The organism is Streptomyces sp. NPDC030995 (genome assembly GCF_055571215.1).
In genome coordinates this window covers 257,781-312,574 of the sequence record NZ_JBVIFS010000005.1, presented here as the reverse complement: position 1 = coordinate 312,574, position 54,794 = coordinate 257,781, and the positions used below count along the sequence as shown (strand labels likewise).

The window sequence follows — 54,794 nt, the reverse complement described above, 5'->3', positions numbered from 1 at the left end:
AGCACGAGTACCGGCTCGGGGAGGGTACGTCGCAGGCGCTGCTGACGTACTTCACCGAGCTGCCCAAGGGGCCGGCCTTCGGCAACGGCCGCACCGCGCGCCAGACCTTCGAGTCGATGGTGGAGCGGCACGCGGGGCGGGTGGCCCAACTGTCGGAGCCGAGTACGGACGAGCTCACCCTGCTGTTCCCGGCGGATCTTCCGGCGCTGCCCGCGCCGTGCTGATGCGCTGACCCGGTACTCCCCCGGCCACCGCTGGGCGGGGCTCCCCGGCCCGGGCGGCCGTGGCCAACCAGGCGAGCAGGGCGTCGCGTTCCGCGGCGAAGGCCGGATCGGCCTGGTAGTCGCAGTGGCCGAGGATCGGCGCGGGCAGCGGGTGGCGGGCGCTGCGCCCGTAGGCGATCGGGTCGGCGAGCGGGCCCCGGTCCACGCCCTCGGCGGTGCCGGGCAGGACCGGGCCGCCGATGGGGTCGGTGGGCCGCCAGAGGTTGCGCCAGCAGTCGAGCTCGCCGTGCAGTGCGGTGAGCGGCCCGGGGCCGAAGTAGGCGGGGAACCAGCGGCCGTAGAGACGCCCGAGCGGGGATCCGTAGGTGAGCAGGGCGACCCGGCGGCGGACGGGCGATGGCAGCTGCCAGACGGCCGCCGCGGCGAGCACGCTGCCCTGCGAGTGACCGGAGATCACCAGGCGGCCGCCGGTGCGGCCGGTCCAGCCGGCCATCCGCCAGGTCAGGTCGGGGACGGCGCGCTCGGCGTAGCAGGGCGGCGCGAAGGGGTGGGCGGCGCGCGGCCAGAACGTGCCGACGTCCCACAGGATGCCGATGGTCCGGCGGGCGGCCGGGTCCCGGTAGGCGCGCCGGCCCCAGGTGACGAAGACGGCGATGCCGAAGCCGATGAGCCAGGACCCGGCGTCCTGGGCGGCGCGGGCGGCGCCCTCCAGCAGCGGCTGGGTGCCGCGGGCCGCCTCGCCCGGGACCTGCCCGCTGAGCCAGGCTCCGGCCAGCGCGCCCGCGCCGAGCACCAGGGTGATCCCGGAGACGGCCGCCACGAACCAGGGCGCGGAGTCGGTGAGCGCGGCCGCGGTCCGCGCCCCGGCGATCCGGCGGCTGCGCGCCGGGTCCGGCGTCTCCCCCGGGTATTCGGCGGCCACGGCCCCGGCGAGGCGCCGCCGGTCCCGGGCTCCGCGCACCGCGAACCAGGCGGCGAGCAGGGCCAGTACGAGGAGCAGCGGAGGCAGCACGGCGGCCTGCCAGGACAGCAGCACGGGCGGCCCGGCCAGCGGGGCGCCGGCCATGCCCGGCGTGGCCCCGCCGTCCAGCCAGTCGGCGACGCGCTGGGCGACCCCGCCCGACATCACCCCGCCGAGCGCACAGCCCAGCATGGCGACGGCGGGCCCGCCGAGGCCGTACAGGGCGGCCGACGGATCGGGGGCCCTGCGGTACAGGGACGAGGCGACGGCGGCGAGGGCGAGTACGCACAGGCCTTGGCCCAGCATGAGCACGCCGAAGGCGAAGTCCCCGGGGAGCCGCCCGGCGGAGGTCCAGCCGGGGCGCGACCAGCAGGCGTACAGGAGCACGGCGGCGAGCAGCGCCAGGGCGGCGCCGGGCAGCAGGGTGACGGCGACTCGGTCGAGTCGGTGGTCGGGCCGGGCTTCGGTGCGGCCGCGCCGGCAGACGACCCAGGCCACGGCCAGCGCACCGGCGGCGAGCAGCGCCTGCACCGCCCAGCCGAGGGCTTCCAGGACGGGGGCTCCGGCCCGCCGGTCGTGGCGCAGGGTGGGCGCGGCGACGGCCACGGCGACCGTGAGCAGGCCGGCGGCGGTGTGCGCGGCGCGGAGCCGGGCCACGAGGCGGCGTCCGTACCAGAACCCGGGGCGGCCGAGGGCGGGCGCGGTGTCCGAAGCGGTGTCAGGATCGGCGGCGCCCGCGGGCGGCGGCTGGGATTCGTAGGCGCTCCACGTGCGGTTCGACAGGAACCAGAGCAGCCCGGTCAGGGCGGCGGGGACCAGTGCCCCGAGGGCGAGGCGGCGTCCCGGCTGGGCCCACCAGCCGCCGCCGGGCCCGAGGAAGCCGAGCCAGGAGCGGGAGCCGGTACACGTGGCGGAGCCCGCGCACTGCCAGGCGAAGAGGTCGAGCGCGACCTCGCAGGCGGCCGCGATCAGCAGCACGGTCAGGCTGAGCGCGAGGACCCGTACGAGGACCCCGTACGTGCGCACCGCGCGCGGGGCGGGACGGGCGGCGGCCGGGGCGGGCCGGGCCCAGTGCGCGAGGTTGACCACCATGAAGGGCAGGAGCAGCAGCCACAGGGCGCGGGCGCCGTTGCCGGAGGTGAGCCGGGACCAGCAGTAGGCCTCGGGGACGGGCCGCCCGGCGTACCGCTCCGGGTGGGACTCGGCGTCGGCGTCGTCGGTGCGGCGGAAGACGGCCGCGGTGGAGTCTCCGGTGACGCGCACGGTGCGGGGGTCGCCGAGCAGTTCGGCGGGGGCGGCGCCGGCGACTCCGTGGACCAGGAGTTCGAGGGCCAGGGGCGGCGGTGCCGCGGACGGCTTCGGAACGGGCGTGTCCGGCACGGCGGCCTCCGGTCTCGGCGAACTCCGGCTGCGGTCCCGGGGAACTCCGGTCTCGGCGAACTCCGGGGAGACTCCAGCATCCCGCCCGGCGGGGCGCCTGCCCAGCGTCGCGTCCACATCGGCCCCTTGCCTGTGCGGACTTCTGCCGAAGGTGCGGCTATGGTGTCGCGCGCACGTTCGGATTCTCACCTTCGGAACTCGCATTCGGAATCTCAACCAGGGGGTACCGCCATGGCTCGCCGACTCCGCCCGGTGGGGCTGGACTTCATCGAGGCCGCGCCGATACGGCTGGTCTTCGCCACCGAGGCCGCGGCGCCGCCCGAGGCCGTGTACCAGGCACTGGCCGATGAAGTGGCGGGCTGGTCGCAGTGGTTCAGGGCGGTCACCCTGGCCCGCCCCACGCACGGCGGCGCGGGCCGCGAGATCAAGCTGCTGGGCGGCGTCCGCTTCCAGGAGACGATCATGTCGGCGGATCCCGAGCAGCGTTACGCGTACCGGGTCGACACGACCAACGTCCCCGCCGTCCGGGCCCTGTTGGAGGAGTGGCGGCTGACCCCGCACGGGTCCGGCACGCACGTCCGCTGGACCTTCGCCGCGGACGGCTCGGCCCCCTTCCGGCTCGGCCTCACCCTCGCCCGCCCGGCCCTGGGCCAGTCCTTCCGCCAGGCGGTGCGCACGCTGGACGCGCGGCTGGGCGCCCGGCGGGCTGCGGAGCAGTAACCGGGGCGGGCCGGCGGCCGGTTCAGCGGTTCGCGGCCGCCGCGTGTCCGGTCACGCGGTGGAGGGCGGGCAGCGCGATTTCGTCACCGTCCTGGCACGGCGCCGCGCCTCCCCGCCCCGACCGGGCGTCAGGCCGTGGGCTCGCGCCAGACACCGGTCGTCAGAAGGGTGTCGATGGTCTTCGCGTACGGGGCGATGTCGAGCCGCTGGGCCGCCAGCCACTCGTCGGAGTAGTACTTGTCCAGGTAACGGTCGCCCGGGTCGCAGAGCAGGGTGACGACGCTGCCCGTACGCCCCTCCGCCACCATCTCCGAGATGATCTTCAGGGCGCTCCACAGGCCCGTGCCGGTGGAACCGCCCGCCTTGCGTCCTATGGCCGTCTCCAGGGCGCGGCAGGCGGCGACGCTCGCCGCGTCCGGGACCCTCATCATCCGGTCGATGGCGCCGGGCACGAAGCTCGGCTCCATCCGCGGTCGGCCGATGCCCTCGATGCGTGAGCCGCAATCGCTGCTCGCGTTCGGGTCGTTGTGGGTCCAGCCGTCGAAGAAGCAGGAGTTCTCCGGGTCCGGGACGCAGATGCGGGTGTCGTGCTGCATGTAGTGCACGTAGCGGGCGATGGTCGCCGAGGTGCCGCCGGTGCCGGCCGTCGCCACGATCCACGCGGGCTCGGGGAAACGTTCCAGCCGCAGCTGCTGGTACATGGATTCCGCGATGTTGTTGTTGCCGCGCCAGTCGGTGGCCCGCTCCGCGTACGTGAACTGGTCCATGTAGTGCCCGCCCGTACGGGCGGCGAGCTCGGCGGACTCCTCGTACATCTTCATCGGGTCGTCCACGAAGTGGCACTCGCCGCCGTGGAATTCGATGAGGCGGCACTTCTCCGGGCTGGTCGTGCGCGGCATGACGGCGATGAAGGGGACACCGATCAGCTTCGCGAAGTACGCCTCGGAGACGGCGGTCGAGCCGGACGATGCCTCGATGACCGGGCGGCCGGGGCGGACCCAGCCGTTGCAGAGCGCGTACAGGAACAGCGAGCGCGCGAGGCGGTGCTTGAGGGAGCCCGTCGGGTGCGTGGACTCGTCCTTGAGGTAGAGGTCGATGCCCCACGCCTCGGGGAGCGGGAAGCGCAGCAGGTGGGTGTCGGCGGAGCGGTTGGCGTCCGCCTGGACCTTGCGGACGGCTTCCTTCAGCCAGGCGCGGTAGTCCGCGTCGCTGCGGTCGACGTCGATGGTGGTGACCGTCGTGGCACCCGCGGCAGTGGTGGTGCCGCTGGTACCGGTAGTGCCGGTGGTGCTCATGCGCCGTGCTCCTTCGTGGGTGTATTTCGCCCCCTGCTTTCGCAATGTACCTCCCTCACCTGCACAAACAGTCACTTTGGGTTTCCATGCGGATCGCTTTCGATCGCGTTCGGTTGCACTGCGGGGCACCGTGGGTGACCCTGGTGGAGCATTACCGAGGGTGCAGCACCCGTAACACTCATGTCGGGGAGTCGCAGCCGTGATCAGTCATTCCCGCAGGCACTGCGTCGTCGAACTGCAGGCCTTGCCGTCGCGGATCGGCCAAATCCGCAGGATCGTTTCAGCGCAGCTGCGCCACTGGCAGCTCGATCCGCTCATAGACCGGGCTGCGCTCGGCGTGACGGAACTGCTCAGCAACGTCCACCGCCACGCGCAGCCGGACAAGACCTGCATCGTCGAGATCGAACTCCGCCTCGGGCGCCTGACGGTCTCGGTCATCGACAGCGATCCGCGGCTTCCGGTGCTCCATGAGCCGAAGGCGGAGCTGCTGGAGACCTGCGGACGCGGGCTCGCCCTCGTGGAGGCGGTCAGCGAGGCCTGGGGCGCGCGACAGCAGCCCGGCGGACCGGGAAAGGTCGTGTGGTTCACGCTCACGGCGGCCCCCGATCCGACGGCCCCACTGCCTCCGGTACGGCTCGCGGCCAAGCCCGCACGGGAACCCGCGCGAGCGGCGGTCGTCACCGTGGACCCGAGCGCCGCAGCCCCGCCCCTGCCCGTGGCATCGCGGGTCGCCGCCAAGCCGGGGTAACCCGCCACGGGATCCCCGGGCCGGACCGAGGGCCTGTCTCTCGGATCAGGCCTGGGCCAGAGCCGCGAGCGGGTCGTCCAGGACCGGCTGCCAGGCCAGCTCCGCCGCGCCGACCAGGCTGTTGTGGTCCAGGGTGCACGGCAGGATCGGCACGCCGCCGCTGCGGCCCCACAGGCTGCGGTCCGCGACCACCGCGCGCAGCCGTTCCGGATCGGCGTGCAGCAGCTCCCGGTGCAGCCCGCCCAGGATGATCCGGTCCGGGTTCAGGATATTCACCAGGCCCGCGAGGCCCAGCCCGAGCCGGTCGATCAGCTCCTCCGTGGCCGCCCGTACCGCCGGCTCCGTGGGCTCGTCGCGCAGCAGGTCACGGGCCTGCTGGAGCAGCGACACCTCGGGGCCGGGCGTGCGTCCCGCCGCGGTGAGGAAGGCCAGCGGGTCCGCCTCCACGTCCAGGCAGCCGCGGCCGCCGCAGTGGCAGGCCCGCCCCTCGGGGTTCACGGTGAGGTGGCCGACCTCCAGGGCCAGGCCCGAACTCCCGCTGTGCAGGCGGCCGTCCAGCACCAGCGCCCCGCCGACCCCGCGGTGCCCGGTGGCCACGCACAGCAGGTGCTGGGCGCTGCGCCCCGCGCCGTGCCGGTGCTCGGCCAGGGCCGCGAGGTTGACGTCGTTCCCGGTCAGGGCCGGGCCGTCGATCCCGGCCGCCTTCACGCACTGCGCGAAGATGGCCCGTACGGGAGAACCGGCCGGCCAGGCCAGGTGCAGCGGGTTCAGCGCGGTACCGTCCGGCTCCGCCACCGCCGAAGGGACCGCCAGCCCCGCGCCGACACAGCGGCGGCCGCTTTCGGCGAGCAGCTCCGCGCCCGCCTCCACCACCGCGCCGAGCACCTGCGCCGGGTCGGCGGAGACGGTGACCTTACCGGGGGCGGTGGCCACGATCCGGCCGCCGAGGCCCACCAGGGCGGCCCGGAAGCCGTCCGAGTGCACCTGCGCGGCCAGCGCCACCGGGCCGTTCTCGTCCACGGAGAGGCGGTGCGAGGGGCGGCCCTGGGTGCCGCCCGCGCCGCCGGGGCGGGAGTCGACGCGGATCAGCCCGAGCGCCTCCAGCTCGGCGGCGACGGCTCCGGCGGTGGCGCGGGTCACCCCGAGCTCGGCCGTCAGGACGGCGCGGGTCGGTGCGCGGCCGGTGTGGACGAGCTCCAGCGCCGGGCCGAGCGCGCCGCGACCCCGTTCCAGCCTGGTCCGCGTGGCTGTCATGGACGCGGATGGCGTGGTCACATCCCCCACCCGCGGCGGGACCCCGTTGCCGTTCATGGCATCGATCCTCGCATGATCGGAGGGTGCCGGGCGCCGCCGCTCAGCCCAGCCCGCCGACCCGGAGGGTGATGTTCAGCCGCCCGGTCAGGCCCAGGGGGCGCGGGCCCGTGCCCGGCAGTACCTTCGGCACTCCGTGATAGGCCGACCGGCTGGGACCGCCGAAGACGAAGAGATCCCCGCTGCGCAGCTCGACGTCCCGGTAGGGGCGCCCGCGCGAGGCGGTGTTCCCGAAGCGGAAGACGCAGGTGTCGCCGAGGCTGAGCGAGACCACCGGCGCCGGGGACTTCTCCTCGGCGTCGCGGTGCATGCCCATGCGGGAGTCGCCGTCGTAGAAGTTGATCAGCGCGATGTCGTAGGCCACCGCGGGCTCCGGCGGATCCCCGTACGCGGCGGCCACCGCCTCCCGCCCCAGCTCGGCGAGCCACGCGGGCATCGGCTTGACCGGCGCCCCGTCCCCGTCGACGGCGGTGCGGGCGTACCCGTACGGATACCAGTGCAGTCCGAGGCACACCTGCCGGGCGGACATCGCCCCGCCGCCGGGGGTGCGTACGGTGCGCAGGCCGGCCGGCGGGCGGGCCCACGCGCGGCAGGCGGCCAGCAGCTCGGCCTGCCGCCCGGAGCCGAGCCAGTCGGGCACGTGGACGGCGCCGGGGGCGATCACGGTCCGCTCGCGCGGGAAGAGTTCCGCGAGCGGCTCCTGGTGCTCGTGCTGGTTCACCCCTCCATGGTGGCCCAGGCCGGCGGGGTCCGGAGCTGCCGGGGCAAGGGCGGCGGGAGCCCGGGAAACAGCGGCGGGAGCCCGGGAAATAGGGGCCTTCCGGCCCGCCGGGTGCGTGGCAGACTGCGTGACATGGAGATCACCGAATACGTGAAGACCCTTGAGCGCGACGGGGAACTGCTCGCCGATCTTGCCGAACAGGCCGGTACGGACGCCCTGGTGCCCACCTGTCCGGGATGGCACGTCACCGATCTGCTGCGGCACACCGGGTCGGTGCACCGCTGGGCGGCCGGCTTCGTCGGGGAGGCACGGCTGGAGCCGGTGGAGTTCCCGCCCGCGCCGGAACTGGCCGGCGGGGAGCTGCTCGGCTGGTTCCGCGAGGGGCACGCGGCCCTGGTGCGCACGCTGGCCGAGGCCCCGGCCGACGTGCAGTGCTGGACCTTCCTTCCGACGGCCCCGCCTTCGCCGCTGGCGTTCTGGGCGCGACGCCAGGCCCATGAGACCGCCGTGCACCGCATGGACGCGGAGGCGGCGCTCGGTGTGGTGTTCTCGCCGGTCGAGCCGGAGTTCGCGGAGGACGGGGTGGACGAGCTGCTGACCGGCTTCCACGCGCGGCCGCGCAGCCGGGTCCGCACCGCGGAGCCCCGGGTGCTGCGGGTCCGGGCCGCCGACACGGGCGCGGTGTGGACCGTACACCTCTCGCCGGAGCCGGCCCGTACGGTACGGGGCGACACGGGCGAGGCGGCCGACTGCGAGCTGGCGGGCGAGGCGGCCTGGCTGTACGCGGCCCTGTGGAACCGGCTTCCGCTGACGGGTCCCGGCGTGACGGGCGACCAGTCGCTGGCCCGGCTGTGGAGCGAGACGGCCGGAATCTGACGGAGCTCGGCGGTCGCGCTGATCGGCGCCCGGGACAAGATCAACACCTGGATGCAGGGCCACCCCGACGACTACCGCTGACGGAGGCCGTCACCCGACGGTGGCGGCGTACCCGGTCTCGGCGCGGTACTCCCATGCCGGGGCCGCGTTCCAGGGGTTGGGCATGCCCGCGCTCGTCGCGTACGCGTAGCCCGCACCGCGGTCGAAGGCGGTGCGCAGGGTGGCGCGCATCGCCTCGGCGTCCGGGACCTCGTGGACCAGGTGCCAGAACGCCGTGCCGCTCGGGTCGAGTTCGGTGCCGGCGCGGTAGCCGGAGAGCTGGTCGAAGACGTTGCCGCCGAGCCAGCCGCCGCCGGTGTACGCGGCGTAGGTGTCCTCGTAGGTGACGAAGATGTCCGCGGTCCGGCGGCCCGGCTCCAGGTAGCAGTCCGCTATGGCGGTGCCCGGGTTGTTGACGACGAGGTCGGGGGCGGCCGGGGCGGCGGCGTTCATGGTCTCCTGGACGTAGCGGCGCAGCTCCGCGTAGTGGTCGCGGGTGGCGTTGGCGGGGCCGCAGTCGCGGCTGACGACGTCGAAGAAGATGCCGTCGACGTGGAGACGGCCGTCGGGGGTCTTGAGGTAGTTGTCGACGGAGGCCTTGACCGCGGCGATGTCGCGGTTGCCGTGGTCGGTGTGGACGTAGCCGAGCACCTTGGTCTTCTCGCCGGTGGAGGTGGTGCGGCCGCGCAGCGCGTCGGCGCGGGCCAGCCAGGGCGCGTCGAACGGGGAGTCGCCGTTGCCTGGGTTCAGGACGACCACCGAGGGGGCGGGCGCGGTGGCGGTCAGGTCGGTCAGCACTCGGTCGTTCGCCCAGACGTAGGCGGGGACGCCGATCTCCAGGCCCCGCACGCCCGGTGTTCGGGGAGTGGGGGGCGGTCCCGTGGGGGCGGTGGCGGTCGGGGTGGGTGCGACGGGCGATGCGTCGCGCGCCGACGCGGTGATGGCCGGCGCCGGCGCGGCGAGTAAGAAGACGACGAAGACTGCGTACAGGGCCTTCACGGCGCGGGGCATGAACGTTTCCTCCGGCGGCGGCAGGGGGGCGACCCGAGGAACACTAGACGGGCGGCCCTTCGTTCAAGCCTGAACCGCCCGCATTGGTGGGAGGAACAGAAGAGCGAACCATCGCCTCATCATGTGAATGACCGGAGCGGATCCGTCCCCGTGCGCCCTCCCCTACACCCTCCCATCCGCCCCGATCCGCCCCGATCCCCCCACCCCGACCCCTCCCCTCACACTGCGGGCAGTCCGACCCCGTGCGCCAACTGGCCCGCGGCGTGCGCGAAGAAGCCGGCCCGGTCCTCGACGACCCGCTCGAACTGGCCGAACAGCTCGAAGGAGACCAGCCCGACGAGCTGCGCCCAGGCGGCGACCAGCGCGGCCGTGACCTGTGGCGGCAGGCCCTCGGCGAAGTCCGCGGTCATCCGGTCGGCCTCGGGGCGCAGGGTGGGCGGCAGGGGCGGCAGTGCGAGACCGCGGCCCTGGTGGGCGGCGCGGAGGACGCCGATGAGGACGTTGCCGACCCGGGAGGCGGGGCCGACGGTGTCCATGGGGGCGCTGTAACCGGGCACCGGGGAACCGTAGATGAGGGCGTACTCGTGCGGGTGCTCGAGCGCCCAGGCACGAACGGCCTCGCAGACCGCGATCCAGCGGGCGCGGGGCGCGGTCCCGGCGTCGAGGGCCCGGGCGTCGGCCTGCTCGGCCGCGGCGCCGACGCTGTCGTAGGCGTCGATGATGAGCGCGGTCAGCAGCTCGTCGCGGCTGGGGAAGTAGCGGTAGAGGGCGGAGGAGACCATGCCCAGCTCGCGGGCGACGGCGCGCAGGGAGAGTTTGGCGGCGCCCTCGGCCGCGAGTCTGCGGCGCGCCTCGTCCTTGATGGCGGCGGTGACCTCGATACGGGCTCGTTCCCTTGCCCCTCGCACGGTGTTCATGCGGATCAGTGTGCCATGCAGGCGGAGCACTGCCCAGGAATCGGACCGCCGATCCATTTCGAGAGCACCGCTCTTGCTTTGGTGCACCGATCCGTGCACACTGTTCTCAACCGAGAGCAGTGCTCTCCAAATGCAGAATCGGCCCCGGAGGTCCCCATGAACGCGCCCACCCCGTACTACGTCCAGGCCGGCCCGTTCGCCACCCGCTTCAACGCGCTCTTCGGCAAGCTGGCCCGCCTCGGCATCAGCCTCGCCGGCAGCGCCGAGCTCTCGGTCCGCGGCCGCAAGTCCGGCCAGATGCAGCGGATCCCGGTCAACCCGCACACGTACGAGGGCGTCCAGTACCTGGTCTCGGCCCGCGGGCACTCCCAGTGGGTCCGCAACATGCGGGTCGCGGGCGGCGGCGAGCTGCGGGTGGGGCGCAAGGTGCGTACGTTCACCGCCACGGAGCTGACCGACCCCGTCCAGCAGGCCGCCGTCCTGCGCACCTACCTGGAGAAGTGGGGCTGGGAGGTCGACCGGTTCTTCCAGGGCGTCACCGCGAAGTCCTCCGACGCGGAGATCCAGGCGGCCGCCGCCGACCACCCGGTCTTCCGGATCACGGTGTCGAACTGACCCCGCGGACTCGGCCCCGGCGGGCGCCACGACCTCCTCGTCCGGCCGCGCCCGCCGCGGGCGTGGCGACGGCCGCAGCGGGCGCCGCAGCGGGCGCGGCGGCTCAGCCGAACGGCCGGCGCAGCCGCTCGACCAGCCGTTCCCGCAGGTGGTGCCGCCACAGCCAGAGCGGCAGCTCCCGGTGCGGCACGAAAGACCACAGGTCGTCGTCGGCCTCGTTGCCGCGGGGGCAACGGCGCAGCAGTTCCAGACTGCGCCGGTCCACCGTGTGGTGGAGCCGCGCGACATGTGCCAGGGCCACCACTCCCTGCCGGCGGACCTCCCGGTCCGCCGACTCCAGCGCCCTGGCGACCACGGGCAGCACGGCCGCGGGATCGGGGTGGTTGAGCGCCAGCGCGATCACCGCCACACCGACGGACCTCTCTCCGCGTGCGAAGGCCGCCATGACCTGCTCCGGCTGCTCAACCTCGTTCAGGTTCAGGCCGCCCCACCAGTCCGGGCCGCCCGCACCCGCATCACCCTGAGCACCACCCAGGCCGCCCACGCCCACGCCCACGCCCCCGGCCAGGGCCTAGCCCCGGCCGCCGCCGCGGGCCGCCTGCCTGGCGTCCAGCGCGTGCAGCGCCTTCCGGGCCAGCGGCGACGTACGCACCATGTCGGCCAGGGTCGTCGAGCCGCGCGTGATGCGGGCGAAGGCCCGCCACGCCGGACGGAGCCCGGTGATCGCCGCGTGCAACAGCCCCGGCCGGGCCTCGAAGACGGTCAGCATCCGCCGGCCGACCCCCATCTCCACACCCAGCCCGGCCTTCACCGCGAAGGCGTAGTTGAGGGCCTGGCGGCGCGCGTCCACCGCGTCCTGCGCCTCGGAGATCTTCACGGCCCACTCCCCCGCGAGCCGCCCCGAGCGCAGCGCGAAGGAGATGCCCTCCCGGGTCCACGGTTCCAGCAGTCCCGCCGCGTCGCCCGCCACCAGGACCCGGCCGCGCGAGAGCGGGGAGTCGGGCTTGCGGCAGCGGGTCAGGTGCCCGGAGGAGACGGCCGGTTCGAAGCCGGCGAGTCCGAGCCGGGCGATGAAGTCGTCCAGGTAGCGCTTGGTCGCGGCGCCTTCGCCCTTGGCCGAGATGACCCCGACGGTGAGGGTGTCGCCCTTGGGGAAGACCCAGCCGTAACTGCCGGGAAGCGGGCCCCAATCGATCAGCACCCGCCCCTTCCAGTCCTCCGCGACCGTCTCGGGCACGGGGATCTCCGCCTCCAGGCCGAGGTCCACCTGGTCCATCTCGACCCCGACGTGCGCGCCGATCCGGCTCGCGCTGCCGTCCGCGCCGACCACCGCGCGGGCCAGCACCGTCTCCCCGTCGGCGAGCACCACCGCTACGGTGCGCCGGTCGGGCACGGCCGCCCCGTGCTGCTCGACGCGGGCCACAGCCGTACCCGTACGGATGGTGGCGCCGGCCTTCTCAGCCTCGGCGACCAGGCCGGCGTCGAACTCCGCCCGGTTGACGAGCCCGAACAGCATCTGCTTCGAGCGCCGGGTGCGGGTCAGTTTCCCGTCCATCGAGAAGGTGACCGCGTGGATGCGGTCCTTGAGGGGCAGCACGAACCCCGGGGGCAGGGCGTCACGCGAGGGGCCGATGATCCCGCCACCACAGGTCTTGTACCGGGGCAGTTCGGCCTTCTCCAGGAGCAGGACGCGCCGCCCGGCCGTCGCCGCCGCGTACGCGGCCGAGGCCCCGGCCGGTCCGGCCCCGACCACGACCACGTCCCACACCTCGCCGGTGCCCCCGGCCACCTCGTCGCCCGCGTCCCGCACGGTCTGCCCCGCGCCCGCGTCCTCACCCACGCCCGCGCCCGCGTCCTCACCCTCGCCCGCGCGCACGCCTGCGTCTGCCCCTGCGCTCACGCCTGCGTCGTCTGCACCTGCGTCGCGTACGTCGTCGTCGCTGCTCACGATGTGTTGCCGCTCCTGATCACCCGGTTGCTCCGATGCCGGGGAAATCCTACGGCGAGACGCCGCCCCACCCTGCTGTGCGAGGATCGGGACTGTCTTTCGCCGTACCCGGCATACGCACACCCCGCGGATGCGGGCGGCGTACCCAACGAACAACGTCGCACCCAAAAGGAGCGTGCCCATGTCCCAGAATCCGATCGCCGAGACCATCGCCTCGCTGATGCCCCGCGCCAAGCAGGAGCTGACGGAGTTGGTGGCCTTCCAGTCGGTGGCGGACTGGGCACAGTTCCCCCAGAGCGAGAGCGAGGCCGCCGCGAACTGGGTGGTCGAAGCCCTGCGCGCCGAGGGGTTCCAGGACCTGGCGCTGCTCGACACCCCCGACGGCACCCAGTCCGTGTACGGCTTCCTGCCCGGCCCCGAGGGCGCGCCTACCGTTCTCCTCTACGCGCACTACGACGTCCAGCCGCCGCTGGACGACGCCGCCTGGATCTCCCCCGCCTTCGAGCTGACCGAGCGCGACGGCCGCTGGTACGGGCGCGGCTCGGCCGACTGCAAGGGCGGGTTCATCATGCACCTGCTGGCGCTGCGCGCGCTGAAGGCCAACGGCGGTGTGCCGGTGAGCGTGAAGGTGATCGTCGAGGGCTCGGAGGAGCAGGGCACCGGCGGCCTCCAGCAGTACGCCGAGGCCAACCCGGAGCTGCTGACCGCCGACACCATCGTCATCGGCGACGCGGGCAACTTCCGCCTCGGCCTGCCGACGGTGACGGCCACCCTGCGCGGCATGTGCCTGCTCAAGGTGAAGATCGACACGCTGGGCGGCAACCTGCACTCCGGCATGTTCGGCGGCGCCGCCCCCGACGCGCTGGCCGCGCTGATCCGCGTGCTCGACTCGCTGCGCGCGGCGGACGGTTCGACGACCGTGGACGGGCTCGCCTCGGACGCGGTGTGGGAGGGCCTGCAGTACCCGGAGGCCGACTTCCGCTCCGACGCCAAGGTCCTGGACGGGGTCGAGCTGATCGGCGAGGGCACGATCGCGGACCGGCTGTGGGCCCGCCCTGCCGTGACGGTGCTCGGCATCGACTGCCCGCCGGTGGTCGGCGCGACGCCGTCGGTGCACGCGAGCGCGGGCGCGCTGATCAGCCTGCGGGTGCCGCCGGGCGTGGACACCACCGAGGCCATCAAGCTGCTGCAGGCCCACTTGGAGGCGCACACGCCGTGGAAGGCGCGCCTCGAACTCGAGGTGGTCGGCCAGGGCCAGCCGTTCCAGGCGGACACCGACAGCCCGGCGTACGCGTCGATGCGGTCGGCGCTGGAGACCGCGTACCCCGGCCAGGAGATGCAGATCAGTGGCATGGGCGGCTCGATCCCGCTGTGCAACACGCTGACGTCCCTCTACCCGGACGCGGAGATGCTGCTGATCGGGCTGAGCGAGCCGGAGGCGCAGATCCACGCGGTGAACGAGAGCGTGTCGCCGCAGGAGCTGGAGCGCCTGTCGGTGGCGGAGGCCCTCTTCCTCGTCAACTACGCGGAGTCCAAGCGCGGCTGAGCTGCGCATGACGTACGGGTACGCCCAGGGTGCACTCCCCAGTGCGCTCTGGGCGTACTTCGCTCCGGGTGAAGCCGCGTGCCCGGGAAGGTCGGTGGTGCGTACGTTCGACGTATGGATCTTGTCGAAGTGCTACCGAACCGGCTCCACATGCTCCGCTTCCCTATCGGCCAGGCGTACCTCTGGCAGGACGGCGAAGCACTCACCTTGATCGACGCGGGGAACATCGAGTCCGCGGCCGAGATCGAGGGGGCGATCCGATCCCTCGGGCTGGCGCCCGAACGGCTGGAGCGGATCGTCCTCACCCACTGCCACCGCGACCACGTCGGCGCGGCCGGTGAGCTCGCCGCCCGCTGGGGCGCGCTGGTGCTGGCGCACCGCCTGGACGCGCCCGTGATCCGCGGCGAGCGGCCCGTTCCCGAACCGGTGCTGCTGGACTGGGAGATCCCGCTGTACGCGCACGGCATGACCGTCCCCGAGGCCCCGCCGACCCCGGTCGACCGCGAGCTGGAGGACGGGGACGCGCTGGGCTTCGGGGACGGGGCGTACGTGGTCCACGCCCCGGGCCACACGGACGGCAGCATCGGCATCCATCTGCCGCGCCACGGCGTGCTGTTCGCGGGTGACTGCATCGCCGCCGTCGGCCCGCTGATGCTGGGGGTCTTCAACGTGGACCGCGGCCGGGCGATCGACTCCTTCCACCGCCTGGCCGCGCTCGCCCCTTCCCTCGCCTGCTTCGGCCACGGCGATCCCCTGACGGTGGACACGGCGGCCGCGCTGGCCAAGGCCGCGGCCGAGACCCCGGCCTGAGCCCGGTCAGCCGACAGGGATCCCCGCCTCCAGGTACAGGGGGCGGCCGCGTTCGCGGGCGCGCAGGGCCCAGCGCAGGCGTTCGTGGCGGTGCTGCGGGAGGAGGTCGGCGGCCTCGGCCTCGGTGACGAAGCGCCAGGCGCGCAGTTCCGGGCCCGGCAGCCGGAGCCGGGCCGCCGCCTCCTGCGTGAGGCGGCCGCCATCGAAGAGCAGGCGCAGTCCCCCGTACCCGGGGGGCTGCGGCGGCTCCCAGTCGACCACCAGCAGGCCGGGCGCGCGGTCCAGTACGAGGCCCAGTTCCTCGGCGACCTCCCGTACGCCCGCGCACGCCGGCGCCTCGCCCGCCTCGACGACGCCGCCCGGGAACTCCCAGCCCGCCTTGTACGTCGGATCCACCAGCAGCACCCGGTCCTGCTCGTCGAAGAGCAGCACCCCGGCCGCCACCGTCTCCCGCGTGGGCTCCGGGGTCTGGACGATGTCGCAGACCGCGGCCGTCTCCGAGCGGACGGCTTCGGCGATCCGCTGCGCCGTCTCCCGCGGGGTCAGCGCCCCGTTGTCGATGACGTGCGCGTCGCCGGTGAGCCAGCCGAGCGCCTGCTGGTAGACGGGGATGTGGTCGTACGCCCATTGCCGCACCCGGAGGTCCACGGCCGACGGCTCCCCCGGCTCCTCGCGCGTGGCGATCCGCTCGCGAAGGATCGTTTCCGCGGGGGCCAGCAGCACGTGCCGCACCGGTATCCGCCGCGCCGCCAGCCCGCCGAAGATCTCGTCCCGGTACTCCTGGCGCAGCAGCGTCATCGGTACGACGAGCACCCCGCCCAGTTCCGCGAGCATCGCCGCCGCGGTGTCCACCACCAGGCGGCGCCAGCTCGGCAGGTCCTGGTAATCGCTCACCTCCGCCAGCCGTTTGGGCGGCAGCAGCACGCGCAGCGCGTCGCCGATGAACTCCGGGTCGAACAGGGTGCTGTCCGGCAGGATTCCGGTCAGTTCGCGGGCCGTGCTGGTCTTTCCGGCGCTGAATGTGCCGTTGATCCAGACAATCACGTCTACCCCTCTTCCCCATGGCTCGTCCGGAGCCCCCAGTGGCTTGCCCGCACCACCCTGCCACGGAAACCTCACTATCGGCCGAGTGCTTATCCTCAAGGTCACAGCCCCGTCCGAGACCTCCGGAGGATCCACGACCGTGGCCCACAACCGCCGCCCGTCCGAGCCCCGCTACGGCAACCGGCCGACCATGAAGGACGTGGCGGCCCAGGCGGGCGTCGGCCTGAAGACGGTGTCGCGGGTGGTCAACGGCGAACCGGGAGTCACCCCCGAGACGGAGAAGCGGGTCCACGAGGCCATCGAAGCCCTGGGCTTTCGCCGCAACGACAGCGCCCGCGTCCTGCGCAAGGGCCGTACCGCCACCGTGGGCCTGATCCTGGAGGACCTCGCCGACCCCTTCTACGGTCCGCTGAACCGGGCGGTGGAGGAGGTGGCCCGCGCGCACGGGGCGCTGCTCATCAACGGCTCCAGCGCCGAGGACCCGGACCGCGAGCGGGAGTTGGCGCTCGCGCTGTGCGCCCGCCGGGTGGATGGCCTGATCGTGATCCCGGCCGGGGACGACCACCGCTACCTGGAGCCGGAGATCCGGGCCGGCGTGGCCACGGTGTTCGTGGACCGCCCGGCCGGGCGGATCGACGCGGACGTGGTGCTGTCGGACAGCTTCGGCGGCGCCCGGGGCGGGGTCGCCCACCTGATCGCGGGCGGCCACCGCCGGATCGGCTTCATCGGCGACCACCCCCGCATCCACACGGCGACGGAGCGCCTGCGCGGCTACCGCGCGGCGATGACGGACGCGGGCCTCGCGGTGGCCGGATCCTGGGTCTCCCTCGGCTCCACCGACCCCGGCCGGGTCGCGGCGGCGACCCGGTCGATGCTCACGGGCCCGGAGGCGGTGACCGCCGTCTTCGCGGGCAACAACCGCGTGACGGTCACGGTGGTACGGGTCCTCGCGGCGCTGGACCGCCCGGTGGCCCTGGTCGGCTTCGACGACTTCGAGCTGGCCGATCTGCTCCGCCCGGGCGTCACGGTGGTCGCCCAGGACCCGGCGGCGCTGGGCCGGGTGGCCACGGACCGCCTCTTCCAACGCCTGGCGGGGGCCGACCTCCCCCCGTCCCGCATCGAACTCCCGACCCGCCTGATCGCGCGCGGCTCGGGCGAACTCCCGCCGGACGCCTGACGGTCACCGGATCAGCTCGCGCAGCACGGGCACACTGACCCCGGCGGCGGTCAGCCCGGCGAGCACCGAGAGGGCGGCGCCGGTGCCCCCGAGGAAGGTCAGGACGCCGGCCGTGAGGCCGATCACGACCGCGCCGAACAGCACGACGGCGGTGGGCAGGGGCAGGAACGGATCGGGGTCCGGCCGGTTCTGAGGTGTGGTCATGGTCCGATTGCAGCGGACTGCCCGACCCGGCCCCGCACGGGCGGAACAGATCCACCGACCTCGCGATCACCGCCGAACTACGGTGAAAGTCCGGCGGTGTTCGGTGCTGTTCCGACAAGTCCGGGACCGTTCGGCGGATCACGCTCTAGCCTGATGGTCCGAACGGTCCAGGGGGCACGGATGGATGCGCAGAACAGCTTCCAGGAGGAACTGAGCCGCCTCGCGGGCGACTTGCGTGATCTGCGGATCGAGCGCGGCAAGCCCTCGTACCGGAAGCTGGAGGCGCGGGCGGCGAAGTCCCGGACCGGGATCCGGCTGCCGGTGGCGACGCAGAGCGACGCGTTCCGGGGGAGGCGGCTGCTGGGCCTCGACACGCTGATGGCGTTGGTGCGCATCCTGTACGCGTACGACGAGTACGGGCAGGAGATCGACATCCCGCCGCACACCTCCCCGCGGCTGGAACCCTGGCGAAGCCGCTGGCGCACCCTGGCGTCGCTCCAGCCGTCGGCGCCGGGCCGGGTCGAGAAGGCGCCGCCCGCAGCCACCCCGGTGGCCAAGGCGCGGGCGGGGGCCATCGCCGCGTACCGGGCCGGGGCGCGGGCGGCGGCCGCCGCCCGGTCCCGGGAGGCCGCCCCGGCGCCGGCGCCGGCGCCGGCGCCGGCCTCCGTGCCCTCGCCGCTGCCCGGGTCGGCCGGCGCGACCGGGTTCTTGGTGGCCCACCTGCTGACCGCGCCCGCGCCGCAGGCCGGAGGGGCTGTGTTCTCCGCTGACGGACGGCTCCTGGCGACCAGGGGCGACGGGGTGGTGCGGTTGTGGGATCCCGTCCGCGGCCGGTCCGTGCGCGGGATCAACACGAAGGCCCGCAACGTCGCCGCGATGGCGTTCTCGCCGGACGGCTGCACCCTCGCCACGGGCCACGGTGACGGCACGGCGAGACTGCGGGACCTGTCCAGCCCCGCCCCGGCGGGACCCGCCCTGCACGGTCACGATGAGGGCATCGAGGTGGTGGCCTTCTCGCCCGACGGCGGCGTGCTGGTCACCGCAGCGGCTGACGAGAGCGTGCGCCGCTGGAACACGGCCACCGGCGAGCCGGCCGGGCCGCCGCTCATCGGGCACTTCGGGAAGGTCGGGGCGTTGGCCCTGCTACCCGGAGGCGGACTGCTGGCCGCGCTCAAGGGCAGGCACGCCGTCCGGTTGTGGGACCTCATCGCGGGAGCGGGCGTCGGAGAGCCCCTCATCGGGCACTCGGGCGAGGTGCACCGGATGGCCTTCTCCCCGGACGGCCGCCTGCTGGCCACGGCCGGCGACGACGGGGCCCGGCTGTGGGACACCGCCACCGGTGCCGCCGTCGGCGGGCCGCTGGCGGGTCCGGACAGCCTCACCTGGGGGGTCGCGTTCTCCCGGGACGGCCGTCAACTGGCCACCGCCTGCAACGACGGGACCGTAAGGCTGTGGGACCCGGCCACAGGCGCCCCCGTCGGTCCGCCCTTGGCCGGGCAGGACCTGCCGCTTCACGGCGTCGCGTTCTCACCCGACGGGTGCATCCTGGCCGCCTGCGGCGAGAGCGACACCGTGGTCGTCTACCACCGCGAGCCGGAGGTTGCCGCTCCGTCTCCCCGGCAGCTCGGGGCCCGGGCCCTGGCCTCGGCACTACGTCAGGGGCACGCCGTGCCGCTGCCCGCCGTGTCCAGCGATTCCGGGGCGTCGCTGCGGCGGCTCGCCTTCTCACCGGACGGTGGCAGGCTCCTCGTCCGGGCTCAGGACCGGGCGGTCCTGACGTGGGATCCGGTGTCCCGCACCCTGCTGCCCGAGGTCCTGCCACTGGAGGCGGGCCCCCCGTGGGGGCTGGGGTTCCCCGACGAAGGCGGCCCGGCCGTGCTGTGGACTCTGTCGGCGGCCCGTCCCGGGCCGCTGAGCCGTCCCCTCTCGCTCCTGCAGCACGTGGCGTTCGCCCCGGACGGCCAGTGGGCGGCGGTGGTCGACGGGGGCCGCCGCGTGCGCTTCTGGGACGTGCTCACCGGATCTCCGGCCGCCGGGCGGGTGCCCGCCGGCGTGTCCGGCGTCTCCGCCCTGGCCGTCTCTCCCGACGGGCGCAGGCTGGCTGCCGCCGTCAGCAAGAAGGTGGTGCTCTGGGACCCCGCGGACCAGGATCCGTCCGGCTTCGAACTGCCCGCCCACCAGACCGAGATCCGCACTGTGGCCTTCTCACCGGACGGCCGCCTGCTGGCCACCGGTGACATCGGTGGCACGATCCAGATCTGTGCCCCGTCCGCCCACCCGCGCCGCATGCTGCAACTGTCCGGACACACCGGGCCTGTGTGCGACCTGGCCTTCTCCCGGGACGGTCGGCTGCTCGCCAGTGCCTGCTCGGGCGGCACCGTCCAGCTCCGGGACGCGCACTCCGGCGTGCCCACCACCGGCCAGCCTCTCACCGGGCACACCGGCCCCGTCCGGGGCGTCGCCTTCTCCCCCGACGGGAGCCTGCTCGCCTCCGCGGGGGACGACGGCACGCTGCGGTTCTGGGTGCTGTCGGGTCCGGACACGCCGACGGACCGGCCCCGGTAACCCGGGACCGGGCCGTGTGCGCCCGCGTACGAGCGATCAGGCGGTCGCCGTCAGCGTCGCCGAGCGGCGCGGGATCGCGAAGGCGTCCAGTTCCGCGCGGGTCAGGCCGGTCAGGGCGGTGACCTCCTCGGCGCCCACCGCACCGCAGTCGAGGCCGCGGACCAGGTAGCCGGCCAGGGCCTTGGCGGTGGCGGGCTCGTCCATCACATCGCCCTCGATCTTGGCGACGTACGCCTTCAGGCGCGCGGCGGCCGCCTCGAGGCCCTCGCGGTAGAAGGTGAAGACGGCCGCGTAGCGGGTCGGCAGGTGCGCCGGGTGCATGTCCCAGCCCTGGTAGTAGGCGCGGGCCAGGGCCCGCCGGGTCAGGCCGTAGTGCAGCTTCCAGGCCTCGTGGACGTGCTCGGTGGTGCCGATCGGCAGCACGTTCGTCGAGCCGTCGGAGACGCGTACGCCGGTGCCGGCGGCCGCGACCTGCATGATCGCCTTCGCGTGGTCGGCGGCGGGGTGGTCGCTCGACTGGTACGCGGCAGAGACGCCGACGCAGGCGCTGTAGTCGAAGGTGCCGTAGTGCAGGCCGGTGGCACGGCCCTTGGAGGCCTCGATCATGCGGGCGACGGTGGCGGTGCCGTCGGAGGCCACGATGGACTGGCTGGTCTCGATCTGGATCTCGAAGCCGATCCGTCCCGGGCGCAGGCCGCGGGTCGTCTCGAAGGCCTCCAGCAGCTTGACGAAGGCGCTGACCTGCTCGGCGTAGGTGACCTTGGGGAGGGTCAGGACCAGCCCTTCCGGCAGGCCGCCGTGCTCCAGCAGCCCGGAGAGGAAGATGTCCGTGGTGCGGATGCCGCGGTCGCGGACGTTGGACTCCATGCACTTCATGCGGATGCCCATGTACGGGGCGTTGGTGCCGTTGGAGAACGCCTCCGAGACGAGGCGGGCGGCGCGGGCCGCGGCCTGGTCCTCCTCCTCGTCGGAGCGGACGCCGAAGCCGTCCTCGAAGTCGACGCGGAGGTCCTCGATGGGCTCGGAGGCGAGCTTGGCGCGGACGCGGTCGTAGACCGGTACGGCCAGCTCGTCGGAGATGCCGAGTACCTTGGCGAAGGTGGCGGCGTCCGGGGCGTGCTCGTCGAGCGCGGCGAGGGCCTGGTCGCCCCAGGAGCGGATGGTGTCCGCGGCGAAGACGTCACCGGGCACGTAGACCGTGTGGATGGGCTGCCGGGTGCCGGGGTCGCCCGGGTAGTGGCGCGCGAGTTCCGCGTCCACCGGCGCGAGGGAGGCGCTGATGCCCTCGCTGACCGCGCCTGCGAGGCTCGTCGCCACCTTCTCCTGCTGACCCATCGTGCACTCTCCTCTTTTCCGCTTCACGGAAGCTTAGATCCGCATAGCAGAATTTAGTCACGGGGTTCCGCTCCGTCAATGGTCCCCCCGCCGTCCTGGACAAACGACTCGGGGCCGCGCGGTGACAATCACCACACGGCCCCGGAGAAGACGAAGCTGAAGAGAGAAGCGCAGGTCAGCCCTTGCGGACCTTGATCTCCTCGGTCAGCTGCGGGACGACCGCGAAGAGGTCGCCGACCACGCCGTAGTCGACGAGGTCGAAGATCGGGGCCTCGGCGTCCTTGTTGATGGCCACGATGGTCTTCGAGGTCTGCATGCCCGCGCGGTGCTGGATCGCGCCCGAGATGCCGGAGGCGATGTACAGCTGCGGGGAGACCGACTTGCCGGTCTGGCCGACCTGGTTGGAGTGCGGGTACCAGCCGGCGTCGACGGCGGCACGCGAGGCGCCGACGGCCGCGCCGAGGGAGTCCGCGAGCTCCTCGATGATGTGGAAGTTCTCGGCACCGTTGACGCCACGGCCGCCGGAGACCACGATCGCGGCCTCGGTCAGCTCGGGGCGGCCGGTCGACTCGCGCGGGGTGCGGCCGGTGACCTTGGTGCCGGTGGCCAGGGCGCCGAAGGTGACGGCGAGCGCCTCGACGGTGCCGGCGGCCGGAGCGGCCTCGACCGGGGCCGAGTTCGGCTTCACGGTGATGACCGGGGTGCCCTTGGAAACGCGGGACTTGGTGGTGAACGACGCGGCGAAGGCGGCCTGCGTCGCGACCGGACCCTCGTCACCCGCCTCCAGGTCGACGGCGTCGGTGATGATGCCGGAGCCGATGCGGACCGCGAGGCGCGCGGCGATCTCCTTGCCCTCGGCGGAGGACGGGACGAGCACGGCGGCCGGGGAGACGGCGTCGTACGCGGCCTGGAGCGCGTCCACCTTCGGTACGACGAGGTACTCGGTGAACTCGGGGGCGTCGGCGGTGAGGACCTTGACCGCGCCGTGCTCGGCGAGCACCGCGGCGGTGGCGTCGGCACCGGCGCCCAGGGCGACGGCGACGGGCTCGCCGATGCGGCGGGCCAGCGTCAGCAGCTCGAGGGTGGGCTTGCGGACGGCGCCGTCCACGTGGTCGACGTAGACGAGAACTTCAGCCATGGGACTGCTCTCCTGCGATTGCGAAGTGTCTGGGGGCTATGGAAGGGCGGCCGAAGCTCTTAGATGAACTTCTGGCCGGCCAGGAACTCGGCCAGCTGCTTGCCGCCCTCGCCCTCGTCCTTGACGATCGTGCCGGCGGTACGGGCCGGGCGCTGCGCCGCGGCGTCGACCACGGTCCAGGAGCCTTCCAGACCGACCTCGTCGGCCTCGATCTCCAGCTCCTCCAGGTCCCAGGACTCCACCGGCTTCTTCTTGGCGGCCATGATGCCCTTGAAGGACGGGTAGCGGGCCTCGCCCGACTGGTCCGTCACCGAGACGAGCGCGGGGAGGGAGGCCTCCAGCTGCTCGCTCGCGGTGTCGCCGTCGCGGCGGCCGGTCACGGTGCCGTCCTCGACCTTGACCTCGGAGAGCAGGGTGACCTGCGGGACGCCCAGGCGCTCGGCCAGGATCGCCGGGAGGACACCCATGGTGCCGTCGGTCGACGCCATACCCGTGATGACCAGGTCGTAGCCGGCCTTCTCGATCGCCTTGGCGAGCACCAGCGAGGTGGCCATGACGTCGGAGCCGTGCAGGTCGTCGTCCTCGACGTGGATGGCCTTGTCGGCGCCCATCGACAGCGCCTTGCGCAGCGCGTCCTTGGCGTCCTCGGGACCCACCGTCAGGACGGTGATCTCGGCGTCGTCGGCCTCATCGGCGATCTGCAGCGCCTGCTCGACGGCGTACTCGTCGAGCTCCGACAGCAGGCCGTCGACGTCGTCACGGTTGACGGTCAGGTCCTCGCTGAACTGCCGGTCGCCAGTGGCGTCGGGCACGTACTTCACACAGACAACGATCCTCAGGCTCACGCCGGCTCTCCTACCGCATCGTCTTTTCTGGTACCGCCTTATGCAGGCAGCATAGGCGCCTTGTCGGGCGGATCCCGGTCGGGGCGGCCCGCGCTCCGAAGGGAATGTTACTCGTCAGTACACAGTGGGTCCCGCCAAGTCGCAAGGCCGGTCAACTGTGATCTGCCCAACGCCGCCCGAGACGCCCGAGCAGGGACGATTCAGTCACGCAACGCGTTGAAGCGCCCCTGGTGGTACAGCAGGGGGCGGCCCTCCCCGGCCGGGTCCCCGACGACCGCCTCCGCGATGATCACACGGTGCTCGCCGGCGGGCACCCGTGCCACCACGCGGCAGACCAGCCACGCCAGTACGCCGTCCAGCACCGGGACCCCGTGCGGTCCGGCGCTCCAGCCGGTGCCGGGGCCGAAGCGGTCGGCTCCGCTCCGGGCGAACAGACCGGCCAGCTCCCGCTGGTGCTCGCCGAGTATGTGGACGCCGAGGTACTCGCTGTCGCGCACGGCGGGCCAGCTGGAGGCACCGGTGCCGATCGTGAAGGACAGCAGCGGAGGCTCGGCGGAGACGGAGTTGAGCGAGGTGGCGGTGAAGCCCACCGGACGCCCGCCGTCCTGGCCGGTGATCACCGCGACTCCGGCGGCGTGCCGCCGGAATACGGAACGCAGGAGGTCGGGCGAGCCGGGGCGGCCGGCGCCGGAGCGGGGGAACGGGGCGATCGCCGCCGTGGGGACCGTCGGAGCAGTCATCAGGGTTCTGCTTTCTACCGCGGGACGCGCGGGCACTGTCGGGGACCAGGGGCGGGGAGTTCAGTGATCCCGACAGCGCGCGCTCGCGTGGCGGACGAGGTCCACGTGGACCCGTCCGTAGAGCAGGAGTTCATACCGCATGCCGCCAGCCTGGCGATCTCCCGTGGACACAGTCAAGCGAGAACGGACAGATGTCAGGCGCGTCACGCTGCGTGCGGGCGCACGCACCGGCGCGTCCGGCGCCCCGGCAGCGGGCCGGCCGCCGGCCGCGGCGGCCGCGCCGCCCGTCATACGGCGGCCCCCAGGGCGGCGATCACGTCCGCCTTGCGCGGCATCCCGGCCGCCCGCCGGACGATCCGGCCCGCCGAGTCCAGGACGAGCACGGTCGGGGTCTTCTCGATCCCGAGGGCCCGCACCAGGTCGAGCCGGTCCTCGGCGTCGATCTCGATGTGCGCGACCCCGTCGACCATCGCCGCGACCTCGGCCAGGATCCGCCGGGTGGCCCGGCAGGGCTGGCAGAAGGCGCTGGAGAACTGCACCAGGCTGGCCCGCTCCCCCGGCTCCGCGCCCAGTTCCGCGGCGCCCAGCCGGGCCCGCCCGTCTTCCTGCCCGAGCACCCGTGCTCCCGTCGCCGCCTTCGTGTGCGTACATCATCCTCGTACGCTCATACGTGGATCGGAGCACTCCGTGAGCGTGTGACATTCCCGGCGTGACGAGAATCTCGCCGGGCAGGGGCCTCTGGGCTGGCCAGCAGCCCTCGTATGGGGCACGATCCCCATGGTCGCGTACCTACGCTTCCGTAACTTCCGGCCGGGAGCACTTCCCCAGGCAGAAAGCGGGGTCTCCCCAATGGCTGAGCTCGTCTACCCTCCCGTGATCGGCGCGGCGCACGGACTGTTCCGCGCGCTCGACATCCGCATCGACATGAAGGGCACCGAGAACATCCCCCGCAAGGGCGGGGCGGTCCTGGTGTCGAACCACATCGGATACCTCGACTTCATCTTCGCCGGCCTCACGGCGCGGCCGCAGAAGCGCCTGGTGCGCTTCATGGCGAAGGATTCGGTGTTCCGCCACAAGGTGTCCGGCCCGCTGATGCGCGCGATGAAGCACATCCCCGTCGACCGCACGCAGGGTGAGGCCGCCTACCAGCACGCCCTGGACTCGCTGCGGGCCGGCGAGATCATCGGGGTCTTCCCCGAGGCGACGATCTCCCAGTCGTTCACGCTCAAGAGCTTCAAGTCGGGTGCGGCGCGCATGGCGCAGGAGGCCGGGGTCCCGCTGATCCCGGTGGCGCTGTGGGGCACCCAGCGGCTGTGGACCAAGGGACGCCCGAAGCACCTCAAGCGCAGCCACATCCCCGTGACCATGCGGGTGGGCGAGCCGATGGAGGCCCCGGCCGACCAGTTCGCCGGCGCCATCACGCGGCGGCTGCGCGAGCGCGTGCAGGAGCTGCTGGACGCCGCGCAGCGCGCCTACCCGGACAAGCCCAAGGACGCCACCGACTCGTGGTGGCTGCCGGCCCACCTCGGCGGTACCGCGCCGACGGCGGCGCAGGTGCGCGAAGCGGGCTGACCGCAAGGACGCGTTCCCCCCGCGCCGACGGCCCCCAGCACCGCAGCCGGCTCCTGGAGGCCGTCGGCGCGTGCCGTCACCGCGCAGGAGCTGGCCTTGGCCTAGCCGCGCCGAGGGGTCACCACTCCTCGACCACCGACTCGCCCGCGCCGTCGACCTGGACGTGGTTCCCCTCGACGTACGAACCGGTCGCCGGCGGGGGCGCCGGGGCGGTCCGCCGAGCCCGGCCGAGCCGCCGCAGTGTCACCCGCGACTGCCCTCGTACCCGGCGGATGGAGATCTTCGACCCGCCGACGTACTCGGAATCCGGCGGCCCGGGCGCAGTGCCAAGTCATAGGATCAGCATGGCCGTTGCCGCCCGGCGCTGAAACCCCCTCAGTTGGGGTTGTCGGCGTGGGTCAGGGTCTCCCAGGCCTCGAAGTGGTTCTCGGTGCCCGCCGGGCGCCTGCCCTCGGTGAGCCTGCGGGTGTTCTCCATGGTGATGCCGAGCCGGGTGTGCAGGGCGTTGTAGCCGACCTCGGTCGCCGGGCCGATGCCCTTGGTCAGGGTCCCGCCGCACAGCCAGGAGGGCACGGCCGCGCCGAGTTCGTAGGTGGCGTGGAAGCCCAGCGCGTGCCGGAACCGGTCCTTGAACTGCGGGTAGAGGTCGCGTCCTTGGATCCGCGAGGTCTCGGCGACGTGCATGGTCGCGGCGATCCCCATGCCGGTGTGGCCGAAGTCCCGGCAGGTCTCCTGCGCAAGGCCGTCCACGAAGGCGCTCTGGCCGTGCCAGTAGTCGATCAGCTCGCCGCGGGTGTCGATGGACGAACGCGGCGGGTACGCGGGCTGCGCGCCGTCGGAGGCCAGGTAGAAGTAGGCGGGGACGCGGCCGAGGTAGATGCCCATCGCCTTGTCGTAGCTCGCCCGGTCGTCGAGGTGGACCGAGATCCCGACGGCCGCGTCCATCATGATCAGTTCCCAGTTGCCGTTGCTGTTCGGCCGCCCGTTGATCACCTCGGGCAGGTAGACGTCGCGCAGCATGGCCGCGAAGCGGCCCTGGTTCGGCCAGCCGCCGGTGTACGTGTGCTTGATGATCTCGGCGGCGCGCGGCCAGGTGGAGCCCGCCCAGCCGCTCTGGAGCGGTGCGTTGCTGTTGGTGTGGTCCTTGATCTTCGCGGACCAGGCGTCCATCAGCTCGATCGACTTCTTCGCATACCTGGCGTCGCGGGTGACGTACCAGGCGAGCGCGTGGCTGTACGCGGCGATGGCGTCCTCGCGCTCGTCCGAGCACCCGATGTTCGGGTTCGAGTAGGAGCCGCACTCGACGACCTCGCGCGGCTTGGGCGCGCGCGACAGCGACCCGTACTTGCTCGCCAGCATCTGGTCGTACGCCGCCTTCCACGGCTGCCGGTCGGCTTGCACCTGCGTGCGTACGAAGTCCAGTTGGGCGCGGCTGTTGAGGACTCCGGGGTGGGCGAAGGGGGCGGGGGCCGCCGCGGCGGGAGCGGCGGGCGTCGCGCCGACGGGAGCGGGGATCAAGGTCATCGCCAAGCCGAGAGCGAGGGCGGTGAGTCCTGCGGGGATTCCGAAACGCATGGGGGGCCTTCCGGTGGGAGGGGTTCCGGTGGCCCGAAGATACTCATGCTCATGCCAAGCTGACAACGATGTCTGACAAGAAAGTTTCCTATCAGCCTTCGAGCTTCCGGCGTCGGTGGACCGCGACGCGAACGCGCGTGGCGCAGGTGGTGGAGCAATAGCGGCGCGCGCTGCCCGGCCCGGTGGCGAGGAAGAACCGCCCGCAGCCCTCGGCGGCGCAGGCCCCCCAGGCGATCCGCCCGTACTCGGTGAGCAGTTGGGCGAGCGCGAGTGCGCCCGAGGCCAGGAACCAGTCCCCCCAGCCGGCTCCTTCACCCCGGTCGACGTGCAGGTGCCAGGGGTGGCCGTCGTGCCGGGTGAGCCGGGGCCGGGTGCCGCACTCCTCGAACAGTGCGTTGAGCGCCTCGGCCGCGCGGTCCTCGTCGCGCTCGCCGAGCACCGCCGCCATCCGCCGGGCCGCGGCGCGCAGCTCGGCGGCGCTCGCCTCGGGGAACGCCTCCTCGGTGAGGTCGGCGGGGCGCTCCCCGTGCGCCGCGAGCAGCTCCGCGAGGTCGGCGCGCGGCAGTTCGGGGGCCGTGCGGACCGCCTCGGCGAGGTCGATCAGCCGTCGCGCCACCGAGAAGCCCCCTCGGGAGTCCGCCATGCCCCGATCCTTTCCCCATACACCCGAATGACGTAACGTCTTGTCCACCTATCACGTTACACAACGCGGGGGGCCGGAATGGGCGGGTTCGGGCGGTACCTGGCGGCGGCACTGGCGGCGCGGTTCGCCAACGAGGGCATGGGCATGGGCATGGCCGTGGTGCTCCTCGCCTTGGAGCGCACGGGGAGCGCGGCGCACGGGGCGTTCGTCCTGACGGCCTGGCTGGTCCCGAACGTGCTGGCTGCCCCGCTCGCGGGCGCCGCCGCGGCCCGGACCCGCAGACCGCGGCTGTTCCACGTCGGCGCCCTGGCCGGGTTCACGGCCGCCGTGGCGGCCCTGTCCGTACTGCTGGGCCGGGCCCCGGGGGCGCTGGTGTTCGCCGTGGCGGTGCTCGGCGGGACCTGCGGGCCGATGGTCACGGGCGGGCTGTCCAGCCTGGTCACCGGACTGGTCCCGGCGGGCCCCGGGCGCGACCGGGCGTACGGCTGGGACGCCTCCACCTACAACGCCGCGGCGGTCACCGCCCCGGCGGTGGTGAGCCTGGTCGCGGCGACGGTCTCGGCCGGGCCGGCGATGGGGGTCCTGGCGGTGTCCGCGGCGCTGGCGGCGGCGCTGGCCGCGACCCTCGCGTACGAGGACCGGGGCGCGGGCGAGCCCCGGAGCGGGCCCCGGACCGGGGTGGGTGCGGGGCTCGCGGCACTGTGGCGGGTCCCGGAACTGCGGGCGATCACCTCGGCCACGACCCTGGCCTTCGTCGGCATCGGCTCGCTCACCACCACCTCGGTGCTGCTGGCCGCCGGGCTCGGCAGTCCGGGCGCCGGGGGCGTGCTGATGACGGCCTTCGCGGTGGGCGCCCTGGCGGGCTCGCTCACGCTGGGCCGGATGACGTCGGTGGAGCCCGGCCGGCTGGTGCGGTGGTCGCTGGCCGGGACGGGGGTGGCGCTGACGGCGGCCGCGTTCACGCCGTCCGTGGCGGTCACGGCGGTGCTGTTCGCGGTGGCCGGGGTGTGCGACGGGCCACTGCTCACGGCCACGCTCCGGATCCGCGCGGAGTACGCACCGGAGGGGGCGCGGACCCAGGTGTTCACCCTGGGGGCAGGGCTGAAGATGACGGCCGCGTCGGCCGGCGCGGCCCTCGTGGGGCTCGCGGCCGACGCACCCGCGGGGCTGCTGCTGACCGGGATCGCCGGGCTTCAGTTCGCCGCGGCGCTGCTGCACGTACTGACGGCGGGACGCAGGCCCGCACCCGCGAAGGAGGTCACAGGGCCGTCGGCAGGTTTCGCCACAGCTCGGGCCGGTCGGCGGAGCCCTGAAGCGCCTTGAGGGTGGCCGGGTGCGGGGCGGCGTACAGCTCGGGGTAGTCGATCTCGCCGAGCTCCGGGCGTACGGGGAAGGCCAGTCGCTCTCCGTCCAGGCTGAACCGGGCGTCCACGCCGGGCTTGTTGCCGCGCGGGTCCTGGCGCGCCCACCCCTCGGCGCCGGGCAGCCGGAGGGCGACCAGCCCGTGGACCATCGGATTCGTGCCGTCGTCGTCCACCAGGCGCTGGTAGCACAGGCCCGCCGGGATGCCCTGGGCGCGCAGCAGGGCGACGAGGGCGTGGGACTTGGCGTAGCAGATGCCGTTGCGCGTGGCGAGGACGTCGGAGGCTCGCCAGGAGACCCGGAGGTCACCGGAGTCCGCGGAGTGCGGGACGGTGTCACGGACGAACTCGAAGGCGGTTTTGGCGTATGAATATGCGTCGCCGGTGGCGAGCCAGAGAGCGTCGGAGGCTTCCTGCACCAGCGGATGCCAGTGGTCGATCGCCTCATCCGACGCCAGATAGGCGTAAATATCAGGGTTCTGTTGGATCAGCTGCATGCCCCGGAGCATAGCTATACCCCCGACCGTAGATCAATAGATTTACAGTCAGGGGTATAGCTATGCATCAATCGAAGCTACCGTGCCAGCTCTTCCTTCAGCGCCTGGAGGAAGCCGTCCACGTCCTCTTCCTGGGTGTCGAAACCGCACATCCACCGGACGTCACCGGCGGCCTCGTCCCAGAAGTAGAAGCGGTAACGCTTCTGCAGCCGCCGCGACACCTCGTGCGGCAGCCGCGCGAACACCGCGTTCGCCTGGACCGGGTAGAGGATCTCCACGCCGTCCGTCCCGCGCACGCCGGCGGCCAGCCGCTGCGCCATCGCGTTGGCCTGCCGGGCGTTGCGCAGCCACAGGTCCTTGGCGAGCAGCGCCTCCAACTGCACCGACACGAAGCGCATCTTGGACGCGAGCTGCATCGACATCTTGCGGATGTGCTTCATCTGCCGGACCGCGTCCGGGTTGAGCACCACCACGGCCTCGCCGAACATCATGCCGTTCTTCGTGCCGCCGTAGGACAGCACGTCGACGCCCACCGCGTTCGTGAAGGTGCGCATCGGCACGTCGAGCGAGGCCGCGGCGTTGGCTATCCGGGCCCCGTCGAGGTGGACCTTCATGCCCAGGCCGTGGGCGTGATCGCAGATGGCCTTGATCTCGTCCGGGGTGTACACGGTCCCCAGCTCGGTGTTCTGGGTGATCGACACGACCTGCGGCATCGCCCGGTGCTCGTCCTCGAAGCCCCAGGCCTCCTGGTCGATCAGCTCGGGGGTGAGCTTGCCGTCCGGGGTCGGGACGGCGAGCAGCTTGAGGCCCGCCATCCGCTCGGGCGCGCCGCCCTCGTCCACGTTGATGTGGGCGCTCTTGGCGCAGATCACCGCACCCCAGCGGTCCGTCATCGCCTGGAGGGCGGTGACGTTCGCGCCGGTGCCGTTGAAGACCGGGAAGGCTTCCGCGTAGGGCCCGAAGTGGCTGCGGATGACCTTCTGGAGGTGTTCGGTGTAGTCGTCCTCGCCGTAGGCGACCTGGTGGCCGCCGTTGGCGAGCGCGACGGCAGCCAGGACCTCCGGATGCACCCCCGCGTAGTTGTCGCTGGCGAAACCGCGCACCGCCGGGTCGTGGTGGCGCCGGGCGTCGGTCTTCCCGGCATCGGTTCTCACGGTTGCGGAGTGAGCCACAGACGCTGTCCGTTCACATCGATTGCGGACCGCTCCCAGACGCCGGCGATGGCCTCGGCCAGCTCCGTCACGTCGGTGAAGCCCGCGAACTTCGCATTGGGACGCTCGGCGCGCATCGCGTCGTGCACCAGTGCCTTGATCACCAGGATCGCAGCCGCCGCGCCGGGGCCTTCATCACCCCCGGCCTTGCGGAAGGAGTCCGCCATGGCCAGGGTCCAGGCCTCGGCGGCCGCCTTGCCCGCGTTGTACGCGGCGTTGTTGGCGACCGGCGTGTGCGCGCCGGACTGGCTGACCAGGACGAATCGGCCGCGGTCGCTGCGCAGCAGTCCGTCGTGGAAGGCGAGCGAGGTGTGCTGGACCGTGCGGATGAGGAGCTTCTCCAGGAAGTCCCAGTCCGCGAGGTCGACGTCGGTGAAGGTCTTGCTGCCGCGCCAGCCGCCGACGAGGTGGACCAGGCCGTCGATCCGGCCGAATTCCTTCTCGGTCTGCTCGGCCCAGGCCTGGGTGGCGGCCAGGTCGAGCAGGTCGACGGTGTCACCGGTGATCGTGGCGCCGCCGTGGGCGTAGCGTGCCGCGTCCACGGCCTCCGCGAGCCGCCCCGCATCGGCGTCCGATGCGACCACCACCGCGCCCGCCTCGGCGAGGCGGAGCAGGGTGGCGCGGCCGGCGGGCCCGCCGGCCCCGGCCACCGCCACCACCGCTCCGTGCAGCTTTCCGTTGCCGTTCCCGGAGCCGTTCATCTGTGCAGCCTCCTGTGGGCGAGTGCTCACGCGGCGACTCGCTCGGCCTGCTCTGCGTTCAGGGCGGTGATGCCCTTGGTGGAGGCGATCACTCCCTTGAGCTTCTTGGCGAGCGCCTCAAAGAACATGCTGAGCGGAAACTCGTCCGGAAGCACGTCGTCGACGAGCTTGCGCGGCGGCTGCGTCGTGTCCAGGGCGTCGGGGCCCTTGGCCCACTTGGAACCCGGGTGCGGCGCGAGGTACGTCGAGACCAGCTCGTAGGCCTTGAACCAGTGCACCAGCTTCGGGCGGTCGATGCCGGCCCGGTAGAGGTCCTCGATCTCGGCGCACAGCTGGTTGGTGACCTGCGGGGCGCGCATCCAGTCGATCTTCAGCTTGTTGTCCGTCCAGCGCACGACGTCGTGCTTGTGGAGGTAAGCGAAGAGCAGCTGGCCGCCGAGTCCGTCGTAGTTGCGGTTGCGGTCGCCGGAGACCGGGAAGCGGAACATCCGGTCGAAGAGGACGGCGTACTGCACGTCGCGGCCGTGCTCGTTGCCCTCGGACTCCAGCTTCACGGCCTCCTTGAAGGCGGTGAGGTCGCAGCGCAGCTCCTCCAGGCCGTACATCCAGAACGGCTGGCGCTGCTTGATCATGAAGGGGTCGAAGGGCAGGTCGCCGTGGCTGTGGGTGCGGTCGTGGACCATGTCCCACAGGACGAAGGCCTTCTCGCAGCGCTCCTGGTCGGTGACCAGGGCGGCGATGTCGGCGGGCAGCTCCACGCCGAGGATCTCGACGGCGGCCTGGGTGACCTTGCGGAAGCGGGCGGCCTCGCGGTCGCAGAAGATGCCACCCCACGTGAAGCGCTCGGGGGCCTCGCGCACGGCGATGGTCTCCGGGAACAGCACGGCGGAGTGGGTGTCGTAGCCCGCGGTGAAGTCCTCGAAGGTGATGCCGAGGAAGAGCGGGTTGTCGTACCGGGTGCGCTCCAGCTCGGCGAGCCACTCGGGCCACACCATCTTGAGCGCGACGGCCTCCAGATTGCGGTCCGGGTTGCCGTTCTGCGTGTACATCGGGAAGACGACGAGGTGCTGGAGCCCGTCGGCGCGCTCCGCGGCCGGCTGGAAGGCCAGCAGGGAGTCGAGGAAGTCCGGCACCACGAAGCCGCCCGCGGCCCACTTGCGCAGGTCGCTCACGAGCGCCTCGTGGTACGCCGTGGCGTGCGGGAGCATCGGGGAGAGCGTCTCGACGGCGCGGATCACGCGCCCGACGGCCGCTTCAGCCGTGTGCTGGGCGGGAGCGCCCTCGGCCTCGAAGTCGATGGAGCCGTCCTTGGCCTGCCAGGGGCGGATCTCCTCCACGGCGGCCTTGAGCTCGGGCCACGCAGGGTGGTCGACCACCCGCGCCCCGGCGGTTATCGCGGCCCCGCCGATGCCCGGCACAAGAGTTTCCGTCATGTCACTTCCTCCACAGGAGAACCTCACGTCAAGGCAGCGTAAACGTGCGAGGCTCTTCCACTCAAGAGGTAACGCGGGAAATTATCCTGCGTCACCCCCCGCTTCACCGGAAGTCTTCCCGTTCTTCAGGGTGGAATCGATGGCTCCGCCCAGTCGCGCCAAGGCTTCCCGGGCCTCGGGCAGTACGGCGGCCAGCCCCAGGAAGCCGTGGAACATTCCGGGATGGAGGTCGAGAACCGCGGGAATCCCGCTCTCCCGCAGCCTGCGGTGGTACGCGCGCCCCTCGTCCCGCAGCGGATCGCACCCGGCGAGCACCACGTGGGCGGGCGGCAGCCCGGTCAGGTCCGCGCCCAGCGGCGAGGCCAGCGGATCCCCGCCGTCACCCCCCGGCCCGAGGTACTGCTCCCAGAACCAGCGCATGTGCCCGGCGGTCAGGAAACAGCCCTCCGCGTCGGTCCGGTACGACGCGCTGCCCTGTGAGGCGTCCAGGGCGGGATAGACCAGCACCTGGAGCGCGACCGGCGGTCCCCTGTACTCCCGGTGGTCCCGGGCCATCAGCAGCGAGGCGACGGCCAGGTTCCCGCCCGCGCTGTCCCCGGCGACGACCAGGGCGGCCGGGTCCCCGCCCAGCTCGGCGAGGTGGTCGCCGGCCCAGCACAGGGCCGCGTGGGCGTCCTCCAGGGCCGCCGGGAACCGGTGCTCGGGGGCCCGCCGGTAGTCCACCGAAACCACGGCCGCGCCGGCCGCCCGCGCGATGTTCCGCGCGGTGGTGTCGTGGGTGTCCAGGTCGCACAGGACCCAGCCCCCGCCGTGGCAGAACACCACGGTGGGGCGGGGCCCGGGCCACCGCCCGGGGTCGGGCCGGTAGATCCGCACGGGGACGGGCGGTGCGCCCGGCGGGCCGGGAACGCTCCGGTCCAGGACGGATCCGACCCGGGGCGGCTCCACCGGCGGCCGGGGGGCGGCCGCCAGGATGCGACGGGCCTCGTCGGCGTCGGTGACCGCTCCGCCCACGTCCGGGAAGGCGGCGGCGAGGGCGTCGAGGAAGGGCCGGGCGGCGGGATCGAGGCGGGCCGCGGGGGCGACGGGGGCCGCAGGGGCGAGGCGGGCCGCGGGATCGGGGCGGGCCGCAGGGGAATCCGTCATCACAGGCCCCGGAAGTGCGGGATGACCTTCTCGCCCCACTGCCGCAGGGTCTCCAGGCAGGCGTCCTGCTCCACCGTGCCCATCTGGATCAGGCACATGATCTCGTCGGCCCCCGCCTCCCGCAGCCGCGCCACGTAGGCGATGGCGTCGTCGGCGCTCCCGTAGGCGTGGTCGGCGTTGAAGGTGGCCGTGGAGGTCGGCCGGACCGGGATGTCCAGCTCGTGCAGCCGGGCCACCACCTGCTCGGCGGCCTCGCGCATCTGCGCGGCCTCGTCGGCGCCCGCGACCACGGCCTCGTCCGGGATGCCCGCGCCGCCGTACCAGTGGCCGATGGACTGGGCGAAGAACCGCTGCCCGCGGATGCCGATCCGGCGCGCCTCCTCCCGGTCGTCGAGCACGATGGTCGGACACAGCACGGAGAAGTGGTCGTTGACCACGGTGGACACGAACCGGCTCCCGTCCCGCCCGGCGATCGCCTCGTCGTAGACCGACCGCATCCGTGCGATCGACTCCGGTCCGGCGAAGCCCATCACCAGCGCGCCGATCCCGAGCGATGCGGCCTGCACCAGGGTCTCGCCGCGGCTGCACGCCAGGAACAGCGGCGGATGCGGGGTCTGCCGAGGCCTCGGCAGGATCGGGTGCGGGTCGATGTCGATCAGCTCGCCGTGGTACTCCAGCTCCTCCTCCTGCCAGGCCCGGCCGATGATCCGCAGGGCCTCCTCGACCTCCGCCGTGGTGCGGTCCTTGTCCACCCCGCACAGCGAGGTCTCCTGCGCGGTGCCCCCGCGCCCGGCTCCGAGGTCGAGCCGCCCGCCCGAGAGGAGGTCGAGCATGGCGGCCCGTTCGGCGACCCGGACCGGGTGGTTGAAGTTGAAGGGCATGCACACCACGCCGTGCCCGATGCGTATGGTGTTCGTCCTGGCCGCGACCCAGGTCAGGAAGATCTCGGGGGCGGACATGTGTGCGTACCACTTCAGGGAGTGGTGCTCGACGGCCCAGATCCGGTCGAATCCCATGCGCTCGGCGAGCACGGCCTGCTCGACGCAGTCACGGATGACCTGGTGCTCCCGTTCCACCGTCGGGTCGGCAAGCTGAGCTTCGAAGATCACGGAGAATTTCACTGTGCCTCCAGGGTTGCGTCGCGTGCCCGGTCTTACTTCAATTCGTAATATGACTAGTAGTCAGGAGTTGAAGAAGCAAGAGCTACCGCCGACCGCGTGGGCCGTTCTCGGTCTGCTCTCGTTCCCCGGCGAGCGCACCGGCTACGAACTGAAGAAGTGGGCGGACTCCTCGCTGCGCTTCTTCTACTGGTCACCGGCCATCAGCCAGATCTACGCGGAGCTGCGCCGCCTGGAGGACCTCGGTTACGCGGCCTCCGCACGCTCGGGACCCGAGGAAGCGCGGGCCAAGCGCCGTTACGCCATCACCGGCGCCGGGCGCGAGGCCCTGGCCGGATGGGCCGCCGACACCGCCGAGGCCGGGCCCCCGGTGCTCAAGCACGGGCTGCTGCTGCGGATCTGGCTCGGACACCTGGCCGAGCCGGAGCGGCTGCGCGCCATGGTCGGCGAGCACCTGGAGCGCACCCGGGGCGAGCTCGCCGCCGTACGGGAGGCCATGGAGCACGCGAGCGGCGTACCGGAATGGACCTTCCCCGCGCTCGCGCTGCGCTGGAGCGAGCGCCAGCACCTGGCCGAACTGGAGCTCGCCGAGGCCCTGCTCACCGACCTGGCGGGGCTCCCGGAGGCCGCCGGAGCCGGGGGTTCCCACGGCGGATCCGAGGACGGGACCCTGCGCCGTCAAGCCGGTGGGGACGCGCCCACGCCCGAGTGACGCGACAGTCCCGCTGCCGGCCGCCCCGGGGCGCACAACCCCGGCGGGAAGCGGCCAGGGCGCCCCTCAGGGGCGGTGCACGGGCGGTCCCTTCGCGCCCTCGGCGCACTAGCATGCGTCCTCATCGCGCGCGGCCGGTAGGGACACCGCGACCGCGCGGGGAGCCGCCGTCGACGGAAGCGAGAGAACCTTGACTTTCCTCACCATCGGTCACCGCGGGGTCATGGGTGTCGAACCGGAGAACACCCTGCGGTCGTATCGCCAAGCGGAACGTTCCGGCATGGACGTCATCGCCCTCGATCTCCGCCTGAGCAAGGACGGCGCCCTCGTCGCCCTGCACGACCCCGAGGTGGACCGGACCACCGACGGCTCGGGGGCCGTCGCCGATCTGACCCTGGCCGAGCTGCGCGAGCTGGACGCCGGCCAGGGCGAGCACGTGCCGGTCTTCGAGGAGGTCCTGGAGACGGTCCGGGCGCCGCTGCACGTGTCCGTACGGGACCTGGCCGCCGCCCGGGTGCTCGCGGAGCTGATCCTGCGCCGCGACCTCACCGCCCGGGTGGAAGTGGCCTCCTCCCAGGAGGCGGTGCTCGCCGAGACGGCCCGGCTGGTTCCGGGCGTGCGGACCACCCTGTACGCGGCCTCCCCCGGCGACGAGACCGAGGGCGCCGTCGACCGGGCACTGGCCGCCGGCGCCGGGACGATCGCCCTGGACATCCGCCGGGTCACCCTGGAGACGGTGGAGTCGGCGCACGCGGCCGGGCTGCGGGTGACCGGCTGGACGGTCAACACCCTGGAGCAGCTGCGGCTGGCCCGGGCGCTCGGACTGGACGGCGCGGCCACGGACTTCCCGGAGATCCGCAGCACCGGCCGCTTCACCGCCTGACGGCGGACACGGACCAGGGCCTGATCCGAAAGACAGATCCTAGAGCGCCTTGACCAGCAGCTCGAAGGCCAGGTCGTCCCGGAGCGGGACGCCGAAGCGCTCGTCTCCGTAGGGGAAGGGGCTCAGCTCGCCGGTGCGCCGGTAGCCGCGGCGCACGTAGTAGGCGATGAGGTCCTCCCGTACGTTCACCACGGTCATGCGCATCTCCGTGGCGCCCCACGTCTCGCGGGCGCGGCGCTCGGCCTCGGCCAGGATCTCCTTGCCGAGGCCGACGCCCTGGAGCCCGGGGCGGACGGCGAACATGCCGAAGTAGGCGTGGTCCCCCCGGTGTTCGAGCTGACAGCAGGCGACGAGCGCACCCGCGCGCTCGACGACGAGCAGGACCCCGTCCGGGCTTTCGATGACCGCGCGGACCCCGTCCGGGTCGGTGCGCTGACCGTCCAGGAAGTCCGCCTCGGTGGTCCAGCCGGCCCGGCTGGCGTCCCCGCGGTAGGCGGACTCGACGAGCTTCACCAGTTCCGGTACGTCCGCCTCCACGGCGCTGCGGAAGCTCAGGGCGGCGGGCTGGGCGGTCGGCATCGGGCGCTCCGTTCGGTGCAGTGGCATATGACATGCCTGGTAGGGCAGGGAGAGCGTATCCCGGGCCGGCGTGAGGGACACCTGAGTGGGCATCTCTGTCCGTGACGCCGACGAACCGGGAGGTTCCGCCGTGCACGGTTCCGCCACGTCCCTTTCCGCCTCCGTCTCCTCCTGGCTGCTGGTGCTGCTGTGCGCCGTGAGCGGTGCGTACTGCCTGCGGCGGGTGCGCGGGGCTGGCGGCGGCGCCGCCGGTGAGGCCCTGATGGGGTTCGGCATGGCGCTGATGGCGGTGCCCCTCGGACGCGGTGACGAGTGGCGGGTGCCCGTGCTGGGGGCGGTCTTCTGCGGTGCGGCCCTGCACGCCCTGTGGCTGCTGCGCGGCGGGGTGCACCACGCGCACCACGTGGTGGGCTCGCTGACGATGGTGTACATGGTCCTGATGGCGGGGTCCGGGCACGGGGAGGTGGCCGGGCACGGGGAGGGGTCCGGACTGCCGCTGCTGACCGGGGCGCTCCTCCTCTACTACGCCGGATACGTGGTGCTCGGCGGAGCCCGGCTGGTCACCGGGGGCGGCCCGGCCGCGCTGCCGGCCGCGGACCGCCGCGGCGGCCCGCCTGAGGTCATCCGCGCCTGCCGACTGGCCATGGGGATAGGGATGTTGGCCATGCTGCTCACGATGTGACGGCGCCGGCGGACGTGTCCTGCGTCACCAAAGACCCAAGGTCATACCCGCAGGTAGCCCCACGCTCATAGGCTGGCGGACATGATGGTCCCCGCCGCACTCCTGTTGCTCGGCGCCCTGACCGCGGTGCTCGCCCCCCGTCTGCTGGCCCGGGCCCAATGGCCCGAGCGCGAACCGGTCGTCGCCCTGTGGGCGTGGCAGTGCGTGGTCGGCGCGGTGCTCCTGTGCTTCGGGCTGTCGATGCTGCTGAGCGCGGCGGCCGCCTGGCAGGCGGTCCGGGGCCGGCTCTTCGCCTCCGCCCCGCACGGGGTCGTCGACGCCTACGGCCTGGGCGCCTCCGGCGGCCCGTGGGCCGCCGCCACCGCGCTCGCGCTGGCGGGCGGTGCGCTGTGGACCGGGGCGATGCTGGCCGCCGAGGTGCTGCGGGCGCGGGCCCGGCGGCGCGCGCAGGGCACCGAACTGCTGGTGCGGGCCCCGCTCATGCCCGGGGAGGACCCCGCGGGCGTGCGGCTCGTCGTACTGGAGGGGCCGCGGCCGGATGCCTGGTGGCTGCCGGGAGCGGCCCCGCAGCTGGTGGTCACGACGGCGGCGCTGGGCCGGCTGAAGGGGAGCCAGTTGGACGCCGTGCTGGCTCACGAACAGGGGCACGCGGCGGCCCGGCACGACTGGCTGCTGAACTGTTCGCGGGCACTGGCCCGGGGCTTCCCGCAGGTGCCGGTGTTCGCGGCATTCGAGGCGGAGATGCACCGGCTGGTGGAGATGGCCGCCGACGACGTGGCCTCGCGGCGGTACGGGCGGTTGACGATCGCGCTGGCGCTGGTCGGACTCAACGAGGACCGGGGGGTGTTCGGACCCTCCTCGACCCCGCAGGCCCACGTCCAGGAGCGGGTGCGCAGGCTGTTGTCGGCCGCGCCCCGGCTGTCGGCGAGCCGCAGGGTCCGGCTGACGGCCCTGGCCACGCTGGTCCCGGCGATTCCGCTGCTGGTGGCCTTCGTACCGGGGCTGAGCGCCCTGGCGTAGGGGGCGGGGTCCGGGGCGAGCCCGGCGCTGCCGGGTGGTCCGCCGGTGCGAGGATCCCCCTATGCGGAACGATCACTTGCGGTGGGCGGGCATCGGCTGTGCGCTGCTCGGGGCGCTTCTGACGGCGCTGGTGGTGGGGTGGCAGCCGCTCCTTTCGTACGACGAGCAGGTCGCCCGGGCCCTGCACGCCCACGCCGTCGCCCACCCCGGGGTCACCCACTTCATGCGGGTGCTCACCGACTGGGTGTGGGACCCGTGGACCATGCGGGCCCTGGCCGCCCTCGCCTGCGTGCTGTTGTGGTGGCGCGGCGACCGGGAGCGGGCCCTGCGGGTTGCGGTGGCCACGCTGGTTGCCACGGCGGTGCAGCAGGGGTTGAAGGCGCTGGTGGGACGGGAGCGTCCGGTGTGGTCGGACCCGGTGGACTCGGCGCAGTACGCGGCCTACCCGTCCGGTCACGCTCTGACGGCGACCGTGGTGTGCGGGCTGCTCCTGTGGCTGCTTCCCCGCCCGGCCCCGAAGTGGGCGCCGGCCGCCTGGGCACTGGCTGTGGTCTCGGTGCTCGGGGTCGGCTTCACCCGGATCTACCTCGGGGTGCACTGGCTGTCGGACGTGGTGGCGGGCTGGCTGCTGGGCGTGACCCTGGTGGCTCTCGCGACGTCCGGATCCGTCCCCCGGCGCGGTTCCGGCCGGGTGGAACGGTAGAGGTGGGGGGGCCTGCTCTGGGCGATCCCCCGTTTCACCCAGAGCAGGCGACCTCGCGCGCTGAGTATATTGGCTCTGAGCCAGTCAACGCAGGAGTAAGCATGTCCCCGCGCAGCGCATCGGTCAATGAAGAATTGCGCAGACGTTCCCGGGAGCGGCTGCTCCAGGCCACGGTCGAGCTCGTCGCCGAGCGGGGGTACGAGGCCACGACCCTCGGCGACATCGCCGACCGGGCGGGCGCGGCACGCGGCCTGGTCTCGTACTACTTTCCGGGCAAACGGCAGTTGCTCCAGTCGGCGGTGCACCGGCTGATGCACCTCACCCTGCACGCCGCGCTGGAGCGCGAGCCCCGGAGCGACGACGGACGCGAGCGGCTGGCGCGCGCCATCGACGCGATCCTCGGGCTGGCCCGGGACGAGTCGCTGCTGATGAGGACGCACATGGCCGGCATCCTCACGGCAGAGGGCTTCGTGCAGTGCCCGGAGCAGCAGCGGCTGGCGGAGCTGCTGCGGGACACGGTCACCCGGTACGGCTCGGCGGACCCGGACACGGACTATCCGCTCTTGCGGGCGCTGCTGATGGGCGCGGTCGTGGCGATCCTGCTGCCCGGTGCGCCGATGCCGGCGGCGCGCTTGCGGGCCGAGCTGTTCCAGCGCTACGGGCTGGACTGGGAGCTGGGCGTTCCGCCGGACGGCGGGCCGCCCGGCGGAACGTTTCCTTCACACCCTTAGCCTCGAGGGCGTCAGTGGTACTCGGGCTGGCTCTGCACGTTGAGCCGCTCCATCCACACCCACTTGGCGCGGTCGGTGCGCCAGTCGTCGAGCCTCAGCACGTCGAGGCCCTTGGCGATGTCGTTCGAGTAGATGTGCCCGTTGTAGTAGTACGCCGACCAGGACCCGCCGAGGCCGATCTTGTCCGTCGTCAACGGTCCCCGCTCGAAGTACGCGATCTCCTTCGGCTGTGCGGAGTCGGTGAACTCCCACACCGAGATGCCGCCCTGGTACCAGGCCTGCACCATGATGTCGCGGCCGCCGCCGACCGGGATCAGCGAGCCGTTGTGGGCCACGCAGTTCTCGGTGTCCGCCTGGTGGCGCGGAATCTTGAAGTAGCTGCGGAAGACGAGCTTGCGCTGGTCCCCGCTGCCGGTGATGTCGTAGACCCCGTCGGCGCCCCGGTTGGGGCCGGTGGCCTCGTTGCAGGTGGCGCCGCCACCGCCGCCGAGTTCGTCGGTGAACACCACCTTGTTCGCACGCTCGTTGAAGGTGGCCGAGTGCCAGAACGCGAAGTTCACGTTGTCCTGCACCCGGTCGATGACCCTCGGCTGCTCGGGCTTGCTGATGTCGAAGAGGATGCCGTCGCCCATGCAGGCGCCGGCGGCCAGGTTCTTCGACGGCAGCACCGTGATGTCGTGGCAGCCGGTGGTCTTGGAGACGCCCGGGTTGGTGGGCCCGCCCGGGTTGCCGCCGTCGGGGAAGAGGACCGGGAAGGCGACGACCGCGGCCTGCGTCGGAGCCTTCTTCGGGACCTTCACGACCGAGATGCCGTCGTGCGGCGGCTTGCAGTCGGGGAAGGCCTCGTTCGGGGAGTAGGAGGCGACGTAGAGGTAGATGTCCCGGCCGCCCGGCACCAGGGTGTGGGTGTGGGAACCGCAGGCGGTCTCGACGGACTTGATGTACTTGGGGTTCTTCTTGTCCTTGATGTCGAAGATCTTGATGCCCTCCCACGAGGACTTCTCCGTCGCGGGCTGCGAGACGCTGTTGCAGGAGTCGTCGCTGCGCGAGGAGTCGGTGGAGAGGAAGAGCAGGTCGCCGTGGACGGAAATGTCGTTCTGGCCGCCCGGGCAGAGCACCTGACTGACGGTCTTCGGTGCCTTCGGATTGGCGATGTCGTAGATCGTGAAGCCGTTGTAGTTGCCCGCGTAGGCGTACCTGCCCTGGAAGGCCAGGTCGGAATTGATCACCGTGGGGTCGGTGCTGGGGATGTTGGCCAGGGGTTTGATGTTGGCGCTGTGGACGATCTCGTCCTGGCCGGGGATGTCGCCCGGGGCGAGCTCCCTGCCCTCGATGAGGCCCGCGCCGCTCTGCTGGTTGCCATAACCGGGCGATAACTCGCCCGGGTCGGGGGTGGCGGCCGCCGGTCCGGCAGCCAGGAGCGTGGTGAGGAGCCCGGCCGCCGCGACGACCACTCCCACCCTCCCGTTTCGCACTCTCCTGGTGTGTTGCGAGGTCACTGTGCCCTCCCGTGAAAGCCCGATCGGTTCCGTTCGCAAGGGAACGGAACCAGGACCCCGGCAGTATCTTCCCTTCCATGGACATGGCAAAAGCCCCCCGGAGCCGCAAGGTGTTACGAACGCGGCTCGGCCGATTCACCGGAGCGGTCGCGGCCGCAGGCCTCGCGCTGATCCTCGCGGGCTGCCAGGGAGAGGACGAGGGAGCCCGGGCCGACGACGGCCGGGCCGTGATCGTCGCCCCCGGCAAGCCGGGCGAGAAGGCGCGCACGCTCACCCCGGAACAGGCCCTGAAGGAAAAGCCCGACGACACTCCGAACGCCGCCGACCACGCCTACGTACGGAACATGATCGAGCATCACCGGCAGGCACTGACGATGAGCGCGCTGGCGCCCGAGCGTGCCTCGGCGGAGGGGGTCAAGCGGCTGGCGGAGCGGATCACGGCCGCCCAGCAGCCCGAGATCGGGTCGATGGAGAAGTGGGCGGCCCTCCATCCCGCGCCCTCGGCGGGCTCCGGCGGGCACGGCCACGAACACGACCACGGCGCGATGCCGGGCATGGCGACGGAGCAGCAGCTCAAGGAGCTGGCCGATGCCAAGGGGGCCGACTTCGACAAGCTCTTCCTCAAACTGATGACCGCCCACCACGAGGGCGCCCTGAAGATGGCGGGCGAGGCGCTGACCGGCGGCAACAACGTGGCGGTCGAGGAGATGGCCACCGAGGTGGTGGCCACCCAGACCGCCGAGATCCACCGGATGCGCGCGATGGGCTGACGCCGGGGAGGGCCGGTGTCATGCTGGGACCACCTGCGGGAGGAGCTCCGCCGTGCTTCGTATCGCCGTCGTCGGATCGGGCCCCAGCGGGGTCTACGCGGCCCAGACGCTGGTCCAGCAGCGCGAGGTGCCGGGGGTGCGGGTCGACGTCCTGGACCGGCTGCCGGCTCCGTACGGGCTCGTACGGTACGGGGTCGCCCCGGACCACGAGAAGATCAAGTCGCTGCAGGGCAGCCTGCGCACCGTCCTGGAGGACGAGCGGATCCGCTTCCTCGGGAACATCGAGGTCGGCGGGGAGGCGCTGCCCACGCAGCGGCTGCTGGAGCTGTACCACGCGGTGGTGTACTGCGTGGGCGCGGCGCGGGACCGGCTGCTGGGGATCCCCGGCGAGGAGCTCGCCGGGGTGCACTCCGCGACGGCCTTCGTGTCTTGGTACAGCGGGCACCCGGACGCGGTCGGCGAGAGCTTCGACCTGCACGGGGTGGATTCGGCGGTGGTGGTCGGGGCGGGCAACGTCGCGGTGGACGTGACGCGGATCCTGGCTCGGGGCACGGCGGAACTGACCCCGACCGACATGCCGCAGCCGGCGCTCGGCGCGCTCGCGGACAGCGCGGTGCACAGGGTGTCGATGGTGGCCCGACGCGGGCCCTCCCAGGGCAAGTTCACCACCAAGGAGCTGCGCGAACTGGGCACGCTGCCGGGGGTGGACGCGCTGGCGGACCCCGCCGAGCTGGCGCTCGACCCCGTGTACGACGACCCGGGCGCGGCCGCCGCGCTGCCCGCGGTGGCCCGGCGGAACCTCGAGGTGCTGCGCGGCTGGGCGGAGCGGGGACCGGGCGACGCCGGGCGAAGCATCGCCCTGCGGTTCTATCTGCGCCCGGCGGAAATCCTCGGCGGACCCGACGGCCGGGTGACCGGCATGCGCTTCGAGCGGACCGCGCCGGACGGTCTCGGCGGGGTGACGGGGACGGGCGTGTACGAGGACATCGAGGCGCAGTTGGTACTGCGCTCGGTGGGGTACAAGGGCGTCCCGCTGGCCGGGCTCCCCTTCGACCCCGCGAAGGGCACGGTCCCGCACGCCGCGGGCCGGGTGCTGCGCGCGGGCCGGGCCTCGGTCGGGGAGTACGTGGCGGGCTGGATCAAGCGCGGCCCGACCGGGGTGATCGGCACGAACCGGCCCTGCGCCAAGGAGACCGCGTCCTCGCTGCTCCAGGACGCGGGGGCGCTGGCCCGCCGCGAGCTGCCCGGGGACCCCCTGGACGCCCTGCGGGCAGCGGGCCTGCATCCGGTGGAGTGGCCGGGCTGGCTGGCGATCGAGGCGGCGGAGGCCGATCTGGGACGCTCCCTGGGCCGCCGCTCGGTGAAGATCCCCGACTGGCAGGGCCTGCTGGGCGCGGCGGGTGTGGCATAGCTTGGTCCGAAAGCCGTGGACCGAGGGAGTGCAGTGAGACGTGCGGTGAGACGCGGTATCGCTCCGGTGCTGGCGGTGGCGGCCTGCGCCGCCGCCCTCGCGGCGTGCACGGACGCCCCGTCGCCGACCGGCTACCCCGCCGGCCCCACGGCGACGAGCACGGCCGCCCCGCCGGAGGCGACGGAGCTGGCCGGCCGCTACCACGAGGCCGGCGGGGACACCGACGTCTACGGCATCCAGCCGAACTTCAAACGGGAGGGCTACCCGCCGTACATCGTCGTCCACACCCGCAACCCGGACCCTGACAACGCGCTCTTCAAGAAGCAGGCGGCCTCCATCGCCTCCTTCCTGACCGGCAAGGAGGGCCTCTCCCTGGGCAGCGGCTACCTGATGGACGTGTACGGCCCGGACGGCCACCTGCTCCACCGCTGGGACGCCACGACCAACAGGTACTAGGCCCTGTCCGGGCGACAGACCTAGGCCGTCTCTTTCGGATCTTGCCGGTTAAGCCCGCGTTGTCTGGTGCCGTGCATCGCAAGGCGGAGGGGCGCCCGAGTACTGGACGTACTCGGGCGCCCCGACAACGCGGCGAGGTGCGGTGCCAGGCAGCGCGGGCCAGGCAAGATCCGAAAGAGACGGCCTAGGCGAGCCTCGCGTGCTCCGCGGCCGCGGCCGTGAGGACGCTGTCGAGGAGGCCGGGGAAGAGCGCCTCCAGGTCCTCCCGGCGCAGGGCGTTGAGCTTCGTGGTGCCGCGGTAGGCCTGCCGTACGACACCGCTCTCCCGCAGGACGCGGAAGTGGTGGGTGGTCGTGGACTTGGTGACCGGCAGGTCGAAGTACGAGCAGGCCAGGTCCGAGCCCGAGGCCGCGAGCTCGCGGACGATGGAGAGCCGGATCGGGTCGGAGAGCGCGTGGAGCACGCCCTCCAGGCGGATCTCGGCCGGCTCGGGGTGTGCGCAGGTGCGGGTCGCGTCCCGTTCCGTCATGTCCCTGCTCCACTCACTCGGCTGCCCCGCGTGCCATCGTACGAGAGTCGCCGGAGGACCCGCGTCTACCGGAAGCGGTGTCACCAGGAGCGGTGGTACTGATCCGGGGTACGGATCTCCGCGCCCAGCTCGTTCGCCGCGCGGCGGGCCCAGTACGGGTCGCGCAGCAGCTCCCGGCCCAGCAGCACCGCGTCGGCCTCCCCGTTGGCGAGGATCTTCTCGGCCTGCTCCGGTTCGGTGATCAGGCCGACGGCGGCCACGGGGAGCGTCGTCTCGGCCTTGACCCGGGCGGCGAAGGGCACCTGGTATCCCGGGCCGACCGGGATCGTCACCGCGGGGGCGAGGCCGCCCGTGGAGACGTCGAGGAGGTCCACGCCGTGCTCCTGGAGCAGCCCGGCCAGCCGGACGGTCTCGTCGGCGGTCCAGCCGTCCTCCTCCAGCCAGTCGGTGGCGGAGATCCGGAAGAACAGCGGGAGCTCCTCGGGCCACACCGCCCGTACGGCGTCCACGACTTCGAGGGCGAAGCGGGTCCGGTTCTCGAAGGAGCCGCCGTACGCGTCGGTGCGCTTGTTGCTGTGCGGGGAGAGGAACTCCCCGATGAGGTAGCCGTGGGCGCCGTGGATCTCGACGACCTCGTAGCCCGCGGCGAGCGCGCGCTGGGCGGCGGCCGCGAACTGGCCGGCGATCTCACCGATCTCATCGACCGTCAGCTCGTGCGGCACCGGGTGGCCCTCGGCGAACGGCACGGTGCTCGGGGCGACCGGCTGCCAGCCGTGCGCCTCGGGTCCCACCGGGGCGCCGCCCTTCCAGGTCCGGTCGGTGGAGGCCTTGCGGCCGGCGTGCGCGATCTGGATGCCGGGAACGGTGCCCTGGGCCTTGAGGAAGGAGGTGATCCGGCGCATCGCCTCGACCTGCGTGTCGTTCCAGATGCCGAGGTCGTAGGGGGAGATCCGGCCCTCGGGGGAGACCGCGGTGGCCTCCTGGATGATCAGGCCGGTGCCGCCGACGGCGCGGGCCGCGTAGTGCGCGAAGTGCCAGTCGCCCGCCACGCCGGCGTTCGGGCCGAAGGCCTCGGCGCTGTACTGGCACATGGCGGCCATCCACACGCGGTTGGGGATGGTGACCGAGCGGAGGGTGTGGGGCGCGAACAGGGCGGCGAAGGTGGCGGGGGCGGCTGAGGCAGCACTCATCAGGGATCTCCAGATGTCACCGGGCGCGCCGGGGATCGGCGGCCAAGTACGAGGATCACCGTACTACGAAATCTCTCGTAGTACGAGACCTGCCGTACAAGCCTTCCGGGTTTCGCGCGCGACGACTGTCAGTGGGCGGGTGCAGACTGGCCGGAAAGCGCTCCGCAGGGATCGCCCCGCATGGACAACGACGTCCGGAGGTGCCGGCCATGGCCGACGTACTGCTGCTCGTGGGAACCCGCAAAGGACTGTTCATCGGCCGCCGCCAGGGTGGCGGCCCGTGGGAGTTCGACGGACCCCATTTCAACGCCCAGGCCGTCTACGCGGTCGCCGTCGACCGGCGGGGCCCGGCGCCCCGGCTGCTGGTCGGCGGGGACAGCACGCACTGGGGGCCGTCCGTCTTCAGCTCGGACGACCTCGGGGTGACATGGCGGGAGCCCGCCGCGGCCGCCGTGAAGTTCCCCCAGGACACCGGGGCCTCGCTGGAGCGGGTCTGGCAGCTGCAACCGGCCGGCCCCGAGGCCCCGGACGTGGTGTACGCGGGGACGGAACCGGCCGCGCTGTTCCGCTCCACGGACCGGGGCGAGTCCTTCGAGCTGGTCCGCCCGCTCTGGGAGCACCCGAGCCGCGGCAAGTGGCAGCCGGGCGGTGGCGGCGAGGGCCTGCACACGGTGATCACCGATCCCCGCGACCCGGACGCGGTGACGGTGGCCGTCTCCACCGCCGGGGTGTTCCGCACCATGGACGGCGGGGCCAGCTGGACACCGTCCAACGAAGGGGTCTCGGCGGTGTTCCTGCCGGACCCGCGCCCCGAGTTCGGCCAGTGCGTGCACAAGATCGCCCAGGACGCCGGGGACACGGACCGGCTCTATCTGCAGAACCACTGGGGTGTCTACCGCAGCGACGACGCGGGGGCCCGCTGGACCGACATCGGCGGCGGGCTGCCCTCCGACTTCGGCTTCGCGGTGGCCGCCCATCCGCACCGGCCCGACACCGCCTACGTGTTCCCGCTCAACGCCGACTCCGACCGGGTGCCGGCCGAGCACCGCTGCCGGGTGTTCCGCACCCAGGACGCGGGCGCCAGCTGGGAGCCGCTGTCGCGCGGGCTGCCGGCCGGGGCCCACTACGGCACCGTGCTGCGGGACGCGCTGTGCACGGACGACGCGGACCCGGCGGGGATCTACTTCGGCAACCGCAACGGCGAGCTGTACGCCAGCCACGACGACGGCGAGAGCTGGCAGCTGCTGGCCGAGCACCTGCCGGACGTACTGTGCGTGCGGGCGGCGACGATCGGCCAGTAGAGTGATCCACCGTGGCAGCACGACCGTTGAACGAGATCGTCGAGCCGGGCTGGGCCCGGGCTCTGGAGCCGGTGGCGGGGCAGATCGCCGCCATGGGCGACTTCCTGCGCGCCGAGATCGCGGCGGGGAGAACGTACGTCCCGGCCGGGGCCAACGTGCTGCGCGCCTTCCAGCAGCCCTTCGACGAGGTCAAGGTCCTGATCGTCGGCCAGGACCCCTACCCCACCCCGGGGCACGCGGTGGGCCTGTCCTTCTCGGTGGCCCCCGACGTGCGGCCGGTCCCGCCGAGCCTCGACAACATCTTCCTGGAACTGCACCGGGACCTCGGCACCGGCCGGCCGGCGAACGGCGACCTCACCCCGTGGACCCGGCAGGGCGTGCTGCTGCTCAACCGCTCTCTCACGACCGCGCCCCGGCGCTCCAACGCGCACCAGGGCAAGGGCTGGGAAGCCGTGACCGACCAGGCCATCCGGGCGCTCGCCGCACGCGGCAAACCGCTGGTCTCCATCCTCTGGGGCCGGGCGGCCCGCAATCTGCGGCCGCTGCTCGGCGAACTGCCGGTGGTGGAGTCCTCCCACCCCTCCCCCAAGTCCGCCGATTACGGATTCTTCGGGTCCAGGCCGTTCAGCCGGACGAACGAGTTGCTGGTGGGCCAGGGTTCACAGCCTGTGGACTGGCGCTTGCCGTCCGTCAGTTGAGGGTATCTGTTCTTCAGCGGATAAATACGGACAGATGCCGCGCGAGAAGGCCCTGCCCGAACACCTGGTTCCGATAAGCCAGTAGCATGCGGCGCCATGAGCTCCCCCACTGGGCCCGCAAATGGCCTGCCCGTACGAATGCCGCGACCCCGCCAGACCGGACGGCACCGCCGGCCCGAGCCCGCGGCGGCGCCCGAGGGCGCGCCCGCGCTGGTGCTCGCCGTGCCCGGTGCCCCCTCGGCCGCCTCGCGTGGGCTCGCGGAAGAGATCATCAGCATCGGCCGCTCCGAGCTGCCGGGCCTCGACGCCCGGATCGGTTTCCTCGACGGTGACGACGCCTCCGAGTTCCCGTCGCTGTCCGGTGTGCTGACCGCCGTCGCGACCGAGCGTGCCGCGCGCGCGGAGTTCGCCCGCGCCGCCGGCCACGAGGTGCCCGCGCCGACCGGCCCGGACGCCGTGGTCGTCCCGCTGCTGGCCGGTCCGGACGGCGATCTGCTCCGCCGGATCCGCCAGGCCCTGATGGACTCCTCGGCCGCCGCCGAGCTGGCCGACGTACTCGGCCCGCACCCGCTGCTCGCCGAGGGCCTGCACGTGCGGCTGTCCGAGGCGGGCCTGGCCCGCGCCGACCGCGCCCGGCTCTTCACCGTGACCACCGCCGCCGACGGCATCGTGCTGGCCACCACCGGTGGCGAGGAGGCCGTACAGGCCGCCGGGATCACGGGCATGCTGCTCGCCGCCCGGCTCGCGGTGCCCGTCAAGGCAGCCGCGCTGGACCAGGAGGGCTCGGTGGCCGCGGCCGCGGAGCAGCTGCGCCGCGAGGGCTCCACGCAGCTCGCGCTCGCCCCGTACCTGATCGGCCCGGAGGCCGCCGACGGGCTGCTGGACACCGCTTGCAAGGAGGCCGACTGCGCCGCCGCCGAGGTGCTCGGCGCCTACGGTGCGCTCGGCAAGCTGGTCGTCGCGCAGTACTCCGCGGCGCTCGGGCTCAGCCAGGGCGCCTCTGTGAACTGAACCGTCCCACCACGACGTGAGGGGCCCCCGCCGGTCGGCGGGGGCCCCTCACGTCGTGTCGCGCGCCGTGTCCTGTCGCATCACGTCGCGCCGTACGGCCGTCGGCCGAAGACCACGCAGGTGGGTGCGGGCACGGCCACCGAGCCGGCCTGGTGCGGGTGCCCGGTCAGCGGGTCCACGTCGAACCAGGCGACGCTCCCCGAGCGCTCGTTGGCCGTGTAGAGCCGGCGTCCCGAGGGGTCCACGGCGAGATCGCGCGGCCAGTCGCCGCCGCAGTGGGCGACGCCGGTGAGCTGCGGCTTTTCGGCCCCGTCGGCGAGGGAGAGGGTGGCGATGGCGTCGGCGCCGCGGACCGCCGCCCAGACGAAGCGCCCGTCGGGTGAGGCGACGACCGCGGAGGGGTAGGCCCGTACGGCCCCCGAGCCGGCCTCTGAGAGGACCGGAACCTCCCGGACCGGTTCCAGCCTCCCCGCCTCCGCGTCCCACCGGCAGACGGTCAGCAGCGGCCTCAGCTCGTTCACCACGTACGCCACCTCACCGTCCGGATGGAAAGCGAGGTGGCGCGGGCCGTTGCCCGGGGCCAGCGCGGTCTCGGAGTGCGGCCGCAGCGCGCCGGTGGCCCCGTCCGGCGCGCAGACCCGTACGGAGTCGGTGCCCAGGTCCACGCTCAGCACCCAGCGGCCGGTCGGGTCGGGCACCACCTGGTGGGCGTGCGGGCCCTCCTGCCGGTCCGCGTCGGGACCGGAGCCGTGGTGCGGAAGGACACGGGCGGGTCCACCCGGACTGCCGTCGGCGGCCAGTGGCAGGCTGCTGACGTCTCCGGAGGTGTAGTTGGCGGTGAGCAGCCGGGTCCCGGCCACGCTCAGGTGAGTGGGGCCGGAGCCCCCGACGCGGACGGGGGCTCCGAGGGGGGTGAGGCCCTCGGCGGTGGGCCGGAAGGCGGCCACCGCTCCCTGCGCGGTCTCGCTCACCGCGTAGAGCACGCCGGTGTCCCGGGCGAGGGCGAGGTACGACGGGTCCTCGGCGGCGGCGACCGAGAGCGGGGTCAGCGCCCCGGTCGCCGGATCCACGGCCGCGGTGGTGACACCGCGGCCGCCCGCCGATGTGAACGAGCCGATGTAGGCCCGGTGTTCCGCCGCGCCGGCCGTCTTGTCACCCATGCCGTGTCCCTCCGCCGATCGGTTCGGAGCCGACGGTAACAGAAGGTCTAGACCAAATCTCGCCCCTGGGCCCGTTCTTGTGCCCCGGGGTGGTGCACGTACGCCGTGCTGCTCGGGCTGTCCTCGTAGGTGCGGTGGAAGACCGGGGTCGCGGAGCCGGAGATCGGCGGCACGATCCAGGACCAGTCCGCGCCCACCTCGCGCCCCTTGCGCTCCTCCCGTTCCATGTGGGACAGGAAGCGCCGGGACTCGGTGTGGTGGTCGGCGATGGTGACCCCGGCACGGTCGAAGGAGTGCAGGACCGCCCGGTTGAGCTCGACGAGCGCGCGGTCCTTCCACAGCGAGCGGTCACTGGAGATGTCCAGGCCCAGGCGGCGGGCCACGGCGGGCAGGAGGTTGTACCGGTCGGTGTCGGCGAGGTTGCGGGCGCCGATCTCGGTGCCCATGTACCAGCCGTTGAACGGCGCGGCCGGGTAGTGGATGCCGCCGATCTCCAGGCACATGTTGGAGATGGCGGGTACGGCGTGCCAGCGCAGGCCCCAGTCGCCCCAGCCGTCGTCGGGGTGCTCGATCGGGACCTCCAGGACGGCGTCCGCGGGGGTGTCGAACCAGCGCGGTTTGTCGTCGACGCCCTGGACCACCAGGGGCAGCAGGTCGAAGGGGGTACCGGCGCCGTCGGACCAGCCGAGCTGGAGCAGGGCCGCGGTGAGCGGGGCGTTGCGCGCGTCGCCCACCGTGAGCGAGGGGTGGTCCCCGTAGCCGGCGTACCGGACGAGCTGCTCGCTCCAGATCAGCGGACCGGGGCGGTCCGGGGTGTCCGGTGCGAAGACCGTGATCGTGGGTCTGACGCGCCCGCCGTTGGTCGCCTCGCGCAGGTGCGCGAAGCACTCGGCGGCGATGTCGTCGGCGTCGGTGAGCTCACGGCGGTCGCGGACCCGCAGCGAATTCCAGTAGAGCCTGCCTATGCAGCGGTTGCTGTTGCGCCAGGCCACGCGCGCCCCGTGGACCAGCTCCTCGGGGGTGTGGACGTAGCTGCCGGTCTCCGCGAGCTCGGCCCGCACTGCGGCGAGCCGTGCACGCGGATCACCGGCATCCTGATTCTCCCGGTGGAAGAGTCGGATGAACTCCTCGGCCGCTTCCCACACCTGAGCGGTGGTGGAGCGCTGTTGAAGAATTTCCATTCCGGGCGGTTACCCCCTGTCCGACCAGATCCACCCTGTACGTGCCGGATGAATGCGCAATGAACAATGACCCGTTGTATATGCGGCAGGTCAGCGGCGTGCGCCAAGCCCGCCCGGAACACTCCTCCGAGTGATCTTCACGGATCGGACTGCGGACGGCACTCGAAGGGGCGTACGATCCGAGGCGCTCACGAACCGCGCCGGCTCATGAACAGGGTCGGCTCATGAACAGCGCCTGCTCACCGGCGGCGGGCGTGCCCCCGTACAGGGTGGTGTCGAGGCCGCAGAAGCTGAATCCCATGCGCCGGTAGGCGTGCACGGCCGGAGCGTTGACCGAACTGACCTCCAACCACAGGCACTCCGCGCCCCGTTCGCGCGCGAACTCGGCCGCGCACTCCATCAGCGCCCGGCCGATGCCGCGGCCCCGACGGCCGGGCGCGACCTCGATGTCCTCGATCGTCAGCCGCCGGTTCCACGCGGCGTAGCCGACGGCCGCGAAACCGCACACGTCCCCGCCGTCGAGGGCCACGTAGGTGCGCGTGTCCGCGGCCGAGTCCACGGCACCGGCACCGGCGCCGGCGAACCCCTGCTCGTCGTGCTCCTCCGGCGGGAACGCCTTGTGCACCGGCGGGTCCACGGGGACCTCGCGGAGCAGGAAGCCGAGGCCGGTGTCGGAGGCGGCCACCTCGAAGACCGTGGCGGTGGTGAAGGAGCCGTCCAGGGCCTCGATGGCACCCGCGTCCTGCGGGCGGGCGAGGCGGTAGACGATGCCGTCGGCGGAGCCGTGTGCGGTGGTCATGGAATCCACCGTACGCAAAAAATCCCCCGGCCGAATTGACTGCCGAGGGAGGAGAGAGCGTATATTCAATGGTTCGCGACTTCACCGAAAATGAAGCCACGAAGACGCTTACGAGGACACTGTATCGCGGCAGGAGTGCAATTGTCAACCGAGGAATTCCGGAAAGAGCAGCAATTCGTCACCGACCTCTATCGGCGCCTCGACGACCTGCGTGAACAGGCCGAACACGCTGTCGAAGGGGCATTGCGCGATGTCGGCACCGGGTTTCAGGCCCGCCTGGAACGCGATGTGCTGGTCGCCGAGCAGTCCGGTCTGCTATCCGCTCTGAATGCGGGTGAGAACGGCCTCTGTTTCGGCCGTCTGGAGTTCTCCGACGGCCGTGACCACCACATCGGCCGGATCGGAATCCGCTCGGACGACACCGAACGCACACCGCTCGTCCTGGACTGGCGCGCGGACGTGGCCCGCCCGTTCTACCTCGCCACCGGCCACACCCCCATGGGGCTGCGCCGCCGCCGGCACATCAGCAGCCGGGGGCGCGTGGTCACCGCTCTGCACGACGAGATCCTCGACCTGACCGACGCGGAGCGCACCGGGCACGAGGGGGCCGACGCGGACGCCGTGCTGCTCGCCGCGCTCGACGCCGCCCGGACCGGCCGCATGCACGACATCGTGCGCACCATCCAGGCCGAGCAGGACCGCGTCATCCGCTCCACGCACCGCGGCGTGCTGGTCGTCGAGGGCGGTCCCGGCACCGGAAAGACCGCGGTCGCGCTGCACCGCGCGGCGTACCTGCTGTACGCCCACCGGGAGCTGCTCGCCAAGCGCGGGGTGCTGATCGTCGGACCGGGCCCGGCCTTCCTGGGCTACATCGGCGGGGTGCTCCCGGCGCTCGGCGAGACGGGCGTGCTGCTGGCCACCCCGGGCGAGCTGTTCCCCGGTGTCCACGCCACCGGCGCCGACCTCCCGGGGGCGGCCGCGGTCAAGGGCCGGGCCGCGATGGCGGACGTCCTCGCGCGGGTCGTCGCGGACCGGCAGCGCCTGCCGGAAACCGTGCCGGCGGGCAGCGGCGAGGAGTACGACACGATCCCCGAACCCGCGCTGGAGATCGACCACGACGACTACGGAACCCTACTGCTGGACCGCACCATGGCGTACGAGGCACGGGACCGGGCCCGCGCCACCGGGCTGCCGCACAACCAGGCCCGTCCCGCCTTCGCCTTCCCGGTCATCGACGCGCTCACCGCGCAGCTCGCCGACCGGCTGGGCGCGGATCCGTACGGCGGCCCGAACCTGCTCGGCTCGGACGACATCGCCCAGCTCGGCAAGGAGATCGCGGTGAGCCCCGCCGTGCACGCGGCGATCGACTCGCTGTGGCCCCATCTCACCCCCCGGCAGCTGGTCGCCGACTTCCTCGCGGAGCCCACGCACCTGCCCGCGCACGAGGCCGAGCTGATCCGCCGCGCGCCGTCGCCGCGGCCGGACTGGACCCCGGCCGATGTGCCGCTGCTGGACGAGGCGGCGGAGCTGCTCGGTGAGGACGACAGCGCCCGGCGCGCCGCCGAGGAACGCGAGCGGCAGCGGCGCATCGCGTACGCGCAGGGGGTGCTGGACCTGTCGCAGGGCTCGGAGTCGTACGAGTTCGAGGACGAGGAGAACGAGTTCCTCGCGGCGCACGACATCATCGACGCCGAGCGGATGGCCGAGCGCCACGAGGAGGCCGATCACCGCAGCGCGGCCGAGCGGGCGGCGGCCGACCGCACCTGGGCCTTCGGGCACGTCATCGTGGACGAGGCGCAGGAGCTGTCGGAGATGGCCTGGCGGCTGCTGATGCGGCGCTGCCCGACCCGATCGATGACGCTGGTCGGAGATCCGGCGCAGACCGCCGACGAGGCGGGCTGCGGCTCGTGGGAGCGGATCCTCTCCCCGTACGTGGGCGGGCGCTGGGAGCTGGTCCGGCTGGGGGTCAACTACCGCACGCCGGCCGAGATCATGGAGGTGGCGGCGGCCGTACTGCGGGAGCTCGATCCCGGCTTCGAACCCCCGAAGTCG

The 54,794-nt window shown here is 72.9% G+C and carries 55 protein-coding genes (2 of these 55 cut by a window edge); 24 read left to right on the top strand and 31 right to left on the bottom strand.

What is annotated here, in order from left to right:
* A protein-coding gene (locus ACZ45T_RS11615) for a right-handed parallel beta-helix repeat-containing protein (RefSeq protein ID WP_468439906.1) crosses the window boundary here: on the top strand, positions 1-224 show its end. 2,224 nt of this gene lie to the left of the window's left edge; only the last 224 of its 2,448 coding nucleotides appear in the window; the start codon falls outside the window, past its left edge; the stop codon is at positions 222-224.
* On the opposite strand, the gene ACZ45T_RS11610 is transcribed toward ACZ45T_RS11615, so the two are convergent.
* Positions 175-2,565, bottom strand: coding sequence for a hypothetical protein (locus ACZ45T_RS11610; RefSeq protein ID WP_468440058.1), 2,391 nt, complete (start codon positions 2,563-2,565; stop codon positions 175-177). The two genes, ACZ45T_RS11615 and ACZ45T_RS11610, sit on opposite strands and share 50 nt — an antisense overlap.
* A gap of 231 nt (positions 2,566-2,796) precedes the next feature.
* Here ACZ45T_RS11610 and ACZ45T_RS11605 point away from each other — a divergent pair, with 231 nt between their 5' ends.
* The gene (locus ACZ45T_RS11605; protein ID WP_468439904.1) at positions 2,797-3,285 is read left to right on the top strand and encodes an SRPBCC family protein; all 489 of its coding nucleotides are present in this window, start codon (positions 2,797-2,799) and stop codon (positions 3,283-3,285) included.
* Between the two features lie 128 nt (positions 3,286-3,413).
* On the opposite strand, the gene ACZ45T_RS11600 is transcribed toward ACZ45T_RS11605, so the two are convergent.
* Positions 3,414-4,580, bottom strand: a complete 1,167-nt coding sequence (locus ACZ45T_RS11600) for a PLP-dependent cysteine synthase family protein (RefSeq protein WP_468439902.1) — start codon at positions 4,578-4,580, stop codon at positions 3,414-3,416.
* A gap of 199 nt (positions 4,581-4,779) precedes the next feature.
* Here ACZ45T_RS11600 and ACZ45T_RS11595 point away from each other — a divergent pair, with 199 nt between their 5' ends.
* Positions 4,780-5,328 carry an ATP-binding protein gene (locus ACZ45T_RS11595; protein ID WP_468439901.1) on the top strand — a complete coding sequence of 183 codons (549 nt, stop codon included), beginning with the start codon at positions 4,780-4,782 and terminating at the stop codon, positions 5,326-5,328.
* 45 nt (positions 5,329-5,373) lie between these two features.
* Here the strand turns inward: ACZ45T_RS11595 and ACZ45T_RS11590 are convergent, their stop codons facing one another.
* Both ACZ45T_RS11590 and ACZ45T_RS11585 read right to left on the bottom strand, forming a co-directional pair.
* Positions 5,374-6,639 carry an ROK family protein gene (locus ACZ45T_RS11590; RefSeq protein WP_468439899.1) on the bottom strand — a complete coding sequence of 422 codons (1,266 nt, stop codon included), beginning with the start codon at positions 6,637-6,639 and terminating at the stop codon, positions 5,374-5,376.
* 43 nt (positions 6,640-6,682) lie between these two features.
* On the bottom strand, positions 6,683-7,360 hold the full coding sequence (locus ACZ45T_RS11585; protein WP_468439897.1) for an alpha-ketoglutarate-dependent dioxygenase AlkB family protein: 678 nt from the start codon (positions 7,358-7,360) through the stop codon (positions 6,683-6,685).
* A gap of 132 nt (positions 7,361-7,492) precedes the next feature.
* On the opposite strand from ACZ45T_RS11585, the gene ACZ45T_RS11580 reads away from it, so the two are divergent.
* Positions 7,493-8,236 carry a maleylpyruvate isomerase family mycothiol-dependent enzyme gene (locus ACZ45T_RS11580; protein ID WP_468439896.1) on the top strand — a complete coding sequence of 248 codons (744 nt, stop codon included), beginning with the start codon at positions 7,493-7,495 and terminating at the stop codon, positions 8,234-8,236.
* A 90-nt stretch (positions 8,237-8,326) separates the two neighbouring features.
* Here ACZ45T_RS11580 and ACZ45T_RS11575 read toward each other — a convergent pair whose 3' ends face one another.
* Positions 8,327-9,286, bottom strand: a complete 960-nt coding sequence (locus tag ACZ45T_RS11575; RefSeq protein ID WP_468439894.1) for a spherulation-specific family 4 protein — start codon at positions 9,284-9,286, stop codon at positions 8,327-8,329.
* Positions 9,287-9,504: 218 nt separating this feature from the next.
* Complete coding sequence (locus tag ACZ45T_RS11570) at positions 9,505-10,203, bottom strand: TetR/AcrR family transcriptional regulator (protein ID WP_468439892.1); 699 nt, start codon at positions 10,201-10,203, stop codon at positions 9,505-9,507.
* 156 nt (positions 10,204-10,359) lie between these two features.
* On the opposite strand from ACZ45T_RS11570, the gene ACZ45T_RS11565 reads away from it, so the two are divergent.
* On the top strand, positions 10,360-10,818 hold the full coding sequence (locus ACZ45T_RS11565) for a nitroreductase/quinone reductase family protein (protein WP_468439890.1): 459 nt from the start codon (positions 10,360-10,362) through the stop codon (positions 10,816-10,818).
* A 103-nt stretch (positions 10,819-10,921) separates the two neighbouring features.
* Here the strand turns inward: ACZ45T_RS11565 and ACZ45T_RS11560 are convergent, their stop codons facing one another.
* The gene (locus ACZ45T_RS11560) at positions 10,922-11,368 is read right to left on the bottom strand and encodes a hypothetical protein (RefSeq protein WP_468439888.1); all 447 of its coding nucleotides are present in this window, start codon (positions 11,366-11,368) and stop codon (positions 10,922-10,924) included.
* 21 nt (positions 11,369-11,389) lie between these two features.
* A complete protein-coding gene (locus tag ACZ45T_RS11555) occupies positions 11,390-12,628 on the bottom strand; it encodes a geranylgeranyl reductase family protein (protein WP_468440056.1) in 1,239 nt (412 codons plus the stop codon).
* 319 nt (positions 12,629-12,947) lie between these two features.
* On the opposite strand from ACZ45T_RS11555, the gene ACZ45T_RS11550 reads away from it, so the two are divergent.
* Positions 12,948-14,312, top strand: coding sequence for a M20/M25/M40 family metallo-hydrolase (locus ACZ45T_RS11550; protein WP_468439886.1), 1,365 nt, complete (start codon positions 12,948-12,950; stop codon positions 14,310-14,312).
* Positions 14,313-14,426: 114 nt separating this feature from the next.
* Positions 14,427-15,122, top strand: coding sequence for an MBL fold metallo-hydrolase (locus ACZ45T_RS11545; RefSeq protein ID WP_468439884.1), 696 nt, complete (start codon positions 14,427-14,429; stop codon positions 15,120-15,122).
* A gap of 6 nt (positions 15,123-15,128) precedes the next feature.
* Here ACZ45T_RS11545 and ACZ45T_RS11540 read toward each other — a convergent pair whose 3' ends face one another.
* On the bottom strand, positions 15,129-16,166 hold the full coding sequence (locus ACZ45T_RS11540; RefSeq protein ID WP_468439882.1) for an NUDIX hydrolase: 1,038 nt from the start codon (positions 16,164-16,166) through the stop codon (positions 15,129-15,131).
* 190 nt (positions 16,167-16,356) lie between these two features.
* Between ACZ45T_RS11540 and ACZ45T_RS11535 the strand changes: the two genes are divergently transcribed.
* Complete coding sequence (locus ACZ45T_RS11535; RefSeq protein ID WP_468440054.1) at positions 16,357-17,343, top strand: LacI family DNA-binding transcriptional regulator; 987 nt, start codon at positions 16,357-16,359, stop codon at positions 17,341-17,343.
* Between the two features lie 3 nt (positions 17,344-17,346).
* Here ACZ45T_RS11535 and ACZ45T_RS11530 read toward each other — a convergent pair whose 3' ends face one another.
* The gene (locus ACZ45T_RS11530; RefSeq protein ID WP_468439880.1) at positions 17,347-17,547 is read right to left on the bottom strand and encodes a hypothetical protein; all 201 of its coding nucleotides are present in this window, start codon (positions 17,545-17,547) and stop codon (positions 17,347-17,349) included.
* A gap of 180 nt (positions 17,548-17,727) precedes the next feature.
* On the opposite strand from ACZ45T_RS11530, the gene ACZ45T_RS11525 reads away from it, so the two are divergent.
* Positions 17,728-20,112: a WD40 repeat domain-containing protein gene (locus ACZ45T_RS11525; RefSeq protein WP_468439878.1), complete on the top strand. Its 2,385-nt coding sequence runs from the start codon at positions 17,728-17,730 to the stop codon at positions 20,110-20,112.
* A 36-nt stretch (positions 20,113-20,148) separates the two neighbouring features.
* Here ACZ45T_RS11525 and ACZ45T_RS11520 read toward each other — a convergent pair whose 3' ends face one another.
* The 5 genes from ACZ45T_RS11520 to ACZ45T_RS11500 form a co-directional block, all read right to left on the bottom strand.
* Positions 20,149-21,447: a DUF6986 family protein gene (locus tag ACZ45T_RS11520; RefSeq protein WP_468439876.1), complete on the bottom strand. Its 1,299-nt coding sequence runs from the start codon at positions 21,445-21,447 to the stop codon at positions 20,149-20,151.
* 175 nt (positions 21,448-21,622) lie between these two features.
* Positions 21,623-22,585, bottom strand: coding sequence for an electron transfer flavoprotein subunit alpha/FixB family protein (locus tag ACZ45T_RS11515; RefSeq protein WP_366868670.1), 963 nt, complete (start codon positions 22,583-22,585; stop codon positions 21,623-21,625).
* A 59-nt stretch (positions 22,586-22,644) separates the two neighbouring features.
* On the bottom strand, positions 22,645-23,430 hold the full coding sequence (locus ACZ45T_RS11510; protein ID WP_468439873.1) for an electron transfer flavoprotein subunit beta/FixA family protein: 786 nt from the start codon (positions 23,428-23,430) through the stop codon (positions 22,645-22,647).
* Between the two features lie 200 nt (positions 23,431-23,630).
* The gene (locus ACZ45T_RS11505; RefSeq protein ID WP_468439871.1) at positions 23,631-24,170 is read right to left on the bottom strand and encodes a flavin reductase family protein; all 540 of its coding nucleotides are present in this window, start codon (positions 24,168-24,170) and stop codon (positions 23,631-23,633) included.
* 287 nt (positions 24,171-24,457) lie between these two features.
* Positions 24,458-24,787 carry a TlpA family protein disulfide reductase gene (locus ACZ45T_RS11500; RefSeq protein WP_468439869.1) on the bottom strand — a complete coding sequence of 110 codons (330 nt, stop codon included), beginning with the start codon at positions 24,785-24,787 and terminating at the stop codon, positions 24,458-24,460.
* 232 nt (positions 24,788-25,019) lie between these two features.
* Between ACZ45T_RS11500 and ACZ45T_RS11495 the strand changes: the two genes are divergently transcribed.
* Entirely contained in the window at positions 25,020-25,742 is a 723-nt protein-coding gene (locus tag ACZ45T_RS11495) for a lysophospholipid acyltransferase family protein (RefSeq protein ID WP_468439867.1), read from the top strand.
* 118 nt (positions 25,743-25,860) lie between these two features.
* Here the strand turns inward: ACZ45T_RS11495 and ACZ45T_RS11490 are convergent, their stop codons facing one another.
* From ACZ45T_RS11490 to ACZ45T_RS11480, 3 genes are all read right to left on the bottom strand, one after another.
* Positions 25,861-25,989, bottom strand: a complete 129-nt coding sequence (locus tag ACZ45T_RS11490) for a hypothetical protein (protein ID WP_468439866.1) — start codon at positions 25,987-25,989, stop codon at positions 25,861-25,863.
* A gap of 128 nt (positions 25,990-26,117) precedes the next feature.
* The gene (locus ACZ45T_RS11485) at positions 26,118-27,317 is read right to left on the bottom strand and encodes an alginate lyase family protein (protein ID WP_468439865.1); all 1,200 of its coding nucleotides are present in this window, start codon (positions 27,315-27,317) and stop codon (positions 26,118-26,120) included.
* A gap of 91 nt (positions 27,318-27,408) precedes the next feature.
* On the bottom strand, positions 27,409-27,960 hold the full coding sequence (locus ACZ45T_RS11480; RefSeq protein WP_468439864.1) for a CGNR zinc finger domain-containing protein: 552 nt from the start codon (positions 27,958-27,960) through the stop codon (positions 27,409-27,411).
* A 78-nt stretch (positions 27,961-28,038) separates the two neighbouring features.
* Here ACZ45T_RS11480 and ACZ45T_RS11475 point away from each other — a divergent pair, with 78 nt between their 5' ends.
* Positions 28,039-29,283, top strand: coding sequence for an MFS transporter (locus ACZ45T_RS11475; protein WP_468439863.1), 1,245 nt, complete (start codon positions 28,039-28,041; stop codon positions 29,281-29,283).
* On the opposite strand, the gene ACZ45T_RS11470 is transcribed toward ACZ45T_RS11475, so the two are convergent.
* From ACZ45T_RS11470 to ACZ45T_RS11445, 6 genes are all read right to left on the bottom strand, one after another.
* Complete coding sequence (locus tag ACZ45T_RS11470) at positions 29,219-29,818, bottom strand: transglutaminase-like domain-containing protein (RefSeq protein WP_468439862.1); 600 nt, start codon at positions 29,816-29,818, stop codon at positions 29,219-29,221. The genes ACZ45T_RS11475 and ACZ45T_RS11470 overlap by 65 nt on opposite strands.
* 77 nt (positions 29,819-29,895) lie before the next feature.
* Positions 29,896-30,990, bottom strand: coding sequence for a threonine aldolase family protein (locus ACZ45T_RS11465; RefSeq protein WP_468439861.1), 1,095 nt, complete (start codon positions 30,988-30,990; stop codon positions 29,896-29,898).
* Positions 30,969-31,730 (bottom strand): SDR family NAD(P)-dependent oxidoreductase, encoded by a 762-nt coding sequence (locus tag ACZ45T_RS11460; protein ID WP_468439859.1) that lies wholly within the window; start codon positions 31,728-31,730, stop codon positions 30,969-30,971. The genes ACZ45T_RS11465 and ACZ45T_RS11460 overlap by 22 nt, the downstream gene beginning before the upstream one ends.
* A gap of 26 nt (positions 31,731-31,756) precedes the next feature.
* Entirely contained in the window at positions 31,757-33,163 is a 1,407-nt protein-coding gene (locus ACZ45T_RS11455; protein WP_468439857.1) for a DUF6421 family protein, read from the bottom strand.
* 81 nt (positions 33,164-33,244) lie between these two features.
* The gene (locus tag ACZ45T_RS11450) at positions 33,245-34,309 is read right to left on the bottom strand and encodes an alpha/beta hydrolase (protein WP_468439855.1); all 1,065 of its coding nucleotides are present in this window, start codon (positions 34,307-34,309) and stop codon (positions 33,245-33,247) included.
* A complete protein-coding gene (locus tag ACZ45T_RS11445; protein ID WP_468439853.1) occupies positions 34,309-35,430 on the bottom strand; it encodes an LLM class flavin-dependent oxidoreductase in 1,122 nt (373 codons plus the stop codon). The genes ACZ45T_RS11450 and ACZ45T_RS11445 overlap by 1 nt, the downstream gene beginning before the upstream one ends.
* A 49-nt stretch (positions 35,431-35,479) precedes the next feature.
* On the opposite strand from ACZ45T_RS11445, the gene ACZ45T_RS11440 reads away from it, so the two are divergent.
* Complete coding sequence (locus ACZ45T_RS11440) at positions 35,480-36,139, top strand: PadR family transcriptional regulator (protein WP_468439851.1); 660 nt, start codon at positions 35,480-35,482, stop codon at positions 36,137-36,139.
* A gap of 190 nt (positions 36,140-36,329) precedes the next feature.
* The gene (locus ACZ45T_RS11435) at positions 36,330-37,022 is read left to right on the top strand and encodes a glycerophosphodiester phosphodiesterase (protein ID WP_468439849.1); all 693 of its coding nucleotides are present in this window, start codon (positions 36,330-36,332) and stop codon (positions 37,020-37,022) included.
* 39 nt (positions 37,023-37,061) lie between these two features.
* Here ACZ45T_RS11435 and ACZ45T_RS11430 read toward each other — a convergent pair whose 3' ends face one another.
* Positions 37,062-37,601, bottom strand: coding sequence for a GNAT family N-acetyltransferase (locus tag ACZ45T_RS11430; RefSeq protein ID WP_468439847.1), 540 nt, complete (start codon positions 37,599-37,601; stop codon positions 37,062-37,064).
* Between the two features lie 85 nt (positions 37,602-37,686).
* Between ACZ45T_RS11430 and ACZ45T_RS11425 the strand changes: the two genes are divergently transcribed.
* From ACZ45T_RS11425 to ACZ45T_RS11410, 4 genes are all read left to right on the top strand, one after another.
* On the top strand, positions 37,687-38,283 hold the full coding sequence (locus tag ACZ45T_RS11425; protein WP_468439845.1) for a DUF5134 domain-containing protein: 597 nt from the start codon (positions 37,687-37,689) through the stop codon (positions 38,281-38,283).
* Between the two features lie 81 nt (positions 38,284-38,364).
* Entirely contained in the window at positions 38,365-39,303 is a 939-nt protein-coding gene (locus ACZ45T_RS11420; protein ID WP_468439843.1) for a M56 family metallopeptidase, read from the top strand.
* 61 nt (positions 39,304-39,364) lie between these two features.
* Complete coding sequence (locus ACZ45T_RS11415; protein ID WP_468439841.1) at positions 39,365-40,006, top strand: phosphatase PAP2 family protein; 642 nt, start codon at positions 39,365-39,367, stop codon at positions 40,004-40,006.
* Between the two features lie 101 nt (positions 40,007-40,107).
* On the top strand, positions 40,108-40,737 hold the full coding sequence (locus ACZ45T_RS11410; RefSeq protein ID WP_468439839.1) for a TetR/AcrR family transcriptional regulator: 630 nt from the start codon (positions 40,108-40,110) through the stop codon (positions 40,735-40,737).
* 11 nt (positions 40,738-40,748) lie between these two features.
* Here ACZ45T_RS11410 and ACZ45T_RS11405 read toward each other — a convergent pair whose 3' ends face one another.
* Positions 40,749-42,236, bottom strand: a complete 1,488-nt coding sequence (locus ACZ45T_RS11405; protein WP_468439837.1) for an LVIVD repeat-containing protein — start codon at positions 42,234-42,236, stop codon at positions 40,749-40,751.
* A gap of 83 nt (positions 42,237-42,319) precedes the next feature.
* On the opposite strand from ACZ45T_RS11405, the gene ACZ45T_RS11400 reads away from it, so the two are divergent.
* The 3 genes from ACZ45T_RS11400 to ACZ45T_RS11390 are packed head-to-tail and all read left to right on the top strand — an operon-like array spanning position 42,320 to position 44,873.
* The gene (locus tag ACZ45T_RS11400) at positions 42,320-43,006 is read left to right on the top strand and encodes a DUF305 domain-containing protein (RefSeq protein WP_468440052.1); all 687 of its coding nucleotides are present in this window, start codon (positions 42,320-42,322) and stop codon (positions 43,004-43,006) included.
* A gap of 52 nt (positions 43,007-43,058) precedes the next feature.
* Complete coding sequence (locus ACZ45T_RS11395; protein WP_468439835.1) at positions 43,059-44,417, top strand: FAD-dependent oxidoreductase; 1,359 nt, start codon at positions 43,059-43,061, stop codon at positions 44,415-44,417.
* Positions 44,418-44,462: 45 nt separating this feature from the next.
* Positions 44,463-44,873, top strand: coding sequence for a hypothetical protein (locus tag ACZ45T_RS11390; RefSeq protein ID WP_468439833.1), 411 nt, complete (start codon positions 44,463-44,465; stop codon positions 44,871-44,873).
* Positions 44,874-45,057: 184 nt separating this feature from the next.
* Here ACZ45T_RS11390 and ACZ45T_RS11385 read toward each other — a convergent pair whose 3' ends face one another.
* Positions 45,058-45,402: an ArsR/SmtB family transcription factor gene (locus ACZ45T_RS11385; RefSeq protein WP_468439832.1), complete on the bottom strand. Its 345-nt coding sequence runs from the start codon at positions 45,400-45,402 to the stop codon at positions 45,058-45,060.
* An 80-nt stretch (positions 45,403-45,482) separates the two neighbouring features.
* On the bottom strand, positions 45,483-46,592 hold the full coding sequence (locus ACZ45T_RS11380) for an NADH:flavin oxidoreductase/NADH oxidase (RefSeq protein ID WP_468439830.1): 1,110 nt from the start codon (positions 46,590-46,592) through the stop codon (positions 45,483-45,485).
* Positions 46,593-46,801: 209 nt separating this feature from the next.
* Between ACZ45T_RS11380 and ACZ45T_RS11375 the strand changes: the two genes are divergently transcribed.
* The 3 genes from ACZ45T_RS11375 to ACZ45T_RS11365 all read left to right on the top strand — a co-directional run bounded on the left by ACZ45T_RS11375 (position 46,802) and on the right by ACZ45T_RS11365 (position 49,602).
* Positions 46,802-47,893, top strand: a complete 1,092-nt coding sequence (locus ACZ45T_RS11375) for a WD40/YVTN/BNR-like repeat-containing protein (RefSeq protein ID WP_468439828.1) — start codon at positions 46,802-46,804, stop codon at positions 47,891-47,893.
* An 11-nt stretch (positions 47,894-47,904) separates the two neighbouring features.
* Positions 47,905-48,591 (top strand): uracil-DNA glycosylase, encoded by a 687-nt coding sequence (locus ACZ45T_RS11370; RefSeq protein ID WP_468439826.1) that lies wholly within the window; start codon positions 47,905-47,907, stop codon positions 48,589-48,591.
* 96 nt (positions 48,592-48,687) lie between these two features.
* Positions 48,688-49,602 carry a sirohydrochlorin chelatase gene (locus tag ACZ45T_RS11365; protein ID WP_468439824.1) on the top strand — a complete coding sequence of 305 codons (915 nt, stop codon included), beginning with the start codon at positions 48,688-48,690 and terminating at the stop codon, positions 49,600-49,602.
* 80 nt (positions 49,603-49,682) lie between these two features.
* On the opposite strand, the gene ACZ45T_RS11360 is transcribed toward ACZ45T_RS11365, so the two are convergent.
* The 3 genes from ACZ45T_RS11360 to ACZ45T_RS11350 form a co-directional block, all read right to left on the bottom strand.
* Positions 49,683-50,762: a lactonase family protein gene (locus tag ACZ45T_RS11360; RefSeq protein WP_468439822.1), complete on the bottom strand. Its 1,080-nt coding sequence runs from the start codon at positions 50,760-50,762 to the stop codon at positions 49,683-49,685.
* A gap of 47 nt (positions 50,763-50,809) precedes the next feature.
* Positions 50,810-51,943 (bottom strand): nitric oxide synthase oxygenase, encoded by a 1,134-nt coding sequence (locus tag ACZ45T_RS11355; RefSeq protein WP_468439820.1) that lies wholly within the window; start codon positions 51,941-51,943, stop codon positions 50,810-50,812.
* A gap of 205 nt (positions 51,944-52,148) precedes the next feature.
* A complete protein-coding gene (locus tag ACZ45T_RS11350) occupies positions 52,149-52,742 on the bottom strand; it encodes a GNAT family N-acetyltransferase (RefSeq protein ID WP_468439818.1) in 594 nt (197 codons plus the stop codon).
* A 90-nt stretch (positions 52,743-52,832) separates the two neighbouring features.
* On the opposite strand from ACZ45T_RS11350, the gene ACZ45T_RS11345 reads away from it, so the two are divergent.
* A protein-coding gene (locus ACZ45T_RS11345; protein WP_468439816.1) for a HelD family protein crosses the window boundary here: on the top strand, positions 52,833-54,794 show its 5' portion. 405 nt of this gene lie beyond the right edge of the window; only the first 1,962 of its 2,367 coding nucleotides appear in the window; its start codon is at positions 52,833-52,835; its stop codon lies off the right edge, out of view.

Bases quoted from the DNA above. Each gene is read 5' to 3' on its own strand.
- ACZ45T_RS11605 (WP_468439904.1), top strand. From the start codon at position 2,797: ATGGCTCGCCGACTCCGCCCGGTGGGGCTGGACTTCATCGAGGCCGCG.
- ACZ45T_RS11600 (WP_468439902.1), bottom strand. From the start codon at position 4,580: ATGAGCACCACCGGCACTACCGGTACCAGCGGCACCACCACTGCCGCG.
- ACZ45T_RS11590 (WP_468439899.1), bottom strand. From the start codon at position 6,639: ATGAACGGCAACGGGGTCCCGCCGCGGGTGGGGGATGTGACCACGCCA.
- ACZ45T_RS11580 (WP_468439896.1), top strand. From the start codon at position 7,493: ATGGAGATCACCGAATACGTGAAGACCCTTGAGCGCGACGGGGAACTG.
- ACZ45T_RS11575 (WP_468439894.1), bottom strand. From the start codon at position 9,286: ATGCCCCGCGCCGTGAAGGCCCTGTACGCAGTCTTCGTCGTCTTCTTA.
- ACZ45T_RS11570 (WP_468439892.1), bottom strand. From the start codon at position 10,203: ATGAACACCGTGCGAGGGGCAAGGGAACGAGCCCGTATCGAGGTCACC.
- ACZ45T_RS11565 (WP_468439890.1), top strand. From the start codon at position 10,360: ATGAACGCGCCCACCCCGTACTACGTCCAGGCCGGCCCGTTCGCCACC.
- ACZ45T_RS11550 (WP_468439886.1), top strand. From the start codon at position 12,948: ATGTCCCAGAATCCGATCGCCGAGACCATCGCCTCGCTGATGCCCCGC.
- ACZ45T_RS11545 (WP_468439884.1), top strand. From the start codon at position 14,427: ATGGATCTTGTCGAAGTGCTACCGAACCGGCTCCACATGCTCCGCTTC.
- ACZ45T_RS11535 (WP_468440054.1), top strand. From the start codon at position 16,357: ATGAAGGACGTGGCGGCCCAGGCGGGCGTCGGCCTGAAGACGGTGTCG.
- ACZ45T_RS11530 (WP_468439880.1), bottom strand. From the start codon at position 17,547: ATGACCACACCTCAGAACCGGCCGGACCCCGATCCGTTCCTGCCCCTG.
- ACZ45T_RS11525 (WP_468439878.1), top strand. From the start codon at position 17,728: ATGGATGCGCAGAACAGCTTCCAGGAGGAACTGAGCCGCCTCGCGGGC.
- ACZ45T_RS11520 (WP_468439876.1), bottom strand. From the start codon at position 21,447: ATGGGTCAGCAGGAGAAGGTGGCGACGAGCCTCGCAGGCGCGGTCAGC.
- ACZ45T_RS11515 (WP_366868670.1), bottom strand. From the start codon at position 22,585: ATGGCTGAAGTTCTCGTCTACGTCGACCACGTGGACGGCGCCGTCCGC.
- ACZ45T_RS11505 (WP_468439871.1), bottom strand. From the start codon at position 24,170: ATGACTGCTCCGACGGTCCCCACGGCGGCGATCGCCCCGTTCCCCCGC.
- ACZ45T_RS11495 (WP_468439867.1), top strand. From the start codon at position 25,020: ATGGCTGAGCTCGTCTACCCTCCCGTGATCGGCGCGGCGCACGGACTG.
- ACZ45T_RS11485 (WP_468439865.1), bottom strand. From the start codon at position 27,317: ATGCGTTTCGGAATCCCCGCAGGACTCACCGCCCTCGCTCTCGGCTTG.
- ACZ45T_RS11480 (WP_468439864.1), bottom strand. From the start codon at position 27,960: ATGGCGGACTCCCGAGGGGGCTTCTCGGTGGCGCGACGGCTGATCGAC.
- ACZ45T_RS11475 (WP_468439863.1), top strand. From the start codon at position 28,039: ATGGGCGGGTTCGGGCGGTACCTGGCGGCGGCACTGGCGGCGCGGTTC.
- ACZ45T_RS11470 (WP_468439862.1), bottom strand. From the start codon at position 29,818: ATGCAGCTGATCCAACAGAACCCTGATATTTACGCCTATCTGGCGTCG.
- ACZ45T_RS11460 (WP_468439859.1), bottom strand. From the start codon at position 31,730: ATGAACGGCTCCGGGAACGGCAACGGAAAGCTGCACGGAGCGGTGGTG.
- ACZ45T_RS11455 (WP_468439857.1), bottom strand. From the start codon at position 33,163: ATGACGGAAACTCTTGTGCCGGGCATCGGCGGGGCCGCGATAACCGCC.
- ACZ45T_RS11450 (WP_468439855.1), bottom strand. From the start codon at position 34,309: ATGACGGATTCCCCTGCGGCCCGCCCCGATCCCGCGGCCCGCCTCGCC.
- ACZ45T_RS11440 (WP_468439851.1), top strand. From the start codon at position 35,480: ATGACTAGTAGTCAGGAGTTGAAGAAGCAAGAGCTACCGCCGACCGCG.
- ACZ45T_RS11430 (WP_468439847.1), bottom strand. From the start codon at position 37,601: ATGCCGACCGCCCAGCCCGCCGCCCTGAGCTTCCGCAGCGCCGTGGAG.
- ACZ45T_RS11420 (WP_468439843.1), top strand. From the start codon at position 38,365: ATGATGGTCCCCGCCGCACTCCTGTTGCTCGGCGCCCTGACCGCGGTG.
- ACZ45T_RS11415 (WP_468439841.1), top strand. From the start codon at position 39,365: ATGCGGAACGATCACTTGCGGTGGGCGGGCATCGGCTGTGCGCTGCTC.
- ACZ45T_RS11410 (WP_468439839.1), top strand. From the start codon at position 40,108: ATGTCCCCGCGCAGCGCATCGGTCAATGAAGAATTGCGCAGACGTTCC.
- ACZ45T_RS11400 (WP_468440052.1), top strand. From the start codon at position 42,320: ATGGCAAAAGCCCCCCGGAGCCGCAAGGTGTTACGAACGCGGCTCGGC.
- ACZ45T_RS11385 (WP_468439832.1), bottom strand. From the start codon at position 45,402: ATGACGGAACGGGACGCGACCCGCACCTGCGCACACCCCGAGCCGGCC.
- ACZ45T_RS11380 (WP_468439830.1), bottom strand. From the start codon at position 46,592: ATGAGTGCTGCCTCAGCCGCCCCCGCCACCTTCGCCGCCCTGTTCGCG.
- ACZ45T_RS11375 (WP_468439828.1), top strand. From the start codon at position 46,802: ATGGCCGACGTACTGCTGCTCGTGGGAACCCGCAAAGGACTGTTCATC.
- ACZ45T_RS11365 (WP_468439824.1), top strand. From the start codon at position 48,688: ATGAGCTCCCCCACTGGGCCCGCAAATGGCCTGCCCGTACGAATGCCG.
- ACZ45T_RS11360 (WP_468439822.1), bottom strand. From the start codon at position 50,762: ATGGGTGACAAGACGGCCGGCGCGGCGGAACACCGGGCCTACATCGGC.
- ACZ45T_RS11355 (WP_468439820.1), bottom strand. From the start codon at position 51,943: ATGGAAATTCTTCAACAGCGCTCCACCACCGCTCAGGTGTGGGAAGCG.
- ACZ45T_RS11350 (WP_468439818.1), bottom strand. From the start codon at position 52,742: ATGACCACCGCACACGGCTCCGCCGACGGCATCGTCTACCGCCTCGCC.